This window comes from Bacteroidales bacterium, assembly GCA_013314715.1.
Lineage (GTDB): Bacteria > Bacteroidota > Bacteroidia > Bacteroidales > GWA2-32-17 > Ch61.
The window spans coordinates 1-57,671 of the sequence record JABUFC010000004.1 but is presented as its reverse complement, the minus strand read 5'-3'; the positions used below and the strand labels follow the sequence as shown (position 1 = coordinate 57,671).

At 32.5% G+C, this 57,671-nt stretch carries 53 protein-coding genes and 1 tRNA gene (1 of these 54 running past the window's edge); 30 read left to right on the top strand and 24 right to left on the bottom strand.

The features are described 5' to 3' along the window. Both HPY79_01675 and HPY79_01670 read right to left on the bottom strand, forming a co-directional pair. Positions 1-609: the 5' portion of a polysaccharide biosynthesis tyrosine autokinase gene (locus HPY79_01675; GenBank protein ID NSW44526.1), read on the bottom strand. 1,860 nt of this gene lie to the left of the window's left edge; the window shows 609 of its 2,469 coding nt (coding positions 1-609); it begins with the start codon at positions 607-609; its stop codon lies beyond the left edge, outside the window. A 3-nt stretch (positions 610-612) separates the two neighbouring features. Beyond that, complete coding sequence (locus HPY79_01670) at positions 613-1,314, bottom strand: polysaccharide biosynthesis/export family protein (protein NSW44525.1); 702 nt, start codon at positions 1,312-1,314, stop codon at positions 613-615. Between the two features lie 155 nt (positions 1,315-1,469). Here HPY79_01670 and HPY79_01665 point away from each other — a divergent pair, with 155 nt between their 5' ends. Together HPY79_01665 and HPY79_01660 are read left to right on the top strand one after the other, a co-directional pair. Then, complete coding sequence (locus HPY79_01665; GenBank protein NSW44524.1) at positions 1,470-2,057, top strand: YqgE/AlgH family protein; 588 nt, start codon at positions 1,470-1,472, stop codon at positions 2,055-2,057. A gap of 93 nt (positions 2,058-2,150) precedes the next feature. Continuing rightward, a complete protein-coding gene (locus HPY79_01660) occupies positions 2,151-3,179 on the top strand; it encodes an OmpA family protein (protein ID NSW44523.1) in 1,029 nt (342 codons plus the stop codon). Here the strand turns inward: HPY79_01660 and HPY79_01655 are convergent. Next, the gene (locus HPY79_01655; GenBank protein ID NSW44522.1) at positions 3,172-3,606 is read right to left on the bottom strand and encodes a hypothetical protein; all 435 of its coding nucleotides are present in this window, start codon (positions 3,604-3,606) and stop codon (positions 3,172-3,174) included. The genes HPY79_01660 and HPY79_01655 overlap by 8 nt on opposite strands. Positions 3,607-3,617: 11 nt before the next feature. Between HPY79_01655 and HPY79_01650 the strand changes: the two genes are divergently transcribed. The 4 genes from HPY79_01650 (at position 3,618) to HPY79_01635 (ending at position 9,207) form a co-directional block, all read left to right on the top strand. After that, positions 3,618-4,091: a hypothetical protein gene (locus HPY79_01650; protein NSW44521.1), complete on the top strand. Its 474-nt coding sequence runs from the start codon at positions 3,618-3,620 to the stop codon at positions 4,089-4,091. Next, entirely contained in the window at positions 4,064-4,471 is a 408-nt protein-coding gene (locus HPY79_01645; GenBank protein NSW44520.1) for a hypothetical protein, read from the top strand. The genes HPY79_01650 and HPY79_01645 overlap by 28 nt, the downstream gene beginning before the upstream one ends. Positions 4,472-4,479: 8 nt before the next feature. Continuing rightward, positions 4,480-5,109, top strand: coding sequence for an HAD family phosphatase (locus HPY79_01640; GenBank protein ID NSW44519.1), 630 nt, complete (start codon positions 4,480-4,482; stop codon positions 5,107-5,109). A gap of 102 nt (positions 5,110-5,211) precedes the next feature. After that, positions 5,212-9,207, top strand: a complete 3,996-nt coding sequence (locus HPY79_01635; protein NSW44518.1) for a choice-of-anchor D domain-containing protein — start codon at positions 5,212-5,214, stop codon at positions 9,205-9,207. A 2-nt stretch (positions 9,208-9,209) separates the two neighbouring features. On the opposite strand, the gene HPY79_01630 is transcribed toward HPY79_01635, so the two are convergent. From HPY79_01630 to HPY79_01595, 8 genes are all read right to left on the bottom strand, one after another. After that, positions 9,210-10,106: an FAD synthetase family protein gene (locus tag HPY79_01630; GenBank protein NSW44517.1), complete on the bottom strand. Its 897-nt coding sequence runs from the start codon at positions 10,104-10,106 to the stop codon at positions 9,210-9,212. A gap of 4 nt (positions 10,107-10,110) precedes the next feature. Continuing rightward, positions 10,111-10,728 (bottom strand): redox-sensing transcriptional repressor Rex, encoded by a 618-nt coding sequence (locus HPY79_01625; GenBank protein NSW44516.1) that lies wholly within the window; start codon positions 10,726-10,728, stop codon positions 10,111-10,113. Beyond that, positions 10,721-11,851, bottom strand: a complete 1,131-nt coding sequence (locus HPY79_01620) for a hybrid sensor histidine kinase/response regulator (protein ID NSW44515.1) — start codon at positions 11,849-11,851, stop codon at positions 10,721-10,723. Before HPY79_01620 ends, HPY79_01625 begins: the two co-directional genes overlap by 8 nt. Positions 11,852-11,853: 2 nt before the next feature. Beyond that, the gene (locus HPY79_01615) at positions 11,854-12,231 is read right to left on the bottom strand and encodes a response regulator (protein ID NSW44514.1); all 378 of its coding nucleotides are present in this window, start codon (positions 12,229-12,231) and stop codon (positions 11,854-11,856) included. A 3-nt stretch (positions 12,232-12,234) separates the two neighbouring features. Next, positions 12,235-14,217: a 4Fe-4S binding protein gene (locus tag HPY79_01610; GenBank protein ID NSW44513.1), complete on the bottom strand. Its 1,983-nt coding sequence runs from the start codon at positions 14,215-14,217 to the stop codon at positions 12,235-12,237. Beyond that, positions 14,214-15,878, bottom strand: coding sequence for a (2Fe-2S)-binding protein (locus HPY79_01605; GenBank protein NSW44512.1), 1,665 nt, complete (start codon positions 15,876-15,878; stop codon positions 14,214-14,216). Before HPY79_01605 ends, HPY79_01610 begins: the two co-directional genes overlap by 4 nt. 67 nt (positions 15,879-15,945) lie before the next feature. Then, on the bottom strand, positions 15,946-17,862 hold the full coding sequence (locus HPY79_01600; GenBank protein NSW44511.1) for a 4Fe-4S binding protein: 1,917 nt from the start codon (positions 17,860-17,862) through the stop codon (positions 15,946-15,948). Between the two features lies 1 nt (position 17,863). After that, on the bottom strand, positions 17,864-18,316 hold the full coding sequence (locus HPY79_01595) for an NAD(P)H-dependent oxidoreductase subunit E (GenBank protein NSW44510.1): 453 nt from the start codon (positions 18,314-18,316) through the stop codon (positions 17,864-17,866). 132 nt (positions 18,317-18,448) lie between these two features. Here HPY79_01595 and HPY79_01590 point away from each other — a divergent pair, with 132 nt between their 5' ends. From HPY79_01590 to cysQ, 5 genes are all read left to right on the top strand, one after another. Next, the gene (locus HPY79_01590; GenBank protein NSW44509.1) at positions 18,449-18,712 is read left to right on the top strand and encodes a (2Fe-2S) ferredoxin domain-containing protein; all 264 of its coding nucleotides are present in this window, start codon (positions 18,449-18,451) and stop codon (positions 18,710-18,712) included. Positions 18,713-18,715: 3 nt separating this feature from the next. Further along, on the top strand, positions 18,716-20,575 hold the full coding sequence (locus HPY79_01585; GenBank protein NSW44508.1) for a 4Fe-4S binding protein: 1,860 nt from the start codon (positions 18,716-18,718) through the stop codon (positions 20,573-20,575). Further along, positions 20,572-21,753: a SpoIIE family protein phosphatase gene (locus HPY79_01580; protein NSW44507.1), complete on the top strand. Its 1,182-nt coding sequence runs from the start codon at positions 20,572-20,574 to the stop codon at positions 21,751-21,753. Before HPY79_01585 ends, HPY79_01580 begins: the two co-directional genes overlap by 4 nt. A gap of 45 nt (positions 21,754-21,798) precedes the next feature. Further along, a tRNA-Arg gene (locus HPY79_01575) sits at positions 21,799-21,871 on the top strand. A gap of 25 nt (positions 21,872-21,896) precedes the next feature. After that, on the top strand, positions 21,897-22,694 hold the full coding sequence (gene cysQ / locus HPY79_01570; protein NSW44506.1) for a 3'(2'),5'-bisphosphate nucleotidase CysQ: 798 nt from the start codon (positions 21,897-21,899) through the stop codon (positions 22,692-22,694). A 114-nt stretch (positions 22,695-22,808) separates the two neighbouring features. Here the strand turns inward: cysQ and HPY79_01565 are convergent, their stop codons facing one another. Continuing rightward, a complete protein-coding gene (locus HPY79_01565) occupies positions 22,809-25,559 on the bottom strand; it encodes a T9SS type A sorting domain-containing protein (GenBank protein NSW44505.1) in 2,751 nt (916 codons plus the stop codon). A 121-nt stretch (positions 25,560-25,680) separates the two neighbouring features. Between HPY79_01565 and HPY79_01560 the strand changes: the two genes are divergently transcribed. From HPY79_01560 to HPY79_01550, 3 genes are read left to right on the top strand one after another with little or no spacing between them, the layout of a single operon-like run. Next, a complete protein-coding gene (locus HPY79_01560) occupies positions 25,681-26,034 on the top strand; it encodes an MmcQ/YjbR family DNA-binding protein (protein NSW44504.1) in 354 nt (117 codons plus the stop codon). Next, positions 26,019-26,594, top strand: coding sequence for a DUF502 domain-containing protein (locus tag HPY79_01555; protein ID NSW44503.1), 576 nt, complete (start codon positions 26,019-26,021; stop codon positions 26,592-26,594). The genes HPY79_01560 and HPY79_01555 overlap by 16 nt, the downstream gene beginning before the upstream one ends. A gap of 14 nt (positions 26,595-26,608) precedes the next feature. Then, positions 26,609-27,277 carry a hypothetical protein gene (locus tag HPY79_01550; GenBank protein ID NSW44502.1) on the top strand — a complete coding sequence of 223 codons (669 nt, stop codon included), beginning with the start codon at positions 26,609-26,611 and terminating at the stop codon, positions 27,275-27,277. Positions 27,278-27,356: 79 nt separating this feature from the next. Here the strand turns inward: HPY79_01550 and HPY79_01545 are convergent, their stop codons facing one another. From HPY79_01545 to HPY79_01510, 8 genes are all read right to left on the bottom strand, one after another. Beyond that, positions 27,357-28,598 (bottom strand): GTP-binding protein, encoded by a 1,242-nt coding sequence (locus HPY79_01545; protein NSW44501.1) that lies wholly within the window; start codon positions 28,596-28,598, stop codon positions 27,357-27,359. A gap of 85 nt (positions 28,599-28,683) precedes the next feature. Beyond that, complete coding sequence (gene cysD / locus HPY79_01540) at positions 28,684-29,589, bottom strand: sulfate adenylyltransferase subunit CysD (protein ID NSW44500.1); 906 nt, start codon at positions 29,587-29,589, stop codon at positions 28,684-28,686. A 6-nt stretch (positions 29,590-29,595) separates the two neighbouring features. After that, a complete protein-coding gene (gene cysC / locus HPY79_01535) occupies positions 29,596-30,192 on the bottom strand; it encodes an adenylyl-sulfate kinase (protein ID NSW44499.1) in 597 nt (198 codons plus the stop codon). A 24-nt stretch (positions 30,193-30,216) separates the two neighbouring features. Then, complete coding sequence (locus tag HPY79_01530) at positions 30,217-30,654, bottom strand: DUF2061 domain-containing protein (GenBank protein NSW44498.1); 438 nt, start codon at positions 30,652-30,654, stop codon at positions 30,217-30,219. A gap of 91 nt (positions 30,655-30,745) precedes the next feature. Beyond that, entirely contained in the window at positions 30,746-32,008 is a 1,263-nt protein-coding gene (locus HPY79_01525) for a Y-family DNA polymerase (protein NSW44497.1), read from the bottom strand. A gap of 1 nt (position 32,009) precedes the next feature. Next, positions 32,010-32,456, bottom strand: coding sequence for a translesion error-prone DNA polymerase V autoproteolytic subunit (umuD, locus tag HPY79_01520; GenBank protein ID NSW44496.1), 447 nt, complete (start codon positions 32,454-32,456; stop codon positions 32,010-32,012). Positions 32,457-32,570: 114 nt separating this feature from the next. Next, complete coding sequence (locus tag HPY79_01515; protein NSW44495.1) at positions 32,571-34,607, bottom strand: tetratricopeptide repeat protein; 2,037 nt, start codon at positions 34,605-34,607, stop codon at positions 32,571-32,573. A 56-nt stretch (positions 34,608-34,663) separates the two neighbouring features. Further along, positions 34,664-35,260, bottom strand: a complete 597-nt coding sequence (locus tag HPY79_01510; protein NSW44494.1) for an aminodeoxychorismate/anthranilate synthase component II — start codon at positions 35,258-35,260, stop codon at positions 34,664-34,666. A 54-nt stretch (positions 35,261-35,314) separates the two neighbouring features. Here HPY79_01510 and HPY79_01505 point away from each other — a divergent pair, with 54 nt between their 5' ends. The 4 genes from HPY79_01505 to HPY79_01490 are packed head-to-tail and all read left to right on the top strand — an operon-like array spanning position 35,315 to position 38,028. Beyond that, positions 35,315-35,692: a RidA family protein gene (locus HPY79_01505; protein ID NSW44493.1), complete on the top strand. Its 378-nt coding sequence runs from the start codon at positions 35,315-35,317 to the stop codon at positions 35,690-35,692. Between the two features lie 3 nt (positions 35,693-35,695). Next, positions 35,696-36,301: a DUF5063 domain-containing protein gene (locus HPY79_01500; protein ID NSW44492.1), complete on the top strand. Its 606-nt coding sequence runs from the start codon at positions 35,696-35,698 to the stop codon at positions 36,299-36,301. A 4-nt stretch (positions 36,302-36,305) separates the two neighbouring features. After that, positions 36,306-36,884: a 3'-5' exonuclease domain-containing protein 2 gene (locus tag HPY79_01495; protein ID NSW44491.1), complete on the top strand. Its 579-nt coding sequence runs from the start codon at positions 36,306-36,308 to the stop codon at positions 36,882-36,884. Next, positions 36,850-38,028, top strand: coding sequence for a class I SAM-dependent rRNA methyltransferase (locus HPY79_01490; GenBank protein ID NSW44490.1), 1,179 nt, complete (start codon positions 36,850-36,852; stop codon positions 38,026-38,028). The genes HPY79_01495 and HPY79_01490 overlap by 35 nt, the downstream gene beginning before the upstream one ends. A gap of 64 nt (positions 38,029-38,092) precedes the next feature. On the opposite strand, the gene HPY79_01485 is transcribed toward HPY79_01490, so the two are convergent. Both HPY79_01485 and HPY79_01480 read right to left on the bottom strand, forming a co-directional pair. After that, positions 38,093-39,346, bottom strand: coding sequence for an aminotransferase class I/II-fold pyridoxal phosphate-dependent enzyme (locus HPY79_01485; GenBank protein ID NSW44489.1), 1,254 nt, complete (start codon positions 39,344-39,346; stop codon positions 38,093-38,095). Between the two features lie 70 nt (positions 39,347-39,416). Continuing rightward, the gene (locus HPY79_01480) at positions 39,417-41,882 is read right to left on the bottom strand and encodes a hypothetical protein (GenBank protein ID NSW44488.1); all 2,466 of its coding nucleotides are present in this window, start codon (positions 41,880-41,882) and stop codon (positions 39,417-39,419) included. A 201-nt stretch (positions 41,883-42,083) separates the two neighbouring features. On the opposite strand from HPY79_01480, the gene HPY79_01475 reads away from it, so the two are divergent. From HPY79_01475 to HPY79_01425, 11 genes are all read left to right on the top strand, one after another. Next, positions 42,084-42,965 (top strand): hypothetical protein, encoded by an 882-nt coding sequence (locus HPY79_01475; protein ID NSW44487.1) that lies wholly within the window; start codon positions 42,084-42,086, stop codon positions 42,963-42,965. Next, the gene (locus tag HPY79_01470) at positions 42,962-43,798 is read left to right on the top strand and encodes a sulfotransferase domain-containing protein (GenBank protein ID NSW44486.1); all 837 of its coding nucleotides are present in this window, start codon (positions 42,962-42,964) and stop codon (positions 43,796-43,798) included. The genes HPY79_01475 and HPY79_01470 overlap by 4 nt, the downstream gene beginning before the upstream one ends. After that, positions 43,782-44,075, top strand: a complete 294-nt coding sequence (locus HPY79_01465) for a PqqD family protein (GenBank protein NSW44485.1) — start codon at positions 43,782-43,784, stop codon at positions 44,073-44,075. Before HPY79_01470 ends, HPY79_01465 begins: the two co-directional genes overlap by 17 nt. 60 nt (positions 44,076-44,135) lie before the next feature. Further along, positions 44,136-44,516: a lasso peptide biosynthesis B2 protein gene (locus tag HPY79_01460; GenBank protein NSW44484.1), complete on the top strand. Its 381-nt coding sequence runs from the start codon at positions 44,136-44,138 to the stop codon at positions 44,514-44,516. 1 nt (position 44,517) lies between these two features. After that, positions 44,518-46,308, top strand: coding sequence for a hypothetical protein (locus HPY79_01455; GenBank protein ID NSW44483.1), 1,791 nt, complete (start codon positions 44,518-44,520; stop codon positions 46,306-46,308). An 11-nt stretch (positions 46,309-46,319) separates the two neighbouring features. After that, positions 46,320-48,917 (top strand): T9SS type A sorting domain-containing protein, encoded by a 2,598-nt coding sequence (locus HPY79_01450; GenBank protein ID NSW44482.1) that lies wholly within the window; start codon positions 46,320-46,322, stop codon positions 48,915-48,917. Between the two features lie 64 nt (positions 48,918-48,981). Further along, positions 48,982-49,137: a 50S ribosomal protein L34 gene (gene rpmH, locus HPY79_01445; GenBank protein ID NSW44481.1), complete on the top strand. Its 156-nt coding sequence runs from the start codon at positions 48,982-48,984 to the stop codon at positions 49,135-49,137. A gap of 67 nt (positions 49,138-49,204) precedes the next feature. Continuing rightward, positions 49,205-50,290: a CofH family radical SAM protein gene (locus tag HPY79_01440; GenBank protein ID NSW44480.1), complete on the top strand. Its 1,086-nt coding sequence runs from the start codon at positions 49,205-49,207 to the stop codon at positions 50,288-50,290. Positions 50,291-50,456: 166 nt separating this feature from the next. Continuing rightward, positions 50,457-52,094, top strand: coding sequence for a hypothetical protein (locus HPY79_01435; protein ID NSW44479.1), 1,638 nt, complete (start codon positions 50,457-50,459; stop codon positions 52,092-52,094). Positions 52,095-52,108: 14 nt separating this feature from the next. Beyond that, on the top strand, positions 52,109-53,578 hold the full coding sequence (locus HPY79_01430) for a hypothetical protein (protein NSW44478.1): 1,470 nt from the start codon (positions 52,109-52,111) through the stop codon (positions 53,576-53,578). 166 nt (positions 53,579-53,744) lie between these two features. After that, complete coding sequence (locus tag HPY79_01425) at positions 53,745-54,392, top strand: superoxide dismutase (protein NSW44477.1); 648 nt, start codon at positions 53,745-53,747, stop codon at positions 54,390-54,392. A gap of 76 nt (positions 54,393-54,468) precedes the next feature. Here HPY79_01425 and HPY79_01420 read toward each other — a convergent pair whose 3' ends face one another. Next, complete coding sequence (locus tag HPY79_01420) at positions 54,469-55,644, bottom strand: hypothetical protein (GenBank protein ID NSW44476.1); 1,176 nt, start codon at positions 55,642-55,644, stop codon at positions 54,469-54,471. A 48-nt stretch (positions 55,645-55,692) separates the two neighbouring features. Between HPY79_01420 and HPY79_01415 the strand changes: the two genes are divergently transcribed. Further along, complete coding sequence (locus HPY79_01415; GenBank protein ID NSW44475.1) at positions 55,693-56,649, top strand: DUF3078 domain-containing protein; 957 nt, start codon at positions 55,693-55,695, stop codon at positions 56,647-56,649. An 852-nt stretch (positions 56,650-57,501) separates the two neighbouring features. Here HPY79_01415 and HPY79_01410 read toward each other — a convergent pair. Continuing rightward, a partial coding sequence (locus HPY79_01410) for a hypothetical protein (protein NSW44474.1) occupies positions 57,502-57,671 on the bottom strand: 170 nt, incomplete at its 5' end.

Genomic DNA, 57,671 nt, shown 5'->3' with positions numbered 1-57,671 from the left:
TTCGTTGACTGTTTTTAAATCAATTCCTTCGTTGAGTAATAAACAAAAAGTAAAATTTTCACTTCGATACCATTCTCCATACTTCATTTTTTTATTTAAAATCTTATCTTTATCAATTTGTAATATGTATTCATTATTGTTAAGCAACTTAACATAAATGGGAACACCATATAAATTATTTTTTGAAGTATCTGTAATTACAGTAAATGGACAACTTTTATATCGTTCTACTGTTCTAATACGTCCTACAGAGTAATAGTTTATTTGAAATTCGGGTAATTGTTTTATGGTTTCGTAAACTAATTTATATGACTTTATAACAGCTATTTCGTTTTCAACAACTTTTTTGCGTGTTCGGCGAATAATGCCTTGTTCTTCTAAAATATTTTCAATACCACCCGACAATGTATTTTCTTTGTCTTGTACCATAACATAAGCACTTTGCTTATATACAGGATCGGAATAACGATTTACAAAATAGGCAATACTAATGGCAATAAAAACTGTTAATGCAAACCAATACCAATTTGCCAGCACTTTTAATAAGAACTTCTGAATATCTATATTCTCATTATTCTGTTGCTGCAGTTGTGTAATATTTGGATCCATGAATTACTGAATTTTTAAAACAAAACTAATAACTAATATAAGCGTACTTATTGACGAAAGAATAATAGAAACGTTTGCCGAATTCAATTTCCAGGCTTTAGTTTTTATAGGTTCAACATAAATAACATCGTTAGGTTGTAAATAAAAATATGGACTTTTAATAATATTTTTATCTAATAAATTGATGCGTTTATTTTCAATGCCTTTATTACTTGTTCTTAATAGTAAAATGTTTTCTCGATTTCCAAACTCATTTAAATCGCCTGCTTGACCTAAGGCTTCGAGTAAAGTTATTTTGTTATTGTAAAAATAAAAAACACCGGGATGTCTTACTTCACCTAAAACAGTAACTTTAAACCCACCATATTTAACTGTTACATATACTTCTTTAAAATACTCCATGGTTTTATATTGAATCAATTGCTGAATCTCATTTAATGTTTTATTGGCAACATCAATTTTTCCTAAAACAGGCATTTCTATTTTACCTTCATCACTAACTAAATAGCCCTTGTAATACAAGGAAATTTCGTTAATATATGAACTAGTTACAAAATCGGAAGAATTAAAAATTTCGTTAATCTCTTTATTTAAACTTGATATGCGGACAAATATCACATCTCCAGGTTGAATTCTGTATGTTTCTTCGCCATAAGAATTATGGAGTAAACTGTCCGTTTCGCTTAAATGTTGTAAATATATCATTTTTTTCTGCGAAGTACATGAAAATAAAAATACTGCACTTATGACAAAAATACAGAAATTTAATTTATGGCAAAATAATTGCATATAAAGAGAATGTTTAAAATAATTTTCAAAAATACGAAATTCTTACAAATAATAACTTAAAATTGCTAACTATGAATAAGGTTCCTAATATATTTAGTATTAAGCACAATATTGAACCTTCGGTTGGTAAGTTCCTAATCTCTGAACCCTTACTAAACGACGGAATTTTTGGACGCTCGGTGGTACTTTTAACTGAACACAACGAAGAAGGCACCATCGGATATGTTTTAAATAAAGCTTCTGGATTCATAATTTCGCAACTACTACCTATGTTCAAAGGTTTTTCTACACCCGTTTACATTGGTGGTCCCGTTGCTACTAATACAGTACATTTCATATACCGCTCATCATATCCTATCAAAAATTCAAAATCCATTAATAATGAACTTTTCTGGGGAGGCGACATAAAAGAATTACTAACCTTAATGAAAAATAATAAAATTAACGAATCAAACGTCCGATTTTTTGTTGGATATTCTGGCTGGAGCAAAAATCAACTTAACCAAGAACTTCAAAAAGGCTATTGGTTAGTTAGTCATTTTCCTATAAGCCATATTTTCGAAGAAGATCCAAGTATGCTATGGAAAAGAAGTGTAATTCAACTCGACCGAAAATATCATTTTTGGCTCAATGTGCCTATTAACCCATCATTAAACTAATTTTCTTTTTAACATTTTATTGTTGAAATGTTTTTACATAGCTTTCTTTATTCATAAAGAACAAACGTTAATTTTGTCAAAAACTGCTGTATTATGACAAAAAATTTATTTATTATCTTAATCTTTATTTCTACTATAAGCTTATTCTCATGCGTTCCTTTAAAACAATATAAAGACTTAAAATCGAAAAACGAACAATGCGAAGACGAACGTGGATATTTAAAAAATCAGAACAAAGAATTAAGCGAAAAAATAACAGAATTGCAAACTCTTATCGATAAACTTAATAAACAAATCAACGAATTAAACCTCGATACAGCGTCTAAAGGCTATGCCATGAGAACTCAAACAGAGCAATTAACCCGAATGACTAAATTGAACGAAGAACTGAATAATTTGCTGAAAAAGAAAAATTTCGAAAATACCAGCGAAAATCAAAAGTTGTTGACACAGTTACAACAATTGCAGGAATCGCTCCTAAAGAAAGAAGATGAACTAAAAGCTATGGAAAGAGAAATAAATAAAAAGAAATACAATGTCGATTCGCTTTTAGCAGAATTAAATTCAAAAACTGAACTTCTCGAAAAGAAAAATGCACGACTCATTGAGCTCGAAGGTATTTTGAATAAAAAAGACTCCGCCGTTTTAACACTTAAAGAAAAAGTTGCTAAAGCCTTAAAAGGATATGAGGGCAATGGCTTAACCGTTACAAACAAAAACGGCAAAGTTTATGTTTCGATGGAAGAAAAATTACTTTTCCAATCGGGCAAATGGGAAGTTGATGCCAAAGGTCAAAAAGCCATTAAAGACTTGGCTGCTGTTTTAGAAAAAAATAACGATGTTAATATAATGATAGAAGGACATACCGACGATGTCCCTTTTAAAGGCAATGGAGCTGTTGAAGATAATTGGGATTTAAGTACAAAACGTGCAACAGCTGTTTTAAAAATCTTATTAAATAACTCAAAAATAGATCCTAAACGATTATCGGCCGTGGGGAGAGGCGAATATCTTCCTTTAGAAAATGCAAAAACGGCTGAAGCAAGGGCAAAAAATCGTCGTACCGAAATAATTTTAACACCAAAGTTAGACGAATTATTTAAAATTTTAGAAGCTAATTAAAAACCCTAAGCGAATTATATTCTGAATCATATAGAGTTTGATACGTTGTAAGCGAACGAGTTGCCACACCCGACAATACAGATCCATCCCATATCGAAAATTTAGAATTACAACATTTGCATTGAAGTACATTGGTATTTGTACTATCCACTAAAACGGCACACCTATCGGAAGGATGATAAGAACAACAACGCTCGATAGCAGAAAATTCATCTTGCGATCTTCGATAAATAATAATTCCACAAACACCACCCGTAACATAAACACTATTACCAACCGTTTGGAGAGTATTAAAATCAGGATCACTTAAAAATATGGTAAAATTTACCCTTACATAAGGAACAACATCGTCCTTTTTACGACAACTATCATTGGTTAAAATAACAGCTGAAATAATAAAAAAAATGATTATTTTTGAAAAATTCATGATTCAATTTTTTGAGTAAAGATATCGCAAAAGACATTAACATGCAACCCCACTATAAACGACTCATATTTATTATTTTTGCAAGCATCACTTTTTTTTCTTTGCAATCCATTGCACAACCTCATTCTATTGATATAAAACCCAAGCATAAATCACATTTTTCAATAAAAAAAATTTTTCAACGTGAACCTAAAGAAGTTCGCAAAGCTAAAAAAGAACAACGAAAAAAAGAAAAAGCTGCTAGCTACAACGAAATAAAAACCAAAAAACGTTTTTGGAAAAAAGTAGATAGACCTAAAGAACTTGCTACCGATAAAAAAGTTCATCGAAGAATGCGAAAAAATCTTAAAAAAGCTGAAAGAATCAATAAAAATAAACATACTGACAATTTTATTGTAAGAATGTCAAGAAAAAAGATTAAATTGCCTCACATTTCAATAAAAAAAATTCATTGGCCATGGACGAAGAAATCATCCAACGAATAGTATATATTATTATAGGAATAGTGCTTTTTGTAGTTTTCAACAAGAAAAAAGCAAAAACACAGGCATCGCAAACCACACCTAATAAAAACACAGAGTCTACCATTCAAACCCCAGATCAAAAAAATTATACAAAACCCATAAGCAATTCAACCAGCAAAATAGAAAAAACAACCTTTACCACCATGACAAGTTCATTAGAAACAACATCAGAAAACCTTGAAATGATAGAAGATGAAATTATTTCCGATCACAGAATTATCAAAAACAAGAAACATCTTAACGAAACTAAAGAAAACAATGAACCAAACTTTAAAATTAATTACGATGATTTAAAAAAAGCGGTTATTTTATCTGATGTCGTTAAACCCAAGTATTTTTAACCTACATCATGTTAACCGGAGTTAAAAATATCATTTTCGATTTTGGCGGCGTTATCATTAACATCGACCCTAAACGAACTATAAATGCATTAAAAGAACTAAAATTACATCATCCCGAAAAACTTTTCACCGATTTAAACACCACCCATTTATTACACCAATTCGAATTAGGACTTATTTCCGATAGTGAGTTTATTATGTATATTAAGCAAAATTGTGCTCCCGAAACTCAAACTCACCAAATTGTTCAAGCTTGGAATGCTATGCTGCTCGATATACCTTATCATCGAATAAAACTCCTTAAAAATCTTCGTAACCACTACCGCATTTACTTATTGAGCAATACCAACCACCTTCATTACACCCACTATGTAATTGATTTCGAAAAAGCAACCGGTGGTTTAAAATTCAATGAATTTTTTAATAAAGCATATTTTTCGTTTGAAATCAAAATGCGTAAACCCAGCATTGAGATTTACAAGCATGTGTTAAACGACCAAGGTTTAATACCCGAAGAAACCTTGTTTATTGACGACAGCATCGAAAACATTGATACAGCAAAAATGTTAAATATTAAAACCCACTGGCTGAAAGAAGAATTGACCGACCTAATGCCAATTACCAGCCAAAAACAATAAACAACCGAAAACAGTAAATAGTTTTCCTTATTTATTAACAATTATTTAACTATAACAAAGCAACCTTTGTGTAGTTTTAAACGTTTTAGTAGTAGTATAAACATGAATATGTTAAAGTATAAAATATTAATTATTTTATTATTTGGCTTTTTTATTGGGAAAGGTCAAATTAATGAAAATATTCAGAGCTGGACAAATCATGTTAGTTATGGATCTTACACACAAGTTATTACTGCTGGAACCGTTTCAATGACAGAGTGCATTGTTGCAAATGCTGCAGCTGCTACTGGTACATGTAGTGCTGGAAGAATACAGATGAAATCTTCGTCGGGTATTGTTGAATTACCAACTTTAAGCTCTGTTGGTACAGTTGAAGTTCATTTAGCTGCCGGAGCTGCCGGAAGAACCTTAAAATTACAGTATTATGATGGAAGTTCATGGCAAGATCTTACAACATTCAGCGCAATTGGCACCATAGGTGCTACATACACATATTCCTATAACACAAGCTCTTCTACAAAGCTTCGTTTATCATCTCCAAGCGAAGCAGTTTATGTACATGATATTATTGTTACTCTGAACGCCGTCTCCGCTCCCGAAATTAATATCCAAGGGAATGGAATTTCCATTGCCAATGGTGATGCCACACCCTCTACCGCTGACCATACCGATTTCGGAAGTGTCAACGTTTCGAGCGGAAGTGTTGTTCGCACATTTACTATTCAGAATACAGGAACTGCTGCATTGAATTTAACAGGAGCAAGCCCCTATGTGGTAATTGGCGGTACGCATGCATCCGATTTTTCAGTAACAGCCATCCCGTCAAACAGCATTGCAGCATCGGGCAGCACAACTTTTCAAGTTACTTTTGATCCAAGCGCCGCCGGATTACGAACAGCAACCATAAGCATTGCCAATAGCGATGCCGACGAAAATCCATACAACTTTAGCATTCAAGGTACTGGAACACTTTCAATCGAAACCGATTTTATTACAGCAGATGGAGAAGCAACAACAGTTTCTTCGTTAGAAAACGATGCCAGTATAAACACTACCTCCGATGGAGTTCAGGTTTGGCAATTTACCATACGCGAAGGTGGAAGCGACCTGACCGATGCCGATGCCCTTGCTACCATTATTAATAATATAACCATCACGCAAGCAGCAGGCAATGCCATGAACGACTGGTCAGACGCTATTCAAGCTTGTGCTTTATTTGATGGCACAACAAAACTTGCGGATGCTGTAATTACTACAAATCAAATTCAATTTTCAGGTTCACCGCTTATTTCTATTGCCGATGGAACATCAAAAACACTAACACTAAGACTATCGGTTCAAACAAGCCCCAACAACAGTGGTAGCAATAACGATGGCGATGATTTTGTATTTACTATTTCCAACACCAATGTTACTACCGATGCTTCTGGCTCTCAATGTGCGGCATTTACAGCTATTAGCTCTACCAATGGACAAAATGTTTTTACCGTTGTTGGTACAGAATTACGTTTTATTACACAGCCAACAACCACGGGTGTTAGTGCAACCATGACCCCGGCCGTTAAAGTTGGGTTAACCGATGCAAATGGGAATGTCGATATTAATTTTACGGGTTCTGTTTCGTTGATTAGCACAGGCACAATGACCGGCTCGCCACTTAGCGTCATTGCCTCAAGCGGTGTAGCAACTTTTTCAAGCATCATTCACACCGTTTCTGGTACTAACTTTTATTTGACGGCTTCTTCATCGGGATATTCTGATGTAAACAGCAGTAATTTCGATATTAGTAATGTTACTATACTCGAACCTGGTGACTTAGCTATTCTTGCAGTAAATACCAACTTGCCTACCTCGGGTTGCGATCAAATAGCTTTTGTTTGTTTTAAAGATATTTTACCCGGAACTCAAATATATATAACCGATAATGGTTACGAACGACAATATGCAGGTGAATGGGGCGGAACCGAAGGAGTTATAACCATTACTCGCACCGGGACAACATTACCTAAAGGTACTATTATTGTTTTTGAATCGACAGTGTCTGGTGGAAATGTAACTTCAAGTTCTCATTTCGACATTTGGACATGTGGATCCATCGATGCCAACTGGACAAAAAGTGCTTTATCTGGTGGCAGTATTGGTGGATTTAACCTTAATTCAGATGATGATATGTGGATTATGCAAGGTGGTACATGGACCAATTCCACTTCTCATCATAGCACCTATAACGGCAATGTTTTGTATGGTTGGACTGAAAGTGGATGGAATGCTTCATCGCCAACAGGTAGCGATCGAGGCACTACATTTTGCAATCTATATCCAAATATGAACTGTTTTACTACCAATGTAGTTGGAAATGCAAAAGTAAAGTTTGATGACCCTGACGCTATTGATTTTTCAAGCACCACCCGTAACCGTCTTGATTGGATTGCCTTAATCAACGACGGGACTGCCAATTGGGATACATATGCCGATAATACAGCTTATGCTACGGGAGGCTTTGATTATAAAGGTAATACTTCTTGTCCACAAATGATTATTGATGCTGGCACTTATGTGGATGGCAAATGGACAGGTCAATCTGACATTAATTGGTTCAACTGCGAAAACTGGAACACTTTTAAAATTCCTACTTCATCTGTAGATGTGTTAATTCCAACATCAGGTGTTACCAATGAACCCACCATAGGAAATCCATCAACCTATGGATATACCACTGCCGAATGCAACAATATTGAAATTCAAAGCGGTCGTACACTTACCATGAACCACGCTAACAGCCGTTTGGATGTCTATGGCAATATTACTCAAAACGGCACTATTAGTTTTACAAATGGTTTAGTAAATCTTGTAGGGTCTGCAAATACTAGCTTTTCTGGGAGTGGTAATGCCAATTTTTATAATCTCACCCTTAATAAGTCAACCGCAACCCATACATTTTCGCTCAATAACGATATTACAGTAAGCAATATTTTAAGCCTTACAAAGGGTTTAGTTGTTACCGGTAGCAATAAAGTTATTGTAAACAATACCTCCACTACAAGTATATTAGGACATAGCACCAATAGTTACATTTCAGGTAATTTACGTCGTTATGTAGCTTCTACCGGCACCTACGATTTTCCATTAGGCTCCAGCAGCTATTACGAATTGGGAACTATCAAGCTTAATAGCTCTTCCGGTTTAACATACATAGATGGAAAATTTACTAATCCACATGTTACTTCTACCAACATTGCTTCGTTGAACTTATTAATATCGGGGAGCCTACTTACCGAATTACTCGATTATGGTTTTTGGACTTTTACTCCCAACGCAGGTACGTTTAATTACGATATTAGCTTAACATCGCGTGGACACACCAATCCTGGTCCTATTGCCAGCTCGCATGCGGTTATTAAACGCCCCAACAGTAGTTTTGATTGGGTTTCAGAAGGAACACATAACAATAGCGATCAATCGATGGGAAGTGGCTGGGTAACTGCCCAAAGAAAAGCATTAACAGCTTTTTCAGACTTTGCCATAGCCAAATCGAATATTGGACCTCTACCAGTTGAATTGATTGATTTTAAAGCCGAGTATAAAAACAATACGGCTTATCTACAATGGAATACAGCTTCGGAAATAAATTGTAGTCATTACGCTATTGAACGCTCTGTAAACGATTTAGAACATTTTATTCCTATCGGGATGGTTTTGTCAAAAGGCAATACAAACGAATTTACTTCTTATACACTTGAAGATAAGGATGTCCCCATCGGTTATATTTATTATAAATTGATTGAAATAGACAACGATGGTTATCAGAAAGAGCTTGGAATAGTAGCTTTGCTTAGTACCGTAAATAATAACAAATTAACCGTTCAGGTTGGGCAAGGATTGGGCAATAAGGTTCAGATTGAAGTATATCATTCGGTTGGTGATAGACTTTGGGTTGAATTAACCGATTTAAGTGGGAATGTAATAGCTCAACAGCAATTAAAAATCAACGAATCAAGTCCTTTTCGTTTTGATTTGAATATAAATCAAGGATTATATTTGTTAAAAGTAAGCGACAGTAAAGAACTAGTGATTAAGAAAATAATAACTTTTCGATAAAATTAATATATCCATTCTTCAATTTTATTCAATATTTCGTATAGCTCCAATAAATCGGGTTGAGGCGTATTTTCGCTCCAGATAGATAGTTCTTTATAAAAAAGCACAACTGCCTTTTCATTCAGCCATTGCAATTCTTTGCCGGTGAGTAATTTTAACGTTCTGTTTTGATTGTTTTCGAATTTCTCGATGATGGCAAGAGCTTTTTCTTGTTGATGACGTAATGATACTTTTACTGCATATATACCGCATGGAGGTAGCAATTTGCAATCTTCTTCAACAGCAATATGGTAGAAATCATTTATTTTTTCAATTTTCCCAATCAATAAATAGTTGTCATCGAGGCAAGCATTGGCTTTTTGAATTTCGCCGTTCATAATGGCTTTGCGTATGCGGGTACTGCTTACCGATTCGTGCTCAATTTCTAAGGCGGGCAACTGTTCTACCCAAAAGCCTAACGCTTGTCCAAGTTCGAAAAGCATTTGGTAATTACCTTCGCGGTTGTGTCCAAAATTGTGATTAAATCCTACTACTACCACTTTGGCTTTTAGTTTTTGATGTAAAATTTTTCGTGCATAATCGATGGAAGATGTTTGAGCAAAATCTTTTGTAAATTCAATAATAAATAAATGTTGCAATCCGGCTTTTTCGAGTGCTAAAATCTTTTCTTCTTGCGAATAAATAAGAAACAGCTCTTTGCCAACCGTATCGGGATAAAGCACCTTTCGCGGATGCGGATGAAACGTAATCAGAACCGATTCTCCGTCAATCTGCCTCGCTATATGATTCAAACGCTGAATAATACTTTTATGCCCCAGATGAACTCCATCGAAACTACCGGTAGTTACTACTGGATTCTTTATCTCAATAAAATCATCAAAGCTATGATAAACATTCATTTTGCTATGCGTGATAAATATAAAAAGCCAGTTTTTCGAGTGAGGTTATCATATCATATTCTTCTAAAAACACCGATTCGGGAACTTTTAAACGTGCCGGTGTATAATTCATAATTCCTTTAATTCCAGAAGCTACTAATTGTTCGCATACCGTTGCTGCAACTTCTGGTGGTGTAGTTATAATACCAATACTAATATTTTCTTTTTTTATAACTTGGTACATTTCGTTCGATGAATAGCATTGAATTCCACTAATAATTCGGTTAGTTTTTGTAACATCGTTATCAAAAGCAGCAACAATTCTAAGTTTCGATCGACGACCATTAAAATATCCTGTGATAGCTCTACCAAGATTTCCCATGCCTACAATACAAATATGGGTGGGAGTATTGCTATCTAAAATATCAGATAAGCGTTGCAAAAGGTCTTGAATATTATATCCTTTGCGTAAAGTACCATTATAACCAATTAACATTAAATCGCGTCTAACTTGTACAGGTGTTAAATGAAGCAATGATGCTAATTCATGAGAATATATGTAATCTTGCGTAGGTAAAACATCTATTAGTACTCTTCGATACAAACTAAGTCTTTCTACTGTTTTTTCAGGAATATTATTCATATTTGGTTTTATTAAATTTAATAATTATCGTTGTACCTTGATTTTCTTTGCTACTTACTTTAATTTCAGCATTATAATATTCACATATTTTTTTAACAATGGAAAGCCCTAATCCGCTTCCCGAAATATTTTGTGTTTTTGCATTTTTAATTCTAACAAACTCCTCAAAAACGCGTTTTACCTCCTCCTCGTTCATGCCAATACCAGTATCTTTAACCATAACGATAATATGATCTACTTTAGGCTCAATAATTAATCGTACCTCTCCTTCGTTTTTATTGTATTTTATGGCATTAGAAAGAAGATTATTGAATACAATTTCAATTTCTTCTTCCATAGCATCTAAAAACACTTCTGATGGACCTTCGTATATGATCTTTACCGATTTTTGAATGGCTAAAGGTGTAAAAGTATCGATAGATAAAGCTGCTATTTTAGCTAAATTAACAGGCAATAATTTTCGCTCTTTTTGTCCTGTTTCAATACGGGTTAAATCGAGTAAGTCAAAAATTAAATTCCGCATATTTTGTATGCGAAACAAAGAACGATCAATTACTTCTTCGTATGCACTAAGATCGTTGCCTGCTTGTCGTTCTTTCATCATTTTTAAATAACCTTCAATAATATTAAGAGGGGTTTTAAGTTCATGCGATAATACGGATAAGAACCTGAAACGAACCACTTTTCCTTGAGTGTTTAATTGTTTTGTTAAACCTCTTAAAAAGACATGACGAGCAACAGTTTCCATAGTTGTTCTAAGTTCTTGTGGTGTAAAAGGTTTTGGAATAAAATCGTAAGCACCTTTTCGTGTTGCCTGCACAGCTACTTCTAACGAAGCATAACTGGTTATCATTACTACTAAGGCATCTATTTTCTCTCTTTGAATATATTCAAGCACTTCTAATCCTTGCATTCCTGGCAGCTTATTATCAAGCAAAATAACCTGAGGATTATCGGCATTGATAATTTCAATACCTTCCTCGCCCGAAGCTGCTTCTTTTACTTCAAATACAATTTCGTCATCTAAAAAAGGAAAATTAACTTTATAGTTGTTCAATATTCTATTGACCCCACTACGTATTCCGACTTCATCGTCTATAACTAAAATTTTAAGTACTTCCATAACTAAATATATTGTTCAATAATTTTTTGTATATATTTAAAATCTTTCCCTTTATCAATAATAGCATCAACATGAAGCCAATTTTTTGAATTATGATCGTTGGTATCGAACGAAATTCCTAACTCTGAACTAACAGCTGTTAGCATAATAACGGGCAAATTGGGATAGAGCTGTTTTATTTTTCGTGCCAAAACAAATCCAGCATCGTGAGTTTCCATCATTAAATCGATGAGTGCTATATCGGGTTTTATTTGTTCTATAATCTTAGCTGCTTCAGTGCTAGCATTGCATGTTATTACTTTAAAATTAGCTTGCGAAAACCAGATTTTCGACTGATATAAAAAGTCGTAATCGTCGTCCACTAATAGTATTGTTGCCATATTTTAATTTTTAGGTAGTTTTACAATAAATGTTGTTCCTGTTGGTCCTTTTTTAACATCATCGTTGGTTTCTACTTCGATAATACCTTTATGCATTTTAACAATTCCATAAACAATTGGCAAGCCCAAACCATTTCCAACCCCAATGGGTTTAGTTGTAAAAAAGGGTTCAAAAAGTTTTGCTTTATTTTCTTCGGCAATACCTGTTCCATTGTCTTTAACTTTAATAACAAAATAATTGGGTTCTTCTGTTAAAAAAATATCAATAATGCCAGATTTATGAGTTATAGCATCGGCTGCATTTCTAATAAGATTAATTAATACTTGCAATATTTGATCCGCATCAATTATTGCCAACATTGGTTTTCTGTCTGCTTGAATATTCGTTTTAATAAAATCGGGTATAAGAACTGCTTCTAAGGCTTTTTCGGTTAATGCATACAAATCTGTTTCAGTGGCATTCACTTGATTTCTTCGAGCAAAATTTAATAATCCGCTAACAATTTTTTTGCATCGGTTCCCTTGTTCTACTATTAATTCAAGGTCTTTACGCATAGGAGAGTCGGGTGGACACTCTTCGAGCAACAAATTACAATACATAATAATAACACCAAGGGGGTTATTCAATTCGTGAGCGATACCTGCCGACAGTTGTCCCATGTGTGCAAGCTTTTCGGCTTGTCGCAAGGCTATTTGTGCCGAACTAAGCTTATCGTTGGTAAGTGCTAAATCTTTTACTGATTTATGCAGACTCTCAATGGTATAGGGTAAGCACATTTCTGTTTCGGCAATTCCTTCAATAATGGCAATGGCATGATCGATACAGGTTGCATAACCACACGCTCCACAATTAAGCATATCGGATGCTGTTTTTTTTTCCATTTTTCTTAAAACCTTATCTATTTCATCGTACGATGGGATAGCAATTCTTCTATCTTGTGGAGTAAATTTCGTGGATAAATCTATGCCGCTAAAAGCTTGTATCGTTTGCTCAAACTCTTCGGTAGTCGTTTCGTTTAACCTTTGACGTGCATAGCTTATAAGTAAATTTTGTTTTACAAATTTACTAACAATAGGATTGGTAATGCCAGGTCCCATAATACAACCTTCGCAACACAATAATTCAAGATTCTTTTTTTCGTGACTTTCGTCCGAAAACCATTTTATAGCCTGCTGCATGTCTTCTTTTCCTTGAGCAACTAAAAATTTATTTTCGAACAAGTCATAATAACGTCCCATCGTTTGCGATAGTCCAAAATTTATAGGAAAAACAGTTGCTTTATATGCTTTTGGATAATCAAAATCAGATTCTGGACATTCGTCTTCGACAATGTGTTTTTGATTAAACAAGCTACGTAGCTCTTTATAGGTTATTGCTACATCTACTTCGTTGCTCTCCACTTTTTTAGATATACAAGGACCAATAAAAACCAACTTCACATCTTGTCCGTAATATTTTTTTACTGCTCTAGCAGTAGCAACCATGGGCGAAACAATAGGAGCTAAATTAACCGTTAACTCCGGATAATATTGGCGTACAAAAAAAGTAACAGCCGGACAATCGGATGTAATATAAAACGAATTTTCATTTTGATATAATTCTTTGTATTTACGAGCAACCAGTTCAGCCCCAAATGCGACTTCTATAATTTTAGAAAAACCAAGTTTTTTAATTGCTCCGAGTACTTTTTTATAATTATCAACTTCGCAAAACTCAACTGGAAAGCTTGGAGCTAAAAGAGCAAAAACTTGATTAGAGCCATTTAAAAGCTCCAAAACATCGGCATCATTTCGTACAAATGTCTTGGCATTTTGACTACAAACTTTAATACAATTTCCACAACCAATACAACGTTCATGTATAACTTCGGCTTGTCCATTATTGATGCGAATAGCTTTGGCAGGGCATTCTCTTACACAAGTATAGCAAACCCTACAACGCTCTTTTATGGTATATACCAGTTTATGGTTTGTATTTTTATTCATTCGTCTTCGTTTATTAATAAATTTTTTTCTCCATTTGTTTTATTCTTAGCCTCCTCCAACATAGACATGAGCTGCAAATTACGTTGAGGATAGCGTATAAGTGCTCGTTCTACATTTTCGTACCACTGCTTTTCAAAAGACTTTAAATCGAAATTCTGCATGTGCTCAAAAGAAGAACCTCCACCCATAACACAACCATTAGGGCAGGCTAATATTTCTATGAAATCAATTGATTTATCTTTCCAATTTTCTAAAGCCTTTTTAACATTGCCAATGCCATTTATAATTCCAAAAATATAAGTTTGTTTTTCAATTACAATAGTTTGAATCGAAAATTGTTCAATATTTCTAAAGCTTTCTAATTTATCTTTTTCTAAATCTTTTTGTGTTTTTATTTGGTATATCATACGAGCCAATGCTTCACTCAAACCACCTGGAATAAAAGGCAAAAATGACAATCCACTATATAAATGAAAAGGCTCATCGGTTTTAAAGTTGTTGCGAATAGACGATGTACTTGTGGCATTTTTTATTTTTAATAACTCTCGAACAGTATATGCAAACGCTTTATTTTTTAAAACCTGATTCGAAAAAAGTTGCTTTTCGGCTAAACAAGTAGTGAAACTATGAATTTGAAATATTTGATTAGGAAAAATCGTTAAAAGCAATTGTTGAAGAATTTGTATGGGTTTTTGAATTTTTGAAATCTTATAATGGTCTGGTAATGACATTTTTTTTAAATACCACTCTGCTGATGGACAGAAACCAGAGATTAAAGTATTCCCTTTATTTTTAGTTTTAATGAATTCATGGAGCAATTCGTTTAAATATAAATCTATTCCGGCATTGAGGTTAAAAATTTTATTAGCTCCAGAATTTTTAATAATAGAAATAGCCTGATTTTCTCTTACCCGAGGCGATTTATTCAATAAATTGATAGAGAAATCGAATTCTAATAACGGCGAAATTATAGCAAAAGTACTGTTATTAACAGTATCAAGTGAAGTATAATAAGCTGAAATATTTTCTTTTTCGTAAAGCGAGGCAGTAGGACAAACCATTATACACTGACCACAATAAACACAATTCGATTGGTTTAATAATTTACCCAATACAGGCTCTACCCTCGATTCTATACCTTTGTAGTTGAATTGCAAGATATGGCACTGTTGCTGATTACATATTTCTATACACTTACCACATAAAACACATTTGGCATATTCGCGAACAATAGCAGCCGATGATTTATCATTATTTTGTTTAATGTTTTTTACATAAAATCGCCGCTGGTCAATACTAAGTTCGCTCGCCAACATACGTAAATGGCATGCATCATTTTTTACACAATATAAACAATCATCGGGATGGCTACTCAACAACATTTCTAATATTTGTTGCCGTTTTTTAATTAAACTCGGTGTATGAGTTAGAATACTCATGCCATTGCTAACTATAGTACTACACGAAGGAATATACGTCTGATCTATTTCGTTATACACAAGACAAATACGACATGGATATTGTGGGATATGCCCTTTTAAGTGACAAAGTGTAGGTATTTTAATGCCATTTTCGTTTAAAACATTTAATAATATATCCCCATTCGATGCTTTAACTTTTATCCCATTTATAGTAATTGATATTGTAGAATTATTTCTCATGTTATCATTTTTTATTAGGCTTTAAAAACCTGCTAAAACTATTATAAACTTTTAACATACTTTGTTTTTATTTAATTTCTATAGCACTAAACTTGCACGCTCCATAACAAATTCCACATGAATTGCATTTTTCTTGTATAATAAAATGCGGATGTTGAATAACGCCAACAATTGCATTCTGAGGACAACGATTAAAACAAACATGGCATCCAATGCATTTTTCGACATTTATATAATAACGTCGCAAATTTTTACAAACTCCAGCTCTACAATGTCGTTCATACAAATGTTCTTCAAGTTCTTCTTTAAAATGTTGTATTAAATCGCTGACTAAAAGCGGAAAGTGCTTACCTAATCCACACAATGAAGTTTCAGCTATAGTAGTAGCTAATTCGTTTAATTGCATTACTTGTTTTATACGCTCAAGCGTTTCTTTATTTTTTTCGTTTTCAGGGCGATGGGTTAACAAATTTAAAATGTCTTCAATTTTTTTACTCCCTTCGCGACATGGTAAGCATTTGCCACAACTTTCGCTACAAATAAATTGTATTTCGTTTTTAACATAATCGACCATACAGTTCGAATTGTCTAAAAACAAAATCGTTCCATCACCTAAAAATGAATTCTGCATAGAATCGGCGTAATTGCAATTCATTTCATTTAATGAAGTATGACTAAAAATGCGACCGATAGGACCTCCTATGTGTATTGCTTTAACAGAATCGTTATCAGACCATTTTGTAAGCTCATAAATATCTTTCATACTGGTACCTAACGGCAGTTCAAAAACACCCCTTAATACGTTTGCACCTGAAACAGAAAACAATTTTGTACCATAACCATGCGAATTACCATACGACTTAAACCATTGAACACCATATCGTACAATATAAGTTACATGGCAAAGCGTTTCGATATTGTTAATAATGGTAGGTTTTCCAAATAACCCTTTTTGTATTGGATAGGGTGGTTTTTCTATGGGCATTGCCTTTTTGCCTTCTATAGCTTGAATAATAGCCGTTTCTTCGCCCATGATATATGAACCGGGAGCGACAAACAATATAATATCTAACGAAAAACCACTTTTTTGTATATCAAATCCTAATAATCCATTTTCATAGGCATCATCCAAAGCTTTTTGAATACGCTTTATAGCCAATGAATAATAATAAGGAACAACTAAATAAGCTTTATTGCATTGGTTTGCATAAGCACTAATGGCTATTGATTCGAGTACTAAATGTGGGTCGCTTTCTAATAATAATCTACCAATTGCCGATGCCGGATTACTCTCAAATGCGTTGCAAATAAGGTAACATTGTTCCGTTTTTCTTTCAGATGCAAGCTTCCACTTTTTTCCTGTATTAAAACCACTACCACTCCGCCCTTTCAATTCGCTTTCAATTATGGTTAAAACGATATCGCCAGGCGACATGTTTCGAAGTGAAGTTAAGAAAGTAGTCCAACGATTACATGCTAATGCAGATCGTAACGAATCGGGCAAAACAAAACCGCAAGCTTCGGTAATAAAACGCGTTGGAAAACAAAACCATGATTTTTCAGATAAAACTTGCACACCCGCCCAAGGCTCACTTCCTTCAAATACTAATTGACCTATTAAATGAACATGTTGAACCCACGAAGAAAAAACTGCTTCTAACAAAGCAAATATATCTTCGGCATTTATTTCTGCATAAAAAAGTCTTGCTTTGCCCGGCAACTGAATAGCCAAAACCGGTTCAAAAGAAAGAATACCTATCGACCCCGTTTCATATACCTCAATTTCTATATGTCGTTCATTAGCATAACGTTGAATTTCGCTTTTTATTCCAAGAATAGTATGAACTGGACATGCAGAAGTAACAGAAATAAAGCAAGTCGGTTTATTTACACTTTCGAATAACAAATGTTGTTTCCATTTAAATGAAAAATCATTATTTATAACTTTATCTATAATTTCGCTTATAGTAGAAACAAGTGTCATCTTAACGAAGTTTAATATATTGTTCAAGAATTTTCTTTAATTCATCAAGCGATTGAAAAATAAAAATATCATCGTTTATACGTATATGTGGCTTACAAATGCCTGTACACAAACCAAAATCGAAACTAAACAAAGCATCGCTACTTATTTCTCCCGGTTCTATACCAATTATATTCTGAATAAAAAAAACAATTTCATCGTTTTTATGCATTCTACATACCGATTGCTTACAAACTTCAATATGATATTTACCTTTGGGTTTAAAACGAAATTGAGGATAAAACGACAAAAGACTATAAACTTCTTCGCTGGCTAAATTAAAATATTGCGAAACCTGAATAATATCTGCATGGGTAATATAACCATTTTGTTGCTGCAAAGACTGAAAAACAGCCAATATTTGCGTATAATTATTAGAAGAATATGAAGATAAAATATCAGAAAATGTGCTCATTTTAATTGATTTATAGATACGGCAAATTTAATACTTTTTTGTGAACACACAAACAATGTTATTTTTTTAACAAATGTTTTTAAACAACTTTTTAACGAAACTTTATTTACCTTTGAAAAAATTTTTATTCACATGTCGATTGAAAAGATAAAAATAAATATTTGCTTAGGTAGTTCTTGTTTTGCACGAGGGAATAAATATTTAGTAAAAGAAATAAATGAATACCTTCATCAAAATCATCTAGAACATATTATCGATTTTAAAGGCACACGCTGTTTTGGTGAATGTAAAGATGGTCCTTTTTGTAAAATAGATGACACATTAAAAACATTTCATTCACTTCATGAAGTCATTGAATATTTAAAAACTCACTATCCTCAACTTAAAATAAAGTAAAATATGGAAAACACAAAAGCAATCTATGACATCGATGCTTCAAAGTGTATCTTATGCTATTCTTGTGTTAGAACCTGTCCTGTTAAAGCAATAGAAGTAAAAACCAGTCAAAGTTTTGCACGCATTGTCGATAATCGATGTGTTAATTGTGGCAGCTGTGTTCCTTCTTGTCCTACCGAAGCCATTCAATACCAACATTGGATTCCAACAGCCATGCAAATTTTGAAAAAAGAACACAATGTTATACTTATTGACCCTGCAATTGCTGCCGAATTTCCAGACATTAGCGATTATCGTAAATTTGCACAAATGCTCAGACAAATTGGCGGTAAATATATTTTTGACGTTTCGTTTGGAGTTGACTTAATGTCTATTCAATATCAACAAATTATTCGCGATTTTAAAGGCAAACATTATATAACTTCTGCTTGTCCGGTAATTAATGATATTATTTGTAAATACTTTCCGGAACTAATTTCGAATTTAATTCCCATTCTTACGCCATCGCAAATTATGGCAAAAATTGCTCGCAAACAATTGGGGCAAGATACAGAAATAATTTTTATAACGTCGTGTACAGCAACTAAAAAAGCCTTTTTTAAACCCCATGCAGAAGAACATATCAACTGTGTACTAACTTTTCAAGAATTAAGAGAATTATTTTCTCAACTTAACATAAACGAAGCACAATTAGAATACAGCGACTTTGATGGTCCACAAAGCAGAATGGGAAGCTTATTTCCCATTCCCAACGGATGGATTGAACTAACCGACCTCGACCAAAGCAATATTAATAGTGAAATTATTACGTTTTCAGATAAAAATAATGTTATTAATGCTTTAGAAGAGTTTTCGAATAAAATCGTTCAAGTTCAAAAACATTTAAACTTGTTTTATTGTAAAGGTTGCCTTAATGGTCCAGGTATGAGTCGCAATGAAGATATTTTACAAAAAACGACTCTCGTATCAGAATACACAAAAAAACGCGCTCAAGCTATAAAACTTAAAAATTGGCAAGAGGATGTTAATAAATATAAATCGTTGGCTATAAAAACAATATTTGAAGAAAACGATCAGCGACTAAATATTTCTGAAGAAAAAATATTGCAAACACTCAAAATATTAAAAAAACACGAAGATAATTACGACAAAGGCTGCCAAGTTTGTGGTTATAAATCGTGTAAAGATTTTGCAACTTATGTGGCTGCAGGACTAGCCAAAAGCGATATGTGCCTTCATAATTCGCTCGACAACAGAAATCGTTATATTACCAGCCTTCAAAAGAAAATCGAAGAAATGCAAAAATCGCACGAAGAAATAAAAAAAACTCAGGAACAAATTACAAAAGACAAAGAGCAAGCTCAACAAGCAATGGAAATACTCAATGCTACGCTACAAAAACTTCCAGCAGCAGTAGTAATTGTCGATTTCAACCTTAAAATAATCCGCAGCAATCAAAGTTTTATTACATTGCTCGGAAAAGATGCCATTGAAATAAGCGAAATTATACCTGAACTCACAGGTGCCGATTTAAAAACTTTATTACCTCCCAATTTAGTTCAATTCTTTTCATACGTTCTCGAAAACGACGAACCCATTACTAACAAAGACATACAATTTAACGATAAACTTATTAATCTCACTATTTTTTCGATAAAGAAAAACAAAATTGTTGGTGCAGTATTGCGCGATTTATTTACACCTGAAATTCGCGACGAAGAAGTTATCAATCGCTTAAACGAAGTTATCGACAGAAATCTGCAAATGGTTCAAAAAATAGGATTTTTATTAGGCGAAGAAGCTGCTGCTACCGAACAAATGCTTTATTCTGTTATTCAGTCTTATAAAACTGGTAAAAAATGAACCGTTTTTACATAGATGTTTTTTGCAGGCAACAATATAAACATAATCAACGCATTTGTGGCGATGTTTTTCTTAGTCAACGCATAAAAGAAGAAAAGCGAGCAATTTTAGTCCTTTCGGACGGCATGGGACATGGCGTTAAAGCAAACATTTTAGCGACACTTACGGCTACTATGGCTATGAGTTTTACTAAAAATCATCGCGATCATTACAAAATAGCCGAAATTCTATTAAACACCCTTCCAGTCTGTAGCGTGCGAAAAATGAGTTATGCTACATTTACCATTGTCGATATTGAATCAGATGGAACTGTTCATATTGTGGAATATGATAACCCTAAAACCCTCGTTTTTAGAGGACATAAAGTACTCGACGTAGGTTGGCAATGCATGTGGCTAAATAACGATAAATTCAAAGGTAAAGAAATTCTTACTTGTACCTTCCAATCACAAAAAGAAGATAGAATTATTTTTATGAGCGATGGTGTTGTACAAGCAGGAATGGGAACAAACGAAATGCCTTTTGGATGGGGCATAGATAATATCGAAAATTATATTGCTGCTAATATTCAAAAAAATCCAACCATATCATCTGAAGAACTAGCTGACAAAATAGTAAAAAAAGCAGTAAAACACGACTCATTTATGCCTGGCGACGACACTTCGGCTTGTGTTGTTTATTTTAGAGAGCCTCGCTCATTGCTTATATGCACAGGTCCTCCATTCGATAAACAAAATGATAAAACATATGCACAAAAACTATTAAATTTTGAAGGCAAAAAAATAATTTGCGGAGCAACTACTGCCGATATTTTTGCACGCGAACTAAAACAAACCATTACAGACACATTCGATATGATCGATCCCGACCTCCCACCCGTTTCATATATGCCCGGAGTGGATTTAATAACTGAAGGCATTTTAACACTTACCAAAGTCTTAGACTTGCTTAAACATTTTAAACAAGAATATTTATTTTTAAAAGGACCTGCTAATTTAATTGTTAAAATGTTGCTCGATAGCGATTATATTCATTTTATTATTGGAACTAAAATTAACGAAGCACACCAAGATCCTAATTTGCCAATAGATATTGAAATACGACGTACCGTCATACGTCAAATTGCCAATGAATTAGAAGAAAAATGGTTAAAAACAGTAACTTTAGAATATATATAGAGTCTTTGTTCTATTATAGAAAAAAATGATGTAATTTTGTATTTTGGCTCCGTAGTTCAATGGATAGAATATCAGATTCCGGTTCTGAGGGTTGAGGGTTCGAGTCCCTCCGGAGTCACTTTTTTTTTAATTACTAACTTTTAATGAACTATAACGACAACCTGATGCTTGCTATTAAAGCAGCGATCAAAGCAGGAAAAACAATTTTATTGTATTATCAAAATCCTTATGATATAACTATAAAATCCGACTCTTCACCTGTAACCATAGCCGATCAACAATCGCAAGCAACCATTATTCAAATATTAAAAGAATCTAACTTACCTATTATTAGCGAAGAGCTTGAAAACAAAGATTACAATGCTCGTAAAAATTGGAATTTCTGTTGGATTGTCGATCCACTCGATGGGACAAAAGAATTTATCAATAAAAATGGAGAATTTACTGTTAATATAGCACTAATCGAAAATCAAGAGCCTATAATAGGAGTTATATATAGCCCTGTTAGCGGCGATCTATATTTTGCGACAAAAGAACTTGGTTCGTATAAAGCAAAAGTTCACAATCATCAAATAGACGAAACGTCGATTGTATCATTACCAACTTCAACAACTAAAAACCCTCTAAAAATAGCTATTAGTCGAAGCCATGCAAACGAACAAACTCAAGCCTTTATTGAGGCCTTAAAAACTGAACATCCTAAAATGGAAACAATTGTAGCCGGAAGCTCAATCAAGATGTGTAAAGTTGCCGAAGGTCTCGCACACCTTTATCCTCGATTTGGACGGACTATGGAATGGGACACTGCTGCTGGTCATGCCATTTTAAAATATGCTAAAGCCAATATATACGATATAGAAACTTTACAAGAAATTAAATATAATAAAGAAAATTTAGAAAATCCTAATTTTATTGCCATACAAAACCATATAAAACTTTAACAATTATTATTTTATCTCAAAATATTAGTAATAATTTTTGTGAGCGTTTAAAATAAAAAGAGGCTACCTAATAATAGACAGCCTCTTTTTTTTAAAAGGTTTATATCCTAAAAATTATTTCTTAATAAGTTTTCCGATGTACTTACCATCGGCATTTTTAACGGTTACCATATATACGCCAGAGGCTAAACTAGCAATAGGCAATTCAATATTTTGTTCACCCTTATTGGCATTTTTAACTTGCTTCGTGTAAACATTTTGTCCATTAAGAGTCATAATATTTATTTCTACATTTGATTTCTGACTTTGGTTAAACGATACCGTTACATACTCAACAGCAGGATTGGGATAAATATTTAATATGGAGTTATTTTCAATATATGTATTTTCGGGAACACTAACAGGGCCTCTGAATGTTTCGCAACGGAAAATACCACGTCCTTTAGTTGCTGCATATATTACTCCATGATTTTCGATACCCGTTTGGATACCATTGCCCAATAAACCATTAACAGGCAACCATCCATTGCGATGCAATTGCTGACGTAGTTGAGCTACTGGAACTTTTGCCATTCCATTATTCTGTTCAACCCACGAAGGTGAAGTTGCTGTTATGTCTTCAGTAACATATATACCTTTTTCAGTTCCTAAAATAACCTGTTGGCTGTTGTTCCATAAAATAATAGCAGTATAAACAGGCATAGCTTCAAGATTGCCTTGTTTTTCAACAAAATTATGCGAGGTTGTGTCGTCGGTTGTAGTAGCAGCTACAGTAGAATAATAAATATGAGGATTAGTATTATAATCAGAAAGAACAACAATAAGATTGTTTTTGTTTTGAGGATCAACAGCAATAGCACTTACTTTTCCATTAAATGTTCCCAATAATTGACGTGTAACAACACATGTAGAAAGTGAACAATTTGCTAATGCTCTTGTACGTGCTGCCTGAATATTAGATAAGCGATAAACTTTACTAACTGCAGTAGCACTATCATAGTCAGCAAAGTAAATATTATCACCATCGTTCGAAAATTCAAGTGTCTGAACACGTTTAATACTAGAACTATAGGTAGCAGGATACCATGCAGGTGGAATTTTTGAAGGGTTCAAGGCTTCCCACGAAATCCAAACTCTATTATTTAAACCAAGGGCAACTAATGAAGTATAAGTATCTTTTGTATAAAGAGTATCTCCTTTAGGTATAACAGTATTACCATTTAAATCGGCTGCCGATACAATATGATAAATATTTTTTCCAAATCCATTGGTAGCAAAAACCGTATCGCCTATATGTAGGTCTTTACCGGCAATTATTTCGAGCATTTGAACACTATTGGTATCATAAAAGTTTTCGAATACACGCAATGGGGCTAAAAATGGTTCTTTATAAGTTCCAAGATTCTGGCTTAAAATAGAGTCTGACACACCTGTGTTAGTAATGTCGGTCCCTCCGTCTGAAGTTCTGTATAAAGTACCATAAGTAGTAGTTGCTATCATGCATTCTGGATTAAAGCTAGATACTTCTATATTTCCACAGACACCATTTAATAATTTTTGAAAATCGTATGAAGTAGTTCCCATTAAATTGTTATATAAAAAGCCATTGTGTTGAGTACCACCAATAACCTGATTATTAGGATATAAACCCATACTATTAAAGAAACCAATATTTAAATTTTTATTAATTCCAGCCCAAGTGGTTCCATTTGTAGTTGATTTAAAAAGTCCACCATCAGTAGCCACATAAATAGTATTATCGGTAGCGTAATTGGGGCTAAATTTGATATCGAAAATATTTTGATGAACATAAGAAGAACTATAAGTAGGAAGTGCATATACCGTTAATTGCTCAAAAGAAGTATTGGGATGATAACGATATAAATCAACTCCACCTATGTAAATAATAGAATCATTTGTAGGCGAAACAGCTAAAGCACAATGATATTTACCTTGTTGATTTTTTGATGTACCAAAAGGCTGAAATTGACTAGTTACATTGTCTAAAATAGCCATCCATGTATTACCTTTATCAACCGACTCATAAATATTCTTAAGTTTACCTTCGTTATTAACAGCCAAACAATAAACATGATTAATATTTGTGGGTGCAATAGCAAACTCAAGTCGAATTACATCAGTTGGAATATTATTAGCATCTGATTTTAACACAAAATTATCATCGCCAGTATTGCATACATAAGCTTTATTGTTTATAGAAGCAACAACTAAGGAACCGTCACTTGAAACTTCTACATCGGTTGCTGGTTGATCAAAATTTGAATCAGTATTGGGAATAGGATTGCTCCATGTTTGACCACCATCAGTAGAAATACGTAAGCCTTTATATGTTGCTACATAAAGTTTGTTGGCTGTTCCTGTTATTTTGGTAACATACTTAAATGCCTCATCATTAGTAGAGTTTAAATAATTCCACGTGCTACCATTATCGGTCGATTTCCAGATCCCTTTACCTTGTAAACCTAAATTATTTGGAAGACCAAAATATTCGCCGGTGCCAAAATATAAATCACCGTTAGGACTTTGATATAAGCAACTAATAGCAATATTATCTAAATTATCAGTGTTGGCTACTTTTGTCCACGAACTCCCACCTAATGTTGATTTCCATAATCCACCTGCAATTGCCCCTGCATATAATAAATTTGGATTGTCTTTATCTATTAACATGGCTCTTGTTCGACCACCTTGGTTAGAAGGTCCCATTTCTATCCATTCCATGTTCGTTTTATCGCTTTTTGTAAAAATAGCATTATTGCTTAAGCTTCTTTGAGCATCTATAGATGTGTTCAAAATGAACACCATTAAAATCCATGCAGAAAAAGTTAACCACCTGTTTTTCATATAATTAATATTAAGTTTTTAATATATTTTTACGTTCAAATTATTGCTTGCAATATATAGATAATTTTTATTTTACAAAAATAAAAAATGCAGATTTTTTATTATCTTTGAAATCACTATTATGAACATTGAAGCTGTATATCAATATTGTTTATCATTACCTTTTGCAGAAGAGACCTTCCCTTTTGACGAAGAAACACTTGTTTTTAAAGTATTTGGAAAAATATTTGCCATATTAGATTTAAATTCAGGAAATACCATTAACTTAAAATGCGATCCTGAATTAGCTGAAAAATATAGATTCACTTATGATGCGATTATTCCGGGTTATCACATGAATAAAAAACATTGGAATACCGTTTATTTAGATTGTCATTTAAATGATCATTTTATTTGTGAAATGATATTGAATTCGTATCGATTAGTAGTAAAGTCTTTACCTAAAAAATATCAAGAGCTATGTGGAATAAATTAACTGGATACTTTTTACAAGGATTATTTTACATTGCTCCAATTTTTGTAACTACTTTTATTATATACAAAATTGTTATATTTATTGATAACATTTTTCTCGATTTTTTTCATTTTTCTTTTCCAGGTATAGGCATCATAATTATGTTAGTTGGACTAACATTTTTAGGATTTTTAGCCAATTCTTTTCTAGCTCAACCAATTATTTCATTTTTTAATAACATTATTTCGCACATGCCCGTTATTCGCGACTTATACAATCCTCTTAAAGAATTTTTTGCTGCGATTGTCGGAAAAGAAAGAAAATTTAATCGTCCGGTTTTAGTTAAAATAAACATTCAATCAGATATTAACAAAATTGGCTTTATTACTCAGTCTGATTTAACAGAACTTGGCATTGAAAAAAAATATGTAAGTGTTTATTTTCCTCACTCATACGCATTCTCAGGTGAGCTCTATATTGTACCATCAGAAAATGTAATCCCTTTAGATATTCCTTCTTCGATTGCTATGAAATTTATACTTTCAGGGGGAGCTATCAAAACATTTAATGAAAACGATTAAAAATTATGATCATTATGAAAAAATTTATGTCCATCATTTGCAGTTCTTTGATTCTAATTACAATTACTTATGCTCAACACACGATAAAAGTTCGTGAATCAAAAGAGAATATTGGTAATGGCTCACACTCGTGTTTAAGTGTTGCCATTTATGAAACCACTACCGATGCCATCGAAAAATCGTGGGAAAAACTAATGAAATCATATGACGGTAAAATATCTTCTAAAAAAGAAATCTTTGCCGATAATGTACTTATTAAAGATATTTCAAACAATACGATTGATGTTTATGCTAAATGCATACCTAAAAATGAAAATGAAATTGAATTTTTGGTAGCCGTAGATTTAGGTGGAGCCTTTATGAATTCAAGCGACCATAGTGCTCAATTCAACACTATGGAAAAAATAGTTAAAAATTTCGCCAAACAAACTACGCTCGAAGGCATTGATAATAAAATAAACGATCAACAAAAAGTTTTTGATAAACGTACAAAAGAGATGGAAAACTTAAAAAAAGATAAAGAAAAGCTCGAAAAAGACATCGAAAACTATAAAGAAAAAATAAAAAAAGCAGAAGAAGACATTAAGAAAAACCTCGACGACCAAGCATCAAAACAAAAAGAAGTCGATACAGAAAAAGCCAAGCTTGATGAAATTATAAAACTTAAAAATAAAGTAGAATAAAAGGGTATTATATCTATTTATGATTTTTTATTTTCAAAAATATAATATTGAAAATCATTACAAATTTGCTTTTATTTTATTAAATAATCATCCCTGCAGCAACTGTTTCGTTAGTATTTTCATCAATTAAAATAACACTTCCTGTAACTCTATTTTTTCTGTATGAATCATAAAAAATAGGTTTTTGTAGTCGCAACGAAACTCGTCCAATATCGTTCATTTGAATTAACTTATCATTTTCTACACGGTGCAAATCGTGCATATCTATTTTATATCGCACATCGTTCACAATACATTTTACTTCGTTTGTAGTATGACGTAATAAATATTTACCACGCATTTGCATAGGACGCTCGTTAAACCAACAAAACATCATTTCTATGTCTTGTGAGACATTGGGTAAATTATTTTCCTTTACAATCATATCACCACGACTAATATCTATATCATCTTTAAGTGTAATACTTATCGATTGCATAGCGTAAGCGACGTCGTGGCTTTGTTCGAATGTATCAATACTTTGAATCTCTGAGCTAAAACCACCTGGCAATACTTTCACTTTGTCTCCTTTACGAAAAATTCCACTTGCTACGCGTCCGGCATAACCACGATAATCATGAAATTGTTCTGATTGAGGGCGTATAATGTACTGTACTGGGAAACGAGCATCGATGTAATTTGTATCGCTACTTATGTAAATCGTTTCTAACAACCACATTAATGTTGGACCTTCGTACCAGTTCATTGCCTTACTTCTGTTTACAATATTATCACCTTTTAAAGCACTAATGGGAATAAAACGAATATCTTTAACATCGAGTTTAGTTGCCATTTGTAAAAATTGTTGTGTAATCTCCTGATAGCGTTGTTCGCTATATCCCACCAAGTCCATTTTATTAATACACACCACTATATGCGGTATCTGCAATAAACTAGCGATAAATGCATGTCGTATAGTTTGCTCAACAACACCATTGCGAGCATCCACTAAAATTAAGGCTAAATTTGCTGTAGATGCTCCCGTTACCATGTTGCGTGTATATTGAATATGTCCTGGTGTATCGGCAATAATAAATTTTCGTTTTGGTGTGGCAAAATAACGATAAGCAACATCGATAGTAATACCTTGTTCGCGTTCGGCTTTTAAGCCATCCGTTAGTAATGCTAAATTTATGCTTTCTTCTCCTTTTAATAAACTTGCTTTTTCTAATGCCTTTAACTGATCTTCGAATATTGCTTTACTGTCGTATAACAATCGTCCAATAAGCGTGCTCTTACCATCGTCAACACTTCCTGCTGTAGTAAAGCGAAGCAACTCCATATTTAAATATCCGTTTACGAGTTCGTTCATATTTTGTTTGCTATATTTAGTTTATAGTTTATTTATCGATTTTTTCATATAAAAATTAGAAATATCCTTCTTTTTTACGATCTTCCATAGCCGTATCGCTTCGTCTATCGTCATAACGTCCCCCACGTTCGGTAACGCGTGTAGCTGCTATTTCTGCCACAATATCTTCAACCGTATTGGCTTCGGATAAAACAAGTCCCGTACATGTTATGTCGCCAATAGTGCGACAACGCACCCGTTTTATTTCGGCTTTTTCGTTTGGTTTCATCAACATAAAAGGAGCCGTTGCTAGCCATACGCCATCGCGATTAAATACTTCGCGTTCATGAGAAAAATAAATAGATGGTATTTCAATTTTTTCCAATAAAATATAAAGCCAAACATCGAGTTCTGTCCAATTACTAAGTGGGAATACACGAAAATGTTCGCCCATTTTTTTCTTGCCGTTAAAAATATTCCAAAGTTCGGGACGTTGGTTTTTTGGATCCCATTGCCCAAATTCATCGCGATGTGAAAAAAAGCGTTCTTTAGCACGTGCTTTTTCTTCGTCTCGACGTCCACCACCAAAAGCACAGTCGAATTTAAATTCTTCAATAGCATCGAGCAATGTTACTGTTTGCAAAACATTTCGACTTGCATTATAGCCTTTTTCTTCTATAACTTTTCCTTGGTCTATGGTATCTTGAACATAACGAACAATACAGGTTGCTCCTGTTTTTTTCATCAATTCGTCTCTAAACTCAAGAGTTTCGATAAAATTATGCCCTGTATCGATATGTAATAAAGGGAAAGGAACTTTTGACGGCCAAAATGCCTTTCGAGCAAGATGAAACATAACAATGCTGTCCTTACCTCCCGAAAAAAGCATTGCAGGTCGTTCAAACTGTGCAGCTGCCTCACGTATAACATAAATAGCTTCGTTTTCTAATTCACGCAAATGAGTCATTCGCTGATATATCATAAGTAATTACAATTTAATTTTTGGTAAAATATGTTCAATTATTGTATTCAAACATTCTAATTCAGTTTGACTATCGGTATCCACAACTAAACTGGCATCTATAGGTTCCTCAAAAACGCTTGAAATACCTGTAAAGTTTTGAATCTCGCCTTGACGAGCTTTTTGATATAGACCTTTAACATCGCGATTTTCGCATGTTTCTATGCTTGCTTTAGTATATATCAAATAAAAATCGTTAGACCCAATAATTTCTTTTGCCATACGTCGTATAGTATTGGTGGGACTTACAAAAGTGTTAATAGTAATAATTCCATTTTGAATAAACAACTTATTAATCTCAGCTATTCGGCGAATGTTTTCGATTCTATCTTTTTCAGAAAATCCTAAATCGTTGTTTATGCCATGTCGTACATTATCTCCATCGAGTAAAGCTGTTTTATAGCCCTGTTTAAATAAGAAATTTTCTAAAGCCAATGCAAGTGTAGATTTACCACTGCCCGACAGCCCTGTAAACCATATACAAAGAGATTTTTGATGTAAAAGAAATTGTTTCTGTTCACGATTAAGCATTTTATCGAATATTGGCACTATATTATTTGTCATATTTGGTATTTATAAGCTTGCAGGTTAATATTTACTATTGGTTGTATTTAAAACGTTTCGGCCCCATTTTATTTGTGCCCAAATTCTTTCGTGTACAAAGAAAAATAAAATTTTGGTAAATACCTCAAAAATACCAATTGTCAATGCAAAATGCATATTACCCGAAATAAAAAAACTCAACAAGGTGGTATCTATTGTTCCCCATATTCGCCAACTTATACTTTTAACCAAACTTCGAATGGGAGTGGGTTTATCGTCTTTTCGTCCCCACGAAGTTACATTCCATATACGTTCATGTAAAAAATATAAAAATAACTTTGTCAATATTTCAGAAAACGCAATAGGAGCAGCTATTAAAACATTACTCGTAAGAATGAATGCTAAAATAAAAGTATCAATACTAGCAAATAATCGCCAACTAATTCCCTTTACAAGGCTTCTTATCGGACTATCATAAATCATGTTGCAAAAGTAAACATTTTTTATATATAATCTATATACTTTATAGACTTTATAGATAATTTTTTTTTCATTATTAATAATTCATTCTTTTTCAGACTTTTACTTTAAGTATATCGGACCATTGTGTGGTATAACGTGGTGACAAATGTTGCTGTAATGTTTTATATTTAAGAGATTTTTCGTGCGATGCAAGATGAATAGTAAATTCTCCCATTTTTAAGTTTAATTGATCTATGGTTTTCATAAGTTGTTCGTGTTCTTTTTTGCGTTGCTCAAACAAATTCAAGTCTATTACTTTATCGGGACTTATATCACTTAAAACAACTCCGGCTTTTTTTATGCCATATTCGGGTGAATATATTTTTTCTAAAGCCAGTTTACAATACTTTACAATTTCGATACTAGAATTTGTTTTGAATGGTAACTTAAAGAATATTTGTCGGTAAAAAGGTAGTTTTTCTTTTTTAAAAAAATTGCTATGTATATATACAAGCACTGTACCACAAACACTATGTTGTTTCCGGAGTTTTTCTGCACATTTTGCAGCAAAAGCAGCGATTCGTTCTTGCAAATCGGATTTTTTATATAATTCATTTTGAAACGATCGGCTTACAGAAATATTTTGTTTATCTTTAATATCTTCTAGTTTTAAGCACGATTCACCCAATAATTCTTTTTTTAATCTTAAACCTACGACAGACATGTTTTTTTTAATCCAACCATCGGGAACTTGAATAAAGTCGTAGCCTTTTACAACATTTATTGCTTTGAGTTTTCTACTATATTGCCTTCCGATACCCCAAATATCTTCTACATCAATCCATTTAAGTGCTTTAATTTTTTTCTCATCGCTATCAATTACATGTACACCCAACGTTTGTGTTGGATATTTTTTAGCAACCCTGTTGGCTATTTTGGATAACACTTTGGTTGACGCAAAGCCAATACTAACCGGTATTCCTGTACATCTATAAATATAATCCTTTATTTTTATTCCAAGTTTCTTATAATCGTCCATTTGTAACATTTTAGAGAAATCGAGAAATGCTTCGTCTATGCTATAAACTTCAATATCGGGGCAAAACTCAGATAATAGTGTCATTATTCTTCTACTAATATCGCCATAAAGTGAAAAGTTAGCCGAAAAATACTGAATATTATATTTTTCGAACATCTCGCGATATTCAAAAATAGGAGCCCCCATGGGTAACCCCAATGCCTTTGCTTCGTTGCTCCGCGAAATAACACATCCATCGTTATTCGACAAAACCACAACGGGTTTACCGTTTAAATCTGGACGAAAAATTCGTTCGCACGAAACATAAAAGTTATTGCAATCAATCAAAGCAAACATGTTACATCGCTTTAATAACATGTGTTACAATACCCCAAATAATAAATTCATTTTCTTTGCTTACCTTAATAGGTTTATATTTTTCATTTGCCGGTAGAAGAAAACATTCATCACCTTTAAATTGTAATCGCTTTACCGTAAATTCTCCATCTATAAAACAAACGGCAATTTTACCATCTTGTGGAATAATACTTCTATCTATAATGAGTAAATCTCCATCAGAAATATTTGCATCTTCCATAGAATTGCCCGACACTCTTGCAAAAAAAGTAGCAGATGGATTTTTAATCAAAGCTTTATTTAGATCGAGTGGTACTTCTATAAAATCATCGGCTGGCGAAGGAAATCCTGCTTTAATTGTTTCAATCATAGGAACTTCGAGAGTTGTATGAATATCGGACGAATAAAAAGTAAGTGTCTTATTTTCTGCTAACTTTTTTACACGCATAGTCTTTTGATTTTGATTGCAAGTTAATATATTTTCAATATCAATGAAATGAAACGTTCTGAAAAATAATAAAGTTCTTGCTATCGACACAAAAACTTTATTTGAAAAGGAATTTTATTTACAAATTTTTTGAGCCCATGATTCATATTGAGTTTTTCCTAAATGAATGGCTTTTTTTATATCGTTGCAGGCTTTTTCATTAAAACCAAGCTTTTCGTATACAAAACTCCTACGAGCCAATATTTCGCCATCGTTTGGCGATAATTCTATTACTCTGTTTAAAACAATTAAAGCATGCTGCCAATCTTCAATAGCAACATAAACATTACAAAGATTTAAATGGTAGTCAATATTATTTTCATTTAATAAAATGGCATGTTTAAAATCTTTTATAGCAGCTTTATAATTCTTTGCTTTAAAATAAGTTATTCCGCGATTCGAATAGTAATCGGAGACCATACTATCCAATAATATGGCTTTGTTAAAATCGTTTAATGCTTCATTTAATCGATTATTCATTGAATACATGGTTGCTCTGTTATAATAATATAAAGGTTTTTCGCCACACTTCAATGCTTTATCATATGCCAATATTGCAGAATCTAAATGGGAGCGGCTAGTATAGATATTTCCTAATAGATTCCAAGCATCACATAAGGTTGAATCTTCTTTTATAAGGTATAGCAATTGATTATATGCCACCTGAATATTACCATTTTGCAATAAAATAGTAGCAATTGTTTGCTTAATTTCTTTGCGATGAGGATTTAATTGAAGCAATATTGAATAATCGTTTATAGCATTTCCATATTGTTTTAATTGATAATAAACAAAAGCCCTGTTTTCCAACATTTTCGAGTATAAACTGCTTTCCGGTAAAACTTTATTATAGATCGAAATGGCTTGTTGATATTTTCCGTTTTGACGAAGAGCATTCCCATAATTGAGTTTTGCTACATCGCTATTGGGATATACATTTAATACTTTTTGCCACAACGATTCACTATTGTTCCAAGCTTTAGCATAAGAATACGAAGAAAAAGACAAAAACAAAATCCATATAACTAAATACCAATTTTTAATTTTATATTTAGATGAAAAACTAAAAAACCATGTAAAAAAAGCAAAATATAACCCTACATATGCTAAATAAGTATATCGCTCGGCCATAAAATATGAGCTCGCATATGCATTAAATACTTTAAGAAACATGATTAACTGGATAATAAAGAAAAATAGACCTAAAAACATGAATTTCTTTTTCAATCGATAAAATCGATAAAGCCCATAAATACACAAAAAGAAAAATATAAAACCTAAATAGTAATAAATAGGGATTGCTTTTAAAACAATGGGATGAAAAGTTGACATCTGAAAAGGGATAAATGCCTTTAAAATATAATTAAAAAATGCCCATGAAGAATAAGCTAATGATATATGAAATGGTATAAATGACTCATTGGGTATAATTAATTGTTGAGCTTTTATAGCCACAACAGCGAAAACAACGGCTAAAATACCAAAAGGCAACCATCGCATAAATTCAATTTTATTGAACTTATCTTTTACATATAACATGACTAATAAAATCAATGGCAAAGTAATTGCCGACCCCTTTGACAACAAAGAAAATATGAAAATTAAAAAGCTTAGCCCCCAATAGGTCCATTTACGATTTTCGAGATACTTTACATAATAAATCAATGATCCTAAATAATACAAAACAAACAATAAATTTTTTCTTTCAGTAATCCACGACACAGATTCATTTACAAAAGGATGAATACCAAATAACAGGGCGGTAAAAAAAGCTATTTTAACATTCGACGACCAATGTTTGGTTAATAAAAACACTAAAATTACATTGATGAGATGTAAAATTAGATTGTGCAAATGATACCCCCATGCATTGAGTTGAAACAACTGATAATCGAATGCAAGCGATAACCAAGTAAATGGATGATAGTGCCCATGCATGGGTGTAGTAAATATGGTCTGAATAAAATGAAAATCAAATGATCGTATTAATTCATTACGAGTTACATAATCTGGATCGTCCCAATTGGTAAAACCAAATCTAAGCGTTTGAGCAAAAATCGCCCCAACAGCTACTATTAATAAAACTATTGCATTTTTTGAATGGAGATTCACCTCATTTTTTTATATCACAAAGTAAATAGTTTTTCTTTAATATACCGACTTCTACATCAACGAATCTTTATTTCTTTTAACCATGTTACCCAATTCTTAATAATTTTTTTTCCATATGGAGTTAAAACTGATTCCGGATGAAATTGAACCGATTTTAGTGGATACACTTTGTGTGACAACGACATAATAAACCCATCAACATCGCGCGAAGTAATAAGTAATTCGTCGGGCAACATTTGTTCATCAACGACCCAAGAATGATATCGAGCAGATTTAAACTGTTTTGGTATATCATAAAACAAAATATCGTCTTGAACAACAATGGTTTCACGAGCAATGCCATGCCAAACTTCTTTCAAATTAAAAAGCTTTCCGCCCAATGCCTCCGCTATAACCTGTTGCCCCAAACAAACGCCAAATATAGGTTTCTGTGCTGCATAATTTAAAATAATTTCTTTTAATATAGGATAATCAGAAGGCAATCCTGGACCTGGCGAAATAACAATAGCATCAGCATTTTCAACATCTAATAAAGACACCACATCGGTTCGTTTTATATTTACCTTATTTACTAATGGTTCAAAATAATGAACCAAATTATAGGTAAACGAGTCAAAATTGTCTATTATCAAGATGTTAATTTCAGCAAACATAATTCAACTTTGTAGCACAAAAATACCTATCTTTGTCGAAAAAATATGAAAGATATGAAGAATATAATTTTTAGCGAAAACGCTCCCAAAGCAATTGGTCCTTATAGCCAAGCAGTAGAAGCCAATGGTTTTATTTTTATTTCAGGTCAATTGGGTTTAAATCCACAAACCGGAATGTTGGTAGAAGGTATAGAAAAACAAACCGAGCAAGCACTTAAAAATTTAGGCGAAATACTTAAAGCAGCTGGATGTTCCTATAAGGATGTGGTTAAATGTACGGTTTTACTAGACGACCTTGATAATTTTAAACTTATGAACGAAGTGTATGCAAAGTTTTTTGATAGCGAAGCTCCTGCACGTGCTGCTTACGGCGTTGTTCGTTTACCTATGGGCGCAATGGTCGAAATTGAAGCCATTGCTGTAAAAAGATAAACTATGAACTCACATGTCTTCCATAAAAACACTATCGAATTTATTACTGTTTGCAAAGAATTCGTTGCTTTTTGTGAAGACCATTCGCCTTACGATCCATTAAAAACAACAACCATTTTACACCGTCTATTCCCACTCATCTATTTAAAAGCAAGCTTATTACCAACCTTTGAGTTACAAGATAACTTTCTTGAAGAAGCTGTTAGCGAAGACATTTATAATCTTATCGCCCATTCTTTTCAAGAAAAATTTGGAGAAATGGACTTAGAGGGTGAAATTTTCGAAGTCAACCAAACAAATTACGAAAAAAACACAGCTCCGCTCTCTGAAATTATCACAGACATATATCAAGACCTTAAAAACGTTCTTAATAACTATCAAAGCTCCGACGAAAATATTATGGAATCGGCACTATATATTTGTAAGCAAAATTTTGAACTATTTTGGGGGCAACGCCTCATTACCGCTATGCAAATTCTTCATTCATTACTTTACTTAAAAGGAGAATGGTGGCATGAACTAAAAGCAAAAAAACATCAAAGCATAGATGAAATCGATACATCGCAGTGGATTATAAACCAACGTAGGAAAAATTCTTCAACAAAATAATACTATGCAATCGCCAACGGAAGATTATTTAATTTTTAATGGTAAGATCATTATTGTTAGTGAAGAAAATCCTCATTTCGATGAAGCCATCAACTTTCTTAAAAAACAAACTCTTGTTGGTTTTGATACCGAAACACGTCCCTCTTTTAAAAAGGGAGTTAGCAATAAAACTACTCTTATTCAATTTGCCACAAACGACACCGCAATTTTATTTCGCCTTATAAAACATCAAATACCAAACGACCTTATTCCAATTTTTGAAAATCCCAATATATTAAAAGTTGGGGTTGGTTGTTCTCAAGATATTCAACAACTTCAAAAACTTAAAAAATTTTCTGCTAAAGGTTTTATCGATATTCAAACCATAGCTAAAAGCAAAGGGATAGATGTTTTGAGCTTACGGAAGCTTAGCGAAAAACTATTTAATAAAAAAATAAGTAAACGTCAACAATTATCTAACTGGGAATCGAAAGAGCTTACCGAAGCACAAATTCGCTATGCTGCAACCGACGCTTATGCTGCATTATTAATTTACCAAAAACTGCTGTATGAACTACCCTCAGATAATACTCAAAAAAAGTAAAGAACAATCACTCAAAAGGAGGCATCCTTGGGTTTTTTCAGGTGCAATCGATCAATTACCTTTCCATATTTATGAAGGCGATTTAGTTGAAGTTCTCGACTATCATCGTAATTTCTTAGGAATTGGACATTACCAACCCGATTCTATTGCTGTAAGAATACTTAGTTTTAATAACGAGCCTATTAATCAAGCATTTTGGAATAAAAAAATCGAGACTGCCTATATTAAAAGAAAAAATTTAGGACTCATCGATAATCCTTCTACCAATGTTTTTAGGCTAATTCACGGCGAAGGCGATGAGCTACCAGGATTAATTGCCGATTATTATAATGGTATCGTAGTAATACAATGCCATAGTGCCGGTATGTATTTACAACGAAATGCTATTGCACAAGCTATAAAAAATGTTTTTCCAGAAATAAAAGCCATATACAATAAAAGTTTTTTAACATTACCTCCTTTATTTAATAATAAAGAAGCCGATGGTTTTTTGTGGGGCGAACATTCTACTCCAATCGAAATTATTGAAAACAATTTACGTTTTAACATTGATTTTATTGAAGGACAAAAAACAGGCTTTTTTATTGATCAACGCGAAAACAGAATGCTATTAGGCTCATTAAGCAAAAATAAAAAAGTAGCAAACTTATTTGGCTACACCGGTGGCTTTGCCATATATGCTGCCCATTACGGAGCGTCCGAAGTAATAAATGTAGATAGTTCAGCTAAAGCCTTAGAAATGGCAACAAATAATTATCAACTCAACAAGTTCACTCAAATAAAAAACATTTGCTCCGATGTAAACGATTTCTTTAAAGCTTGCCAAGAGCATTACGATATTGTAATTCTCGATCCTCCTGCATTTGCTAAGCATCATAAACATCGTGAAAAAGCCTTATTGGCATATAAAAATCTTAATATTAAAGGATTAAAACTCTTGTCTAAAGGCGGCTTTCTTTTTACTTTTAGTTGTTCGCAAGCTATATCGGCTAATGATTTGCGTCAGGCAATTTTTGTTGCCGCAGCCAATGAAAAACGCAATGTTTCTATTTTATATCAATTACATCAACCGGCCGATCATCCTATTAGCATTTTTCACCCTGAAGGTGAATACCTAAAAGGTTTTGTGCTTAAAGTTGAATAGGCTCAAATACTCATTTATATAATATAAAAGGGCTATTTTGAAGATTAAATAGCCCTTTTTTCATTTAATTATTTATAGAAAAAAATGGAACATTTTCTTTTTTGTATTTCCCTGCTTTTAAATTTTCCTGAATTTCACTAAATGCATCGATTGTATATTTAACATCGTCTAAGGTATGAACAGCTGTAGGAATAATACGCAACATTATAACATCTTTAGGTACTACAGGATAAACAACAATAGAACAGAAAATATTATATACTTCTCTTAATTCAAAAACAATATTGGTTGCCTCAACTACGCCACCTTGCAAGAAAACAGGTGTAACAGGCGATTGAGTATTTCCTATATTAAATCCTTTTTCTTTTAACCCATTTTGTAATGCTTTTACAATTGTCCAAAGTTTCTCTCGAAGTTGAGGTTGAGTCTGTAATAATTCAAGACGTTTAAGTGCACCATATACCATAGGCATGGGTAAAGATTTTGCAAAGATTTGCGAACGTAAGTTGTAACGCAAATAGTCAATAACTTCTTGGGTTGAAGCGACAAATCCACCAATACCAGCCATCGCCTTAGCAAATGTAGCAAAATAAATATCTACTTCATCCATGACACCAAAATGTTCAGATGTGCCGGCACCGGTATTTCCCATGGTTCCAAAGCCATGAGCATCATCAATCATAAATCTAAAGTTAAACTCTTTTTTTAGCTTCACTATTTCATCTAACTTTCCAAGATCCCCAGCCATTCCATATACCCCTTCGGTTATAACTAAAATTCCACCACCTGTTTTTTCAACTATAGCTTGAGCATGTTTTAACTGCACTTTTAGTTTTTCGATATTGTTGTGAGGATAAACAAAACGTTTTCCCATATGAAGTCGCAATCCATCAAGAATACATGCATGTGCTTCGCTATCGTAAACAATAACATCGTTGCGATTTACTAATGCATCGATAATGCTAACCATACCTTGGTAACCATAATTGAGCAAGTATGCATCTTCTTTCTTTTCAAATGCAGCAAGTTTTTGCTCTAATTCCTCGTGTAGTGAAGTATGTCCCGACATCATACGTGCCCCCATCGGATAAGCCAAGCCGTATTTTTGAGCTCCTTCGGCATCAGCTTTTCGAACTTCGGGATGATTGGCTAATCCTAAATAATTATTCAAGCTCCATGTAAGGACTTCTTTACCTCTAAACATCATACGAGGTGCTATTTCGCCTTCGAGCTTTGGAAATGCAAAATACCCATGTGCAATGGATTGATATTGTCCTAAAGGACCTTTTTGTTTTTTAATTTTTTCAAAAATATCCATGATACTAAGAATTTAATTTTTTGCAAAGGTAAGCATTAAGTTAATAAAGTGTTTATTTGAAAATTGAAAATTATTTCACCACATTTCCTGCTTTAAAAATATATTGATTGGTTTTATTGCCACCCTCATCAAATTCAATCCAGGCACCTTCTTTCAAATCTTGATTATATGCTCCCTCAATTTGCTTAGTTCCATTTTCGTAAAAACAAGTCCACATGCCTTGTCGTTTATCGTTTTTATATTGCCCTTCACAAGCTTTAGCGCCCGAAGAATAATATTCTACCCATAAACCATTTTTCATACCTTTTAAATAACTCCCTTCTGAAGCTTTTTTACCTGTTGATTCATGATATTCTATCCAACGTCCTTCTTGTTTGTCATCTTTAAACGTTCCGGTCATTTTATCTTTACCCGATTCGTAATAATAAGATGCTTGTCCGTTTAATTTTCCATTGAGCCATGTTTCAACAGACTTACGATTACCATTTTCGTACCATGTTAAACATTGTCCATTTTTTAGCCCCATGGAATAATATTCTTCGCTTTCTTTTTTGCCATTAGCATAATAAGTAACACGTTTCCCGGTAAGTTTTCCATCTTTATAATTTTCTTCGCATTGAGTTTTTCCGTCCTCGAAAAAATATTGCCATTTACCTTCTTTCTGACCATTTAAATAGACTCCTTCTGATTTTTTTTGTTGATTATCGAACCACTCGGTCCATGTTCCTTGACGCTTCCCTAATTTTGATGTTCCTTCAACTTTCTTTTGTCCATTTTTAAACCATTCTGTATAATTTCCGTCTTCTTTATCTTTATTGTAAGTTACTTCCGATGCTTTTTGACCATTTTCATAATAGGTTCTGAAAACACCATCTTTTAATCCATCAATAAAATTCCCTTCTGTTTTTATTTGCCCATTTTCGTACCATTCTTTATATTCTCCAACTTGAACACCTTTTTCCCAAGTTTCGATTAACAGGGGCTGACGATTTTGGTACCAAGCCTGTATGAGTCCATCTTTCTTTCCATTAACATAATTGCCAATAAAGGCTTCGCGACCATCTTCGTACCATGATTTGCTTTCGCCATGAAGTTTACCCATAACATATGTTTCCATTGCTTTGGGCTGTCCCGTTTCGTACCACCACATCCACAAACCATCTTTTTTATCGTTGCATGTAGTTCCTTCAAGCTTAGGTTTACCATTGTTATAAGTTTCTTTAACGGTCTTAAAAATCAAATCGGCAGAGGATTGACCATTTTTATCCCAGCTTTTCCATATGCCTTCACGACGATCGTTTACAAAGTTACCTTCTTGAGCCTTTTTACCATTATCATGGTAATAAACAGCGGCTCCATTTAATTTTCCGTCTTTACAAACACCTTCAAATGATTTAACTCCATTTTCATGATATTCGATTTGTGTTCCAATTTTTTTACCATTTTCGTAAGTAACTTCGAGTTTTTTCTGTCCATTTTTATGGTATAGTATTTTGGGTCCATTCAAAACGCCATCTGTATATACCTCTTCGGACATTACTTTACCATTTGAATAATATTCTAACCATTTACCATGCTTTTTTCCATTTTTCATTTCGCCTTCAAATTTTTTCTCTCCATTCTCGTACCACGCTGCCCATAATCCATCCGCTACTCCATTTTTGTAATTTTCTTTATACTTAAGCTGTCCGTTTTCGAACCACCATAGCCACTCAGCTTCTTTTTTATTATTTTTATAAGTAGCTATTTCTGCTTTATCTCCATTAGGAAAATATTTTATTGTTGTTTTATATTCATCTTCGGCAAGAACATTCCCTTGTTCATCGTATGTAATCCATTTACCTTCTTTATAACCCTTATTCATATTGCCCTTCAATTTTGCTTTACCATTTTCAAAAAATTCGGCATAGTAACCATGAAGAGTATCATTAGCATAAGTCTTTATGTATTGTTTGTATCCATTTGAATAAAAGGAAATTTCTTGTCCGTTTTTCTTACCATCTGCATAGTTAATAATTAACTTAGGCTTACCATCTTCAAAATACTCAATATATTTATCGTGTTTTTTCCCATTTTTGAGTGTATATTCACTTTTAATTTGTGTTTTAGAATACCACTCATTTTGAGTTTGATAAATAACCTCTTTACTATTTTTTCCAAATTGATCCCATTCTATCCACTTGCCTACCCTACGATCGTTTTTATATTGTCCTTGCTCTTTAATTTGTCCATAAGGATAATAAAAAGTACCTATTCCATTTAATGTTCCATCTTTATAATTCCCCTCAAATATTTTTAATTCGTCTTCGTCGAATTCACGCCAAACTTTATCTTTTAATCCTTTTTTAAAATTTCCCTCATATTTCTTTTTGCCATTAGGCCATCTTCCAATACATTGCCCTGTATAAGGCTCACCCGTCTGTTTTAAATAGTAAGTATTATTGTCGCGTTCTTCTAATTGTTCTAATGATACTTCTTGAGCTATAGCATCACTTATCATTAAAGTTAAGAAAACCAAAAGAATATATCGTATCATAATCTAATATATTTGCACAAAAATAAGTATAAGGTTCTTAATTTTGAACAAAATGTTAATAAATTTTGAAAACTTGAAAAAAATAAATCGTTTTTTCTAAAAAATTAAAAGTATAAATATAAAGCTTCTATTATATTACCTATGAATATTGATATTTTTAACGTAAATTTGCATAAAATTCTAAGAATAAAAAAATTGTCATTGTACACTTATTTAGCATTTGGATTCAGAATTTCGTCGGAGATAGAGCTATCAAAATTTTTAGCTACATCGTTCGAGCAAGCTGATTTATATATAAAGAAAAAAGCTGCATCCTATGATATTGAAAAACCTATTATAGATAAAATACACATTAAAGCAAACAAAACAGCTTTTGAACTTCGAACAAAATTTACTCAATTCTTTTTTGATAAAACAAGACAAACCTTATTTACCTCATTTACTAATAAACATCAATTTGAACAATATCTATATGGCCCAATTATGGCTATTATATGCGCCTATTATAACCAAATTCCAATTCACGCATCAGGTGTTGTATATAATGATAAAAGCTTACTCTTACTTGGGAACTCTGGTAGTGGAAAATCCACGTTATTATATCATTTTATTCAAAAACATCAAGCTCGTTTTTTTGCAGATGATATTGTTGCTGTCAGAAAAGAACAGCAGCTCATTAAAGCCTTACCTGCATTTCCTGATATCAAGCTCTGGCTCGATGCAATCGAACGCTATCATGCATCTATAAATAAGCAAGTTCATCCTGATATTAACAAATATTTAATTAACTGTCATTCCTTTTTTAACACTCAAATTCAAAGTCCTTCCACTATTTTTATATTACAAAACCATGTTACTCCCAATACTTTTATAGAACAAATTCATGGAGTTAAAAAATTTATTCTATTATCGAAATATATTTATCGTAGAAACATAGTTGAATCAATGTTTCGTCAAAATGTATTTGAAACGTTAACCACCTTAGCTAATCAAACCGATATATATATCATTCATCGTTCGCACAGCATCACTTCAGAAAAATGGGATTCATTTATAATGGAATGTTTAAAACTTGTCAAATGACAATGAACCAATCCATTATATGGATAGCGTCTTATCCCAAATCGGGTAATACATGGTGTAGAATTTTTTTAGCGCGTTTTTTGTTTGGAATAACCAATATAAACCAAATTGCTATTCCTATTTATAGCTCTAAAAGCTTTTTAGAAGATGAAGCCGATATTGATGTAAGTGAACTAACCTATAAAGAATTGCATGAACTAAGACTACAGAAATTTTCGAATTATTGTAATGAATCCCTTTTTCCAGTTAAGATTCACGACATGTACCAAAAACAACTTTTCGGAATGCCCTTTTTACCAACTCAAAACTCAAAAGCTGTAATTTATCTTGTACGGAATCCGTTTGATGTAGCCATTTCTTTTTCTCGACATTTAGGTATTAGTATCGACAAAACTATTGACATAATGAATCAAGATCATTATCAGCTTTCGGTTCCGAAAAAAAAATATTTGAATCAATTGCCACAAATCATTGGTAGCTGGTCTAAACATATAGAAAGCTGGTTATCGCAAAACGAAATACCTCTAATAATTGTAAAATATGAAGAAATGCTTCATCGTCCATATGAAACATTTGCTAAAATTCTTACATTTATAGGTAAAAATTATACAACAGAAAAGCTATCGGATGCCATACATTTTGCCTCCTTCGAAAATCTTTCAAAACAAGAACAACAATTTGGCTTCGAAGAAAAATCGCTTTATCAACAAGTATTTTTTCATACCGGTAAAAGTGAATATTACAAAACCATACTCAACAGAAATCAAATAAATACTATTTTTGAAAATCATAATTCAATGATTAAATATTTTAACTATGAGCCAAGAAATTAGTCAACATTCCATAATAAGGCGTAATCCAAATATTGCTTTTACTTATTTAGACAAAGAAGTAATGTTATTAAATCCAGATACAGGTCAATATTACTCATTCAACAAAGTAGGAGCATACATTTGGGAATTGATAGCCGAACCTATTGCATTCGAAGTTCTTATACATCATTTAATGTTAAAATTTGAAGTCGAGAAAAATAAGTGCGAAAAAGATACACTTCAATTTCTGAATTTACTTTACCAAAAAAAAATGATTATTATACAATTAAAAGCATAAAAATTGTATTCACTTAAAAAGTTTATATTATTACCAACGTTTGAAAAATATTTGCTTATAATGGCACTTATATATTCCTTTTATATTCGCTGGTATATTTTATGGATGCCCTTTAAAATTATTGAAAAAAAAATGGGCAATAAACAACAAAACACTACATTGTCATATTTTTTCAAATATGATAAAGAAAAACTTGTTATTATTAAAAAATCTATCTTACGCGCTGCCCGATTAAGCATTTGGCGTAACAAATGTTTTGAACAATCGTTAACCGCTGCTTATTTTCTTCGCAAATACAAAATTCCATACCATTTATACATGGGTCTCACAAAAGAAAACCAAAAACTCATTGCACACGTCTGGATAGAAAGCAACGGATATTTTTTAGTAGAAAAAGGAGGAAAAGATTTTGTTACATTAGCCACTTATTATTTCCCATAAAATGTATATCGTTGCAGGGCAAATAAGGTTTTCTAATACCCCTTCTCCACTCATATCAATATGGAAGCAACCTTCTATATACGCTTTTACCAATAAAATTTTAATAAAAGAATCTTTTATTGAAGTAATAATATACGCTCAATTACCTGAAAAATATCAAAAAAATCAAAGCTTTTTATTCGAAAATCAAAACGAAATTATTTTTATTATTGCCCATTTGCATAATCGTAATGAATTATGTCAAGAATTATCCTTACCTCGACAATATCACGACAGTAAAATTATATTCGAAGCATACAAGAAATGGCAAGAAAAAGGATTAAAAAAATGTCTTGGCAAATGGATGTTTTTAACATTAAACACAACAACAAAAGAAATTTCCGTTGCTCGCGACCATATGGGCATGTTTAATTATTATTATCATTTTGTTAATAACTCATTTTCGTTTTCAACAAATATTGAATTATTAAAGAAAATTAGCAACTCTACATTTGAATTAAATTATTTACATCTTGCTGGCTTAGCAGTTGGTTTTAATGGAACAGCAGACGAAACTGCATACCAAAATATTTTTAAAGTAAATCCGGCACACATCATAAAATTTCAGAATAACCAAAAACAAAGCCAAAAATATTGGGATCCCCCATTCAATCAAGTTATACAATATAAAAAAGAAGAAGATTATATTCAACATTTCCTTTGTTTATTCAGAAACATTATTAAAGAACATACTAACAACAATCATATCATTGCCTCTACATTAAGCAGTGGGCTCGACTCTTCGTTTGTTACAGCAATAACAGCATCTGAACTTTTAAAGCAAAATCGCAATCTAATTGCTATTACCGCTACTGTAAAAAATCCTAAAACACAAATCAAATCTACTTATCGTTATGCCGACGAAGCTCCCTTTGCACAATTAGTAGCTAACCAATACCCCAATATAATTCATATAATCGATAAGGCAGAAAAAACAAACCCTTTTGAAGGCTTAATTAAAACCATAGAAACCCATCATCTGCCAGTTAGAAATGCAAGTAATCAATATTGGCTTTTCTCTATGTTTGAACAACTTGCCAAGCAAAATGTACAAACCTTACTCATTGGTCAAATGGGTAACCTCACTTATTCATGGCCATTTTTCAATCCAAAGCCGAACCAACAACCTCCTTGGTTACAAAAGCTTAAAAATATTTTTCCATTTTATCAACCTTTTTATATTAAAAACAGTTATTTAAATAACTCATTTATAAAACAACATCGTTTCTTGTCGTATTTAAACAAACTAAATTATAACCCAACTTTTCAATCTAAAAATTTAATTTTAAGTCGTCAATATTTTTTTAAACAAATACATTCTACAGGATACGCTAATTGGAACGAAAAAGCAAACCAATATGGTATCAATATTATTGATCCTACTGCCGATGTCAGGTTAATAGAATTTTGCTTTTCACTACCTAATCATGTATTTATTAACAAACTAGGAAATAGGATGCTTATTCGTAAGGCATCTCTAAACATTTTACCCTCTGCTATTATTCAAAATCCTCAAAAAGCCATTCAATCAGCCGATGTATTTGAGCGTTTTTTAGAAAACTATCAATCATATGAAAACATCATACTATCATCACTTAAATTAGATTCTATTCAACAAATCTTTCAAACCCAAAAAATAATAAATCATATTAATGATAAAAAGTTTTCAACTCAAGTAATTTTACGTTCACTGTTGATAAGTTTATTTATTTACTTTGCAACAAATAAAAACGATTTTCGTAAAAAAAGTTAAAATATAAGCATATGAAAAAGCTATACTTTCTCTTGGCAGTTCTAACCATAAATTTAAGTGTTGCATTTTCGCAAACTTATTTATGGAAAAAACATTTTACAGGTCCAGGACAAAATGTCCCCTTATTTATGATTTCTGATAACAATGGCTATATTTACATTGCAGGAAATTTTAATGGGACCATTACACACGATTCCTATAATTTTACAACCAATGGCTTACAAGACATGTTTTTGGCTAAATACTCTTCAACAGGGTCAATTATTTGGATTAAACAACTTGGCGGTGCAGGTACCGAAAATGTTTATGGCATTGCTTTAAGTCCTGATCAAAAATATGTTTACATTGGATTTACATTTAACGGCACCACCAATATTGATGGATGGCAATTAACCGCAGAAGGAAATGATGTTGCAGTAGCTAAATTTTCTAATGTTGGCGAATTAGACATGCTGTTTCCCATAGCAACAGGTGCCGACCATCAAATTAATGGAAACCTTTCTATAGATGCTGATAATAATGTGCTTGTTCTAGTTAACTTTTCTAATCAAGCGGATATTGCTGGTGGTATTCAAAAATGTTTTGCCAATGAATATTCTACCAGACAAAACGTTCTTGTAAAAACCGACGAATGGGGAAATTATATCTGGCATCGTATGTTCGAAACAACCTCTTCTTTATCCTATCTGCGAACAGTAACGACTTATGGTACAGATATTTTTATTTCTGGAACTTTTTCAAATTCATTAACTTTTGTTAATCAAACAGTTAATAGTTCTAATAATAAGAGAGATGGTATAATTGCAAAACTTAATAGCAACGGTGAAGACCTTTGGGTTCGAAAAATAATGGGTATAGGCAATGACATCTATGTTTTTAGACACAGTCTAGATGCTGATGAAAACGTTTATATTGCTGGATATTTTAATTGTAACCAATTAACTATAGATTCTACCGACGGTGTTTTGTCTAACTTACATCCAACGAATACTAGTTCATACAATGATATGCTTTTAGCAAAATATAATTCTGATGGCACCTTACAATGGATAAAAACAAAAGGAAGCACCGGAGATGACAAATTGTATAACATAGTAGCATCAACATCGAATTTTGCAGCCGTTGGTTCATACGGTGGTAATATTAGCAGTTTAGGATTAACATTAAAAGGCGGAATAGATGCCTGCATTCTCTTAGGCGATGCAACAACAGGACAAATAAATTCTACACTAGCATCAAAAGGAACATTAAATGAATCTGCATGGAACTGCTTAATAAGCTCAACTGGAAGAAGTTATCATTACATGGGCGAATTCAATTCAAGCAAATTATATATAGGTAACGATTCTTTAATAAACCCTAAAATAAACTATCGGGATGGTTTCTTAGCTAAAATAGGTTGTTTTGACGATATTAATTTTACAGCATCTAAAGTTTCTTGTCCCGGTGGAAACAATGGAAGTATCACCGCTACACCTACCCCCGGAAATGAACCCTATACTTATTTATGGAATACCGGAGCTACAACCCAAACTATTAGTAATCTTGTAGCTGGTAATTATACAGTTACCGTTACGGGTAGTAATAATTGTAGTCTAACAAAAACATATGTTTTAGAAGAAAACCCACCACTAACAGCTACATATACCAAGACCGATCCTTGTCCAGGTGGTACCGATGGTATTGCAACAGCTATACCTCAAAACGGCAATCCACCTTATACCTATTTATGGTCTTATCAGAGTAAAACGACTCAAACCATTTCGGGCATACCTGCCAATACTTATTATTGTACCATACGTGATGCTTGTCCAGCAACCGTAGTTATTACAGTTACATTAACAAACCCACCTGCATTATCATTATCATTAAGTTCTACAAAATCGAGTTACTGTACCGTTACACAATCGGGTTCAGTAACAGTAGTTCCTTCTGGTGGCAAAACTCCATATACTTATATATGGAGAAAAAGTTCATTAAGTGGCACTATTGTTGGTTATACACAAACCGTTAATAACTTAGGTCCTGCTACATACTATGCTTCTGTAACCGATGGCTGTAATGCCACTAAAACAGGTTCTGTCGGAGTTGGTAAAAAAGCCTTTACCCTAACACCTTCGACTAATTGTACTCAGCAAGGACAATGTACTGGATGGGCTCAAATTGATGTAACCGATGGCGATCCACCTTATACTTACTTATGGAATGACCCTGCGCACCAAACAACACAAAGAGCTGTTGGTCTTTGCTATAGTTCACTTGGCTATATTGTTACAGTAACAGATGTAAATAATTGTACTAAAACATATCCAAATATAAGAATATTAAATTGCAGTAAGTCATCTATGGAAGAACCAACTGACATCAATATCTCTGTATTTCCCAATCCTGCTAATGATTATATACATATATTCATCAATACTGAAGAAAATTTTTATCAAAACATTGAAGTTTATAATTCAGCAGGTCAATTAGTTTTTGAAAAAACATTATTAAGCGAAGATACTGAAATTAATATTCAAACTTCAAAATGGTTAGAAGGCGTTTATCTGTTACGAATGACTAGCGATGAAAATATTTATTCTAAAACTTTTATCATAAAACGTTAAAAATCTTTTGCCAATTAAAAATAAATATTGTACCTTTGCATTCCATTTTTAAAGACTTGGCTTTATGAAAAGAACATTTCAACCTTCGAATCGTCGTCGTAAAAATAAACATGGCTTTCGCGAACGTATGTCAACTCACAATGGACGTAGAGTTTTAGCTGCTCGCCGTGCAAAAGGACGTAAAAAATTAACCGTTAGTGACGAGTTAAAAGGAAAATAATTTTTTAAAAATCCTTGTATAGCAAAAAAGTAAAGGGTACATTTGTACTCTTTACTTTTTTGTTTATATGGCTAACATCGAAAAAAAAGTACAAACTATTCTTAATCGCCGACTTGAAGGCGGCAGAATTTCTACTAAAGAAGCATTTTTCTTATATCAAAATGCTCCGTTGTCGCTACTTATAAAAATAGCTCATAGTATTAAATTTAAATTGTTTGGTAAAAAGGTTTATTACATTCAAAATGTACATGTAGAACCCTCCAATTATTGCATATATAAATGTAAATTTTGTTCTTTTCATAAAGATCCGCACGAACCAATGTTTTGGGAAGATGATATTCATACCATTATAAATAGAATAAATAACTTACCCGGCTCCATTAAGGAGATACATATAACAGGAGGGGTTCATCCACAAAGAGGTTTAGAATGGTATTTAAACTTATTACATGACATAAAAAACATTCGACCATCCTTACAAATTAAAGCTTTTACAGCCATCGAAATTCAATTTATGGCAAAAAAATCTGGAAAAAGTATATCTGAGACGTTGCAACTACTTAAAAAGGCCGGATTAGATGCACTCGCCGGAGGAGGCGCCGAAATTTTCAATGATAACGTTCGAAAACAATTATGCCCCGAAAAGGGAGATGCAAAAATATGGTTAAATGTACATGAACAAGCACACCATTTAAAAATTGTTTCGAATGCCACTATGTTATACGGTCATATTGAAACCATTCATGATAGAATAGAACATATGCATACCATTAGACTTTTGCAAGACGAAACTCAAGGCTTTAACTGCTTTATTCCTTTAAAATTCAGACATCAACAAAATTTCTTATCGCATATTCAAGAACTTCCATTAGTTGACGATTTGAAAGTATTTGCATTAAGTCGTATTTTTTTCGACAACATTTTACACATAAAAGCCTATTGGCCCATGATAGGCAGAGAAAAAGCAGCTTTGTTGCTACACGCAGGAGCTGACGATATTGATGGAACTATATATGATAGTACTAAAATATACACCATGGCAGGAAGTGAAGAACAAAAACCGATGATAACAGTTGAAGAATTAAAAGCACTGATTAAATCTGAAAATTTTATTCCTATTGAACGAGACCTATTTTATCATGAATTATCATAATTTTAAATCAACCTTTTTTAATAAAAACTCGTCTAAAAGAAAAAATAATTATGAATTCAAAAATACATTTTTCCATCAGAAAAATTTGGTTAATTTTGCAAAATTAGTTTAATTTTTTTTATCGCTTATAAAACATTGGTAATGTATAATTAAAAAATAAATATCTATGAAATATTCTCGATTTCTTACAAGTATTTTGTTAATATCATTTCTTACTTCGTGTGTTAAAGATTATTTCGATTTCGACAAAGTATCCAATCATGTAGACTGGAACCCTAATGTGGCAGCACCGGCTGTTCATAGCAAATTAACACTTCGCGACTTACTTCAAGACTATGATGTTCAACATTTGTTTGTTGAAGACACCTCGCATTTTTTATACCTTATATATAATAAGCAAGTTTTTTCGTTACCTGCATCTCAATATGTATCCATTCCCAATCAATCGCTTTCTCAAAACTTTTCTGCCAACGATTTTACTACTCAGGGTTTCCCTACTACAAGTCCAGTTGTCGTAACAAAAACTATTCAACAGATATTACAGATTCAATCACCCACCGATGTTATTGATAGTTTAATTTTTAAATATGGTACTTTTCATTTGGAATTAAATTCTACCTTTCAGCACACAGGACTTTTAACAGTCACTTTTCCGACTATTCGCAAAAATGGATTACCTTATTCTAAAACCGTAAACATTAACAGCTCAAATGGTTTTAATTATTCTAACGATTTTAACGATTTAGTCGATTATCAATTTACAACTCCCACTTCCAATCAATTGGTATGCGAAGTTACACTAACACTAACCAATGCTGGCCATCCGGTGCTACCAACCGACCAAGCTCAAGTAAATATGAATTTTAGCAACATACAATATAAACTTATATACGGATATTTTGGCAATCGTGTTATACCTGTTCAAGAAGATACTGTAAATGTTGAAATATTTAATAATGCTCTTAATGGACAATTATATTTTATGGACCCAAAAATTAAATTTAATTTATTTAATTCATTTGGTGTGCCTTTAGGAGCTACATTTACCGATTTCAAAATTTACTCTTCAAGCGATCAGTCTTATCATCCATATTCTATCCCGTCACAATATAATCCATTGATAGTAAATGCACCAACAGTAGCTGGAAACAATGAGATTACCAATATTTTATTAGACACAAGCAATTTTCCTACTATTCGTGATATTATTTATAATAACCCTCGTTACTTTTATTTAAAAACCACAGCTATGATGAATCCTCCAAGTACAAGCCAATATAACTTCTTAACCGACACCAGTCGTTTTGCTGTTAATTTAGAAGTTGAGTTACCCTTATGGGGGCGTTCTACTAAATGGGTTTTACAAGATACGGCAGATTTTGATTTTTCAGAATACTACAAAGATTCTACCGTCGATTTAAACAATATTGAATATGTGCGTTTTAACATTAATATGCTGAATGCAATGCCAACTAAAGCCGGTGTTCAATTATATTTTACCGATTCGCTTTTTAATGTTATTGACTCCATGTTTACCCCACAAAATATGGAAATTGTTCAAAGTGGTGTTATTAATGGTTATGGGAAAGTGATTCAACCAACTCGAAAAATTACTCAAATTACTTATACAGGTAATCGTTTATCGGGATTAAGTAATGTTAAAAAAATTCTTATCAGAGGTTATATCAATACCTATAATCAAGGAAACACTAACGTACGCTTTTATTCAGACAATTATTTAGATGTAAAATTAGGGGTTCAAGTACAAGCCAAAGTTAACACACAAACAGATTTTAATAAATAAGGGAGGAATGTGTTATGAAAAAAATTCTTTTTGTTTTAATAAGCGTAATCAATATTACCATATATGCACAGCAAAATCAAACATTATATTTTATGTCTGTGCCCCAAGCCAATATAACCAATCCTGCCCTTTACGGTCCATGTAAAATAACTATAAGCGGTTTATTAGTTCCTGTTTCAGGACAAATAATGCCACCTTTGTATATAAACTATAATAACAATAGTTTTTCGTATAAACAATTTATACATCATGGAACAGGAATTATGTCCGATTCGCTTATTTTCGATTTTCCTAATTTAATTGATAAAATGCGCAAGGTAGGCTACCTTAGCTTCGAGACTCAAATACCTTGGTTAAATGCAAGTTATATATGGCGAAATTGGTATTTTAGTTTTGGAGTTAATGAACGCATTAATACAATGATTAGTATTCCTCGCGATTTAGTTATTCTTGGCTGGGAAGGCAATGGAAAATCTTTATTAGGTGAAAAAGCTTTTTTAAGTTTTCTTGGCGCTAACTTCAATTGGTATAGAGAATACTCTATTGGTGCAGCCACTTCATTAAATAATAAATGGACAGTGGGAGCAAGAGCAAAACTATTGTTTGGCAAAGCCAATCTATGGTTTAAAAATAATCAATTAACATGGAACACCAATCAAGACGACTATTCATATACGTTTGATGCCAATATGGAGGTTCATAGCAGCCAACCCTTTTTTGACATTACTAAATTTGAATACGATGATGTCAACGATTCACTTATGTTCGAAATGGACACTATTTTAAAACCCGATGATATAACCTTCAATCAAATAAAAAAACAAGTCATATTTAATACAAAAAACAAAGGTTTAGCGTTAGACCTTGGAGCAAAATATATATTTAATAATAAAATCACTCTGTATGCAAGTCTTCTCGATTTTGGCTTTATTCGTTATAAACAAAATTCAGATGGATTAAAAGCAAAGGGAACATTCTATTTTGATGGTTGGGATATTCAACCCTATTTCCAAAAAGATGACTCAGTAATTGAAGCACATGCTGACGCTTTTCGCGATTCTGTAATAAAATTGTTTGACCCAACACTCATTAATAAAGCATATAATTATTGGCTACCATCTCGATTATACTTAGGTGGAACTTATCAATTAACAGAAAAATATAATGTGGGAGCCTTATTACGAAGTGAGTTTTATTTAAAAAGAGTTCATGCTGCTTTAACATTAAGTGGAAATGCAAGGTTTACAAAATGGCTAAGTACCTCTGTAAGCTATACCATACAAAACAATTCGTTTACAAATGTAGGACTTGGATTTGCTTTAAAATTCGGTTTTTACCAATGGTATATGGTTAGTGATAATGTTTCAGGATTTATTTGGCCTCAAGCAACTCGCAATATTAACCTAAGAATGGGACTAAACATGATTTTTGGGTGCAAAAAGAAAGAAACAAGCACCATGCTTAACACGAATTTTATACAATAATTTGCAAGACTAAATATTAAATTTTGTTAAATAATTTATTCTATTTAGATTTAATCTAATTTAATTATTATCTTTGCAATAAAAAAATATGAATACTATTAACATTTTAATATTATCGTTTTTATTCAGTTCAAACAATGATTCATTAACAAAAAATTATTACATTATGGAAAATTTAAAAATAAAAGAGAGTGGATTATCGTATCCATACGAAGTGCCAACATTAAATTATGCATATAATGCATTAGAGCCTTACATCGATGCTTTGACAATGGAAATTCATTTGACCAAGCATCATGGTGCTTATGTATCAAACCTTAATGCAGCTATTAAAGGAACCGAAATGGAAAAAATACCTTTATTAGATTTATTTAAAAACATGAGCAAATATCCAATGGCTGTTCGAAACAATGGTGGTGGTCATTTTAATCATACCTTATTTTGGCAAATTATGACTCCTAATGGAGGCGGTACACCTTCGGGTAAATTAGCAGAAGCTTTAAATAACACTTTTGGCTCTTTCGAAAAATTTAAAGAAACATTCGAAAATGCTGCAAAAACAAGATTTGGTAGTGGTTGGGCATGGTTAGCCGTCGATGAAAACAAAAAACTTTTTGTGTCTTCTACTCCCAATCAAGATAATCCATTAATGGATGTTGCTGAGCAAAAGGGTGTGCCCATTTTAGGAATTGATGTTTGGGAACATGCATATTATTTAAAATATCAAAATAGACGACCCGATTATATTGCAAGTTTTTGGAATGTTATAAACTGGAAAGAAGTAGAACGTAGATACGAAGAAATAATTAAATAATAACTTTTTCTGTTCGTTTAATATTAGGTTATTCAATCATTAGAGAGGCTGTCTAAAAACGACAGCCTCCTTTTTTTTATTTTCTAAAAGTTATAATATTTTGATTACCAAAAATATCTTCGTAAGTCATCATTAGATAACTAACATTTGCCCATGAAATTGTTGGATCACTCAAAACATGGGTTACTTCTTGAGGTGAAATGTTTTCGCTGTTATATAAACGGTTATGCTGGCTATCGTCTATCTGTATCATAATTCTTTTAATAAGCGATTTCGGATCTAGTATGGTTGTACTATTAGGAGTTCTATAATACCACGAGATTTGCTTAATCGTTCCGTTTGTACTTAGCTCAACGGTGGGAATTGCAGTTACTACATTAGTTGGAATATATGATTGGTCGGGAACTTCAATAATTATTTGTTGCGAATTATAGCCAATAGTATATATTCCCATAGTTGGCAGCATATTGGTTATAAATGGACCCCAATATAAACGTGTATTGTCAAAATCTTTATATCCTTCATTATTGCCCATAAATTGATGGTTAGGATCGGTAAATGTAATAGTAGATGGGTATAAAGTATCGTTTGCAACAAAAGCAAAACGATAACCCGAAACGGAAACCTGATTATTTATGGTAGGAGTAAGATTATTGTTTTCGAAAACACCACCTTCCATAAAGTACAATAGTTGCATATAAAATAACTTATTTTCTAACAAGTCAATAATTCCATTTTGATTTGCATCAGGATGTTTAATAGTAGATGAAGCTACATCGTCGAACATAGCAAGCATTTGTTGTTCAGAACTTGTATATATTAACGACGTGCCAAGTGGGTTCGAAGCTGGAATATATTGTGCACCTTGAGCAGTAAGCGTTTCCAGATTTATTGTAGATATGGTATCGCTTACCTTTGTTAGCGGGAGAAAATCTAAATCGCTATTAAGCTTAAGATAGCCCAACATTTGATTAGCATTATTTAAAAACAACACTCCATAAATTTTTCCAATAGTAATATCAATTGAAAATTGCCCATTTATAACATTACTTAGGTAATATTGCTTATTAAGATTAAATACCAACACCTTAGCTACGGAATCAGATTTTGTATTTAAAACTTGTCCTTTAAGTGTTACTTTTTTCTCTGTTTGATTATTGTTAGTATTGTTTGTTGGTGTTGTTTCTTGGTCTTTTTTGCATGAAACCATCAAAATTAAACTAACAACAATTAAAAGTGCTGATTTTCTCATATTAAATAAAATAGTTTATTTTGCACAAATTTAATATAATTCATAAATATGTACAAAATATTTTTAATCGTTTTAACAAGCTCTATTCTATTAAAAATTCAAGCTCAAATAGCTGATAAAGAAAAAGATTTGCGTAAAATTAGTATAGACAGCACCTTAATCGGTTGGAAAAAAGGAGGTTTATTTAATTTAACATTTTCACAACTTAGCTTAACCCATTGGTCGTCAGGTGGAGAAAATTCTATTGCAGGAAATGCTCTTTTGAATTTGTTTGCTAAATACAATAAACATCGATTCAGTTTCGAAAGCAGCCTCGATTTAGGTTATGGAATACTAAAACAAGCTACAGCAAAATCGAAAAAAGCAGATGATAAAATAGATTTTTCATCGAAATTCGGATATTTAATTTGCAATAACTCATTTATTGCAGCATTAATTAATTTTAAAACACAATTTATGCCTGGATATAATTATCCTAACGATTCAGTTAAAATTTCAAATTTTATGGCACCCGCTTATCTTCTTTTTGCTTCTGGATATGATTTTAAAAAGAAAGATGTATTTTCTTGCTTTATTGCACCCATAACGGGAAAAATTACTTTTGTAAACGACCAGCATTTAGCGAACGCAGGTTCGTTTGGAGTTGAACCTGCCCAATTTGATACTAACGGCAATGTTATAAAAAAAGGTAAGCAAATACGTTATGAATTTGGAGGCTATATTAAAACTTCACTTCAAACTAAAATAACAAATAACATTAATATTACTAGTAAATTAGAACTTTTTTCAAATTATTTCAAGAACCCAGAAAACATTGATGTTTATTGGGAAACATTATTAGGCATGAAAATAAGTAAATATTTAGCTGTTTCTATCAACACGGTATTAATTTATGATGACGATATTATGATTATAATAAAAGACAAATCTGGTAATATAACCGGACAAGGTCCTAGAATTCAATTTAAAGAAGTGATTGGTATTGGATTTTCATATAAATTTTAAGCAAGCCAAATTTTTTGTTTAAAATTTATTTTTATAAAAGGCTTTAAAGGTCCCTTAAATTTAATCTACACAATTGGTAATATTTACATTTTTGAATTCTTTGCAAGGCTATTAACATGCAAATATGTGATTGTTAATAACTTATTGATGTTTTTAACATATTTCAAAAATAATGCTTATTTTGACACTATAAAATTAGAAAAATCAGCAAATAAGACCTTTGCAAAACTATAATACAACAACAGTAATCGTAAAAAAATCAATCTTATTTTCAATTTTTTTTCAATTACATGAGAAGAAAAAAGGAATTTTGCAAAGGTCTCATGATGTGAATGATGTTTTTTGATTGGATGCTGAAATAAAATCAGTATGACGTTTTTTGGGGTGAGTGTTGGGTTTTGTGGAGATACTGAAACGAGTTCAGCATGACGATTAAGGGAGGTAATGTTGTAGTTTGTGGAGATACTGAAACGAGTTCAGTATGACGCATAAGGGATAGTATGAAGGGAATGATGTGTTTGATTGGATGCTGAAACGAGTTCAGCATTACGTATAAGGGATAGTATGAAGGAAATGATGTGTTTGATTGGATACTGAAACGAGTTCAGTATGACGGTCGGGAGGTATTGTTGTAGTTTGAGGAGATGCTGAAACAAGTTCAACATGACGGTTGGAGGGTAGTATGGTGGTCTTTTGAAATAGGCAATATTCACCACACCATTCGTCATCCCGAACTTGTTTCGGGATCTTCCCACGACTTCGCCACTTTATATATTTAAGTAATTGTTATACAAATACATAAAAAATCATGTAGGAACTATATGATTTTACAAATAATTGTATATCAATACTTTATTTAATCATAAAGGAAATATTTGATATTTTTAATTCTACGGATTGATAAATTTCTTTTGCTAGTTGAGTTATATTTGACGGAATACCATAGCGTTTATTCGTTTTTTTATCACGCAAAATACTAAGTTGTACACTTAACAACAATTGACGTATATTTTGTGGTGAGA

Excerpts from the sequence above, each read along its gene's own strand:
- HPY79_01605 (NSW44512.1), bottom strand. The coding sequence starts at position 15,878 with ATGAGAAATAATTCTACAATATCAATTACTATAAATGGGATAAAAGTT.
- HPY79_01640 (NSW44519.1), top strand. The coding sequence starts at position 4,480 with ATGTTAACCGGAGTTAAAAATATCATTTTCGATTTTGGCGGCGTTATC.
- HPY79_01625 (NSW44516.1), bottom strand. The coding sequence starts at position 10,728 with ATGAATAATATTCCTGAAAAAACAGTAGAAAGACTTAGTTTGTATCGA.
- HPY79_01495 (NSW44491.1), top strand. The coding sequence starts at position 36,306 with ATGCAATCGCCAACGGAAGATTATTTAATTTTTAATGGTAAGATCATT.
- HPY79_01590 (NSW44509.1), top strand. The coding sequence starts at position 18,449 with ATGTCGATTGAAAAGATAAAAATAAATATTTGCTTAGGTAGTTCTTGT.
- HPY79_01455 (NSW44483.1), top strand. The coding sequence starts at position 44,518 with ATGTATATCGTTGCAGGGCAAATAAGGTTTTCTAATACCCCTTCTCCA.
- HPY79_01440 (NSW44480.1), top strand. The coding sequence starts at position 49,205 with ATGGCTAACATCGAAAAAAAAGTACAAACTATTCTTAATCGCCGACTT.
- HPY79_01470 (NSW44486.1), top strand. The coding sequence starts at position 42,962 with ATGACAATGAACCAATCCATTATATGGATAGCGTCTTATCCCAAATCG.
- HPY79_01660 (NSW44523.1), top strand. The coding sequence starts at position 2,151 with ATGACAAAAAATTTATTTATTATCTTAATCTTTATTTCTACTATAAGC.
- HPY79_01615 (NSW44514.1), bottom strand. The coding sequence starts at position 12,231 with ATGGCAACAATACTATTAGTGGACGACGATTACGACTTTTTATATCAG.
- rpmH (NSW44481.1), top strand. The coding sequence starts at position 48,982 with ATGAAAAGAACATTTCAACCTTCGAATCGTCGTCGTAAAAATAAACAT.
- HPY79_01545 (NSW44501.1), bottom strand. The coding sequence starts at position 28,598 with ATGGAGTTGCTTCGCTTTACTACAGCAGGAAGTGTTGACGATGGTAAG.
- HPY79_01500 (NSW44492.1), top strand. The coding sequence starts at position 35,696 with ATGAACTCACATGTCTTCCATAAAAACACTATCGAATTTATTACTGTT.
- HPY79_01485 (NSW44489.1), bottom strand. The coding sequence starts at position 39,346 with ATGGATATTTTTGAAAAAATTAAAAAACAAAAAGGTCCTTTAGGACAA.
- HPY79_01555 (NSW44503.1), top strand. The coding sequence starts at position 26,019 with ATGTGGAATAAATTAACTGGATACTTTTTACAAGGATTATTTTACATT.
- HPY79_01620 (NSW44515.1), bottom strand. The coding sequence starts at position 11,851 with ATGGAAGTACTTAAAATTTTAGTTATAGACGATGAAGTCGGAATACGT.
- HPY79_01665 (NSW44524.1), top strand. The coding sequence starts at position 1,470 with ATGAATAAGGTTCCTAATATATTTAGTATTAAGCACAATATTGAACCT.
- HPY79_01635 (NSW44518.1), top strand. The coding sequence starts at position 5,212 with ATGAATATGTTAAAGTATAAAATATTAATTATTTTATTATTTGGCTTT.
- HPY79_01670 (NSW44525.1), bottom strand. The coding sequence starts at position 1,314 with ATGATATATTTACAACATTTAAGCGAAACGGACAGTTTACTCCATAAT.
- HPY79_01430 (NSW44478.1), top strand. The coding sequence starts at position 52,109 with ATGAAAAAAATTCTTTTTGTTTTAATAAGCGTAATCAATATTACCATA.
- HPY79_01510 (NSW44494.1), bottom strand. The coding sequence starts at position 35,260 with ATGTTTGCTGAAATTAACATCTTGATAATAGACAATTTTGACTCGTTT.
- HPY79_01425 (NSW44477.1), top strand. The coding sequence starts at position 53,745 with ATGGAAAATTTAAAAATAAAAGAGAGTGGATTATCGTATCCATACGAA.
- HPY79_01525 (NSW44497.1), bottom strand. The coding sequence starts at position 32,008 with ATGTTTGCTTTGATTGATTGCAATAACTTTTATGTTTCGTGCGAACGA.
- HPY79_01530 (NSW44498.1), bottom strand. The coding sequence starts at position 30,654 with ATGATTTATGATAGTCCGATAAGAAGCCTTGTAAAGGGAATTAGTTGG.
- HPY79_01480 (NSW44488.1), bottom strand. The coding sequence starts at position 41,882 with ATGATACGATATATTCTTTTGGTTTTCTTAACTTTAATGATAAGTGAT.
- HPY79_01450 (NSW44482.1), top strand. The coding sequence starts at position 46,320 with ATGAAAAAGCTATACTTTCTCTTGGCAGTTCTAACCATAAATTTAAGT.
- HPY79_01490 (NSW44490.1), top strand. The coding sequence starts at position 36,850 with ATGAACTACCCTCAGATAATACTCAAAAAAAGTAAAGAACAATCACTC.
- HPY79_01655 (NSW44522.1), bottom strand. The coding sequence starts at position 3,606 with ATGAATTTTTCAAAAATAATCATTTTTTTTATTATTTCAGCTGTTATT.
- HPY79_01560 (NSW44504.1), top strand. The coding sequence starts at position 25,681 with ATGAACATTGAAGCTGTATATCAATATTGTTTATCATTACCTTTTGCA.
- HPY79_01465 (NSW44485.1), top strand. The coding sequence starts at position 43,782 with ATGAGCCAAGAAATTAGTCAACATTCCATAATAAGGCGTAATCCAAAT.
- HPY79_01600 (NSW44511.1), bottom strand. The coding sequence starts at position 17,862 with ATGACACTTGTTTCTACTATAAGCGAAATTATAGATAAAGTTATAAAT.
- HPY79_01505 (NSW44493.1), top strand. The coding sequence starts at position 35,315 with ATGAAGAATATAATTTTTAGCGAAAACGCTCCCAAAGCAATTGGTCCT.
- HPY79_01415 (NSW44475.1), top strand. The coding sequence starts at position 55,693 with ATGTACAAAATATTTTTAATCGTTTTAACAAGCTCTATTCTATTAAAA.
- HPY79_01610 (NSW44513.1), bottom strand. The coding sequence starts at position 14,217 with ATGAATAAAAATACAAACCATAAACTGGTATATACCATAAAAGAGCGT.
- HPY79_01460 (NSW44484.1), top strand. The coding sequence starts at position 44,136 with ATGGCACTTATATATTCCTTTTATATTCGCTGGTATATTTTATGGATG.
- HPY79_01420 (NSW44476.1), bottom strand. The coding sequence starts at position 55,644 with ATGAGAAAATCAGCACTTTTAATTGTTGTTAGTTTAATTTTGATGGTT.
- HPY79_01435 (NSW44479.1), top strand. The coding sequence starts at position 50,457 with ATGAAATATTCTCGATTTCTTACAAGTATTTTGTTAATATCATTTCTT.
- HPY79_01550 (NSW44502.1), top strand. The coding sequence starts at position 26,609 with ATGAAAAAATTTATGTCCATCATTTGCAGTTCTTTGATTCTAATTACA.
- HPY79_01585 (NSW44508.1), top strand. The coding sequence starts at position 18,716 with ATGGAAAACACAAAAGCAATCTATGACATCGATGCTTCAAAGTGTATC.
- cysD (NSW44500.1), bottom strand. The coding sequence starts at position 29,589 with ATGATATATCAGCGAATGACTCATTTGCGTGAATTAGAAAACGAAGCT.
- HPY79_01595 (NSW44510.1), bottom strand. The coding sequence starts at position 18,316 with ATGAGCACATTTTCTGATATTTTATCTTCATATTCTTCTAATAATTAT.
- HPY79_01645 (NSW44520.1), top strand. The coding sequence starts at position 4,064 with ATGGACGAAGAAATCATCCAACGAATAGTATATATTATTATAGGAATA.
- cysC (NSW44499.1), bottom strand. The coding sequence starts at position 30,192 with ATGACAAATAATATAGTGCCAATATTCGATAAAATGCTTAATCGTGAA.
- HPY79_01630 (NSW44517.1), bottom strand. The coding sequence starts at position 10,106 with ATGAATGTTTATCATAGCTTTGATGATTTTATTGAGATAAAGAATCCA.
- umuD (NSW44496.1), bottom strand. The coding sequence starts at position 32,456 with ATGCGTGTAAAAAAGTTAGCAGAAAATAAGACACTTACTTTTTATTCG.
- HPY79_01565 (NSW44505.1), bottom strand. The coding sequence starts at position 25,559 with ATGAAAAACAGGTGGTTAACTTTTTCTGCATGGATTTTAATGGTGTTC.
- cysQ (NSW44506.1), top strand. The coding sequence starts at position 21,897 with ATGAACTATAACGACAACCTGATGCTTGCTATTAAAGCAGCGATCAAA.
- HPY79_01580 (NSW44507.1), top strand. The coding sequence starts at position 20,572 with ATGAACCGTTTTTACATAGATGTTTTTTGCAGGCAACAATATAAACAT.